Source organism: Bradyrhizobium sp. CCBAU 21365, assembly GCF_015291305.1.
Lineage (GTDB): Bacteria > Pseudomonadota > Alphaproteobacteria > Rhizobiales > Xanthobacteraceae > Bradyrhizobium > Bradyrhizobium elkanii.
The window spans coordinates 8,844,586-8,900,305 of the sequence record NZ_CP030036.1 but is presented as its reverse complement, the minus strand read 5'-3'; the positions used below and the strand labels follow the sequence as shown (position 1 = coordinate 8,900,305).

General features: G+C 64.4%; 60 protein-coding genes (1 of these 60 cut by a window edge). 32 read left to right on the top strand and 28 right to left on the bottom strand.

Translation table 11 applies throughout. From position 1 onward, the window contains the following. Positions 1-24, bottom strand: the start of a protein-coding gene (locus tag XI02_RS42165; RefSeq protein ID WP_172646556.1) for a helix-turn-helix domain-containing protein. 432 nt of this gene lie to the left of the window's left edge; the window shows 24 of its 456 coding nt (coding positions 1-24); it begins with the start codon at positions 22-24; its stop codon lies off the left edge, out of view. 134 nt (positions 25-158) lie between these two features. Between XI02_RS42165 and XI02_RS42160 the strand changes: the two genes are divergently transcribed. From XI02_RS42160 to XI02_RS42150, 3 genes are all read left to right on the top strand, one after another. Then, a complete protein-coding gene (locus XI02_RS42160) occupies positions 159-551 on the top strand; it encodes a DoxX family protein (protein ID WP_016847096.1) in 393 nt (130 codons plus the stop codon). A gap of 10 nt (positions 552-561) precedes the next feature. Further along, positions 562-1,080, top strand: coding sequence for a DsrE family protein (locus XI02_RS42155; protein WP_172646557.1), 519 nt, complete (start codon positions 562-564; stop codon positions 1,078-1,080). Positions 1,081-1,273: 193 nt separating this feature from the next. Beyond that, positions 1,274-1,711, top strand: a complete 438-nt coding sequence (locus XI02_RS42150; RefSeq protein WP_246783605.1) for a TlpA disulfide reductase family protein — start codon at positions 1,274-1,276, stop codon at positions 1,709-1,711. A gap of 72 nt (positions 1,712-1,783) precedes the next feature. On the opposite strand, the gene XI02_RS42145 is transcribed toward XI02_RS42150, so the two are convergent. Both XI02_RS42145 and XI02_RS42140 read right to left on the bottom strand, forming a co-directional pair. Beyond that, entirely contained in the window at positions 1,784-2,332 is a 549-nt protein-coding gene (locus XI02_RS42145; protein ID WP_016847093.1) for an invasion associated locus B family protein, read from the bottom strand. A gap of 12 nt (positions 2,333-2,344) precedes the next feature. Beyond that, on the bottom strand, positions 2,345-2,635 hold the full coding sequence (locus tag XI02_RS42140) for a hypothetical protein (RefSeq protein WP_172646559.1): 291 nt from the start codon (positions 2,633-2,635) through the stop codon (positions 2,345-2,347). A gap of 282 nt (positions 2,636-2,917) precedes the next feature. Between XI02_RS42140 and coxB the strand changes: the two genes are divergently transcribed. The 9 genes from coxB (at position 2,918) to XI02_RS42095 (ending at position 10,129) form a co-directional block, all read left to right on the top strand. Further along, a complete protein-coding gene (gene coxB, locus XI02_RS42135) occupies positions 2,918-3,757 on the top strand; it encodes a cytochrome c oxidase subunit II (RefSeq protein ID WP_026191935.1) in 840 nt (279 codons plus the stop codon). 81 nt (positions 3,758-3,838) lie between these two features. Next, complete coding sequence (gene ctaD / locus XI02_RS42130; RefSeq protein ID WP_069280298.1) at positions 3,839-5,455, top strand: cytochrome c oxidase subunit I; 1,617 nt, start codon at positions 3,839-3,841, stop codon at positions 5,453-5,455. Between the two features lie 63 nt (positions 5,456-5,518). Further along, positions 5,519-6,457 carry a heme o synthase gene (locus XI02_RS42125; RefSeq protein ID WP_018269060.1) on the top strand — a complete coding sequence of 313 codons (939 nt, stop codon included), beginning with the start codon at positions 5,519-5,521 and terminating at the stop codon, positions 6,455-6,457. A gap of 37 nt (positions 6,458-6,494) precedes the next feature. Next, entirely contained in the window at positions 6,495-6,659 is a 165-nt protein-coding gene (locus XI02_RS42120) for a hypothetical protein (RefSeq protein WP_018269059.1), read from the top strand. A gap of 5 nt (positions 6,660-6,664) precedes the next feature. Continuing rightward, complete coding sequence (locus XI02_RS42115; RefSeq protein WP_172646560.1) at positions 6,665-7,294, top strand: cytochrome c oxidase assembly protein; 630 nt, start codon at positions 6,665-6,667, stop codon at positions 7,292-7,294. A gap of 107 nt (positions 7,295-7,401) precedes the next feature. Then, the gene (locus XI02_RS42110; RefSeq protein ID WP_016847085.1) at positions 7,402-8,298 is read left to right on the top strand and encodes a cytochrome c oxidase subunit 3; all 897 of its coding nucleotides are present in this window, start codon (positions 7,402-7,404) and stop codon (positions 8,296-8,298) included. A gap of 64 nt (positions 8,299-8,362) precedes the next feature. Then, a complete protein-coding gene (locus XI02_RS42105) occupies positions 8,363-8,749 on the top strand; it encodes a DUF983 domain-containing protein (RefSeq protein WP_172646561.1) in 387 nt (128 codons plus the stop codon). Next, positions 8,746-9,516: an SURF1 family protein gene (locus XI02_RS42100; protein ID WP_172646562.1), complete on the top strand. Its 771-nt coding sequence runs from the start codon at positions 8,746-8,748 to the stop codon at positions 9,514-9,516. Before XI02_RS42105 ends, XI02_RS42100 begins: the two co-directional genes overlap by 4 nt. A gap of 61 nt (positions 9,517-9,577) precedes the next feature. Then, positions 9,578-10,129 carry a GrpB family protein gene (locus tag XI02_RS42095; RefSeq protein WP_069280294.1) on the top strand — a complete coding sequence of 184 codons (552 nt, stop codon included), beginning with the start codon at positions 9,578-9,580 and terminating at the stop codon, positions 10,127-10,129. A gap of 58 nt (positions 10,130-10,187) precedes the next feature. On the opposite strand, the gene XI02_RS42090 is transcribed toward XI02_RS42095, so the two are convergent. Together XI02_RS42090 and XI02_RS42085 are read right to left on the bottom strand one after the other, a co-directional pair. Then, positions 10,188-11,786, bottom strand: a complete 1,599-nt coding sequence (locus XI02_RS42090; RefSeq protein ID WP_172646563.1) for a DHA2 family efflux MFS transporter permease subunit — start codon at positions 11,784-11,786, stop codon at positions 10,188-10,190. After that, positions 11,786-13,060: an HlyD family secretion protein gene (locus tag XI02_RS42085; RefSeq protein ID WP_370142322.1), complete on the bottom strand. Its 1,275-nt coding sequence runs from the start codon at positions 13,058-13,060 to the stop codon at positions 11,786-11,788. The genes XI02_RS42090 and XI02_RS42085 overlap by 1 nt, the downstream gene beginning before the upstream one ends. Positions 13,061-13,265: 205 nt before the next feature. Here XI02_RS42085 and XI02_RS42080 point away from each other — a divergent pair, with 205 nt between their 5' ends. Beyond that, a complete protein-coding gene (locus tag XI02_RS42080) occupies positions 13,266-13,982 on the top strand; it encodes a TetR/AcrR family transcriptional regulator (protein ID WP_069280293.1) in 717 nt (238 codons plus the stop codon). A 6-nt stretch (positions 13,983-13,988) separates the two neighbouring features. On the opposite strand, the gene XI02_RS42075 is transcribed toward XI02_RS42080, so the two are convergent. The 3 genes from XI02_RS42075 to XI02_RS42065 all read right to left on the bottom strand — a co-directional run bounded on the left by XI02_RS42075 (position 13,989) and on the right by XI02_RS42065 (position 16,821). Next, positions 13,989-14,705, bottom strand: a complete 717-nt coding sequence (locus tag XI02_RS42075; protein WP_172646564.1) for a dihydrofolate reductase family protein — start codon at positions 14,703-14,705, stop codon at positions 13,989-13,991. A gap of 121 nt (positions 14,706-14,826) precedes the next feature. Next, positions 14,827-15,801, bottom strand: a complete 975-nt coding sequence (locus tag XI02_RS42070; protein ID WP_069280291.1) for a magnesium transporter CorA family protein — start codon at positions 15,799-15,801, stop codon at positions 14,827-14,829. Between the two features lie 90 nt (positions 15,802-15,891). Then, a complete protein-coding gene (locus XI02_RS42065) occupies positions 15,892-16,821 on the bottom strand; it encodes a transcriptional regulator GcvA (protein WP_016847076.1) in 930 nt (309 codons plus the stop codon). Positions 16,822-17,063: 242 nt separating this feature from the next. On the opposite strand from XI02_RS42065, the gene XI02_RS46130 reads away from it, so the two are divergent. The 3 genes from XI02_RS46130 to XI02_RS42055 all read left to right on the top strand — a co-directional run bounded on the left by XI02_RS46130 (position 17,064) and on the right by XI02_RS42055 (position 18,303). Next, on the top strand, positions 17,064-17,189 hold the full coding sequence (locus XI02_RS46130) for a hypothetical protein (RefSeq protein ID WP_256438804.1): 126 nt from the start codon (positions 17,064-17,066) through the stop codon (positions 17,187-17,189). Between the two features lie 24 nt (positions 17,190-17,213). Further along, entirely contained in the window at positions 17,214-17,903 is a 690-nt protein-coding gene (locus XI02_RS42060; RefSeq protein ID WP_172646565.1) for a glutathione S-transferase family protein, read from the top strand. A gap of 109 nt (positions 17,904-18,012) precedes the next feature. Further along, positions 18,013-18,303, top strand: coding sequence for a hypothetical protein (locus tag XI02_RS42055; RefSeq protein WP_069280288.1), 291 nt, complete (start codon positions 18,013-18,015; stop codon positions 18,301-18,303). On the opposite strand, the gene XI02_RS42050 is transcribed toward XI02_RS42055, so the two are convergent. The 8 genes from XI02_RS42050 to XI02_RS42015 are packed head-to-tail and all read right to left on the bottom strand — an operon-like array spanning position 18,304 to position 24,683. Then, positions 18,304-19,116: a hypothetical protein gene (locus XI02_RS42050; RefSeq protein ID WP_244980909.1), complete on the bottom strand. Its 813-nt coding sequence runs from the start codon at positions 19,114-19,116 to the stop codon at positions 18,304-18,306. A gap of 25 nt (positions 19,117-19,141) precedes the next feature. Then, positions 19,142-20,557 (bottom strand): hypothetical protein, encoded by a 1,416-nt coding sequence (locus tag XI02_RS42045; RefSeq protein ID WP_244980910.1) that lies wholly within the window; start codon positions 20,555-20,557, stop codon positions 19,142-19,144. Between the two features lie 57 nt (positions 20,558-20,614). Then, entirely contained in the window at positions 20,615-20,794 is a 180-nt protein-coding gene (locus XI02_RS42040) for a hypothetical protein (RefSeq protein ID WP_016847070.1), read from the bottom strand. Between the two features lie 23 nt (positions 20,795-20,817). After that, positions 20,818-21,762: a DUF1259 domain-containing protein gene (locus tag XI02_RS42035; RefSeq protein WP_172646566.1), complete on the bottom strand. Its 945-nt coding sequence runs from the start codon at positions 21,760-21,762 to the stop codon at positions 20,818-20,820. A 44-nt stretch (positions 21,763-21,806) separates the two neighbouring features. Further along, complete coding sequence (locus tag XI02_RS42030; RefSeq protein ID WP_244980911.1) at positions 21,807-22,139, bottom strand: hypothetical protein; 333 nt, start codon at positions 22,137-22,139, stop codon at positions 21,807-21,809. 45 nt (positions 22,140-22,184) lie between these two features. Further along, the gene (locus tag XI02_RS42025; protein ID WP_069280283.1) at positions 22,185-22,418 is read right to left on the bottom strand and encodes a hypothetical protein; all 234 of its coding nucleotides are present in this window, start codon (positions 22,416-22,418) and stop codon (positions 22,185-22,187) included. 58 nt (positions 22,419-22,476) lie between these two features. Further along, a complete protein-coding gene (gene chrA / locus XI02_RS42020; protein WP_069280282.1) occupies positions 22,477-23,868 on the bottom strand; it encodes a chromate efflux transporter in 1,392 nt (463 codons plus the stop codon). Further along, positions 23,865-24,683 (bottom strand): sulfurtransferase/chromate resistance protein, encoded by an 819-nt coding sequence (locus tag XI02_RS42015; RefSeq protein WP_016847066.1) that lies wholly within the window; start codon positions 24,681-24,683, stop codon positions 23,865-23,867. Before XI02_RS42015 ends, chrA begins: the two co-directional genes overlap by 4 nt. A gap of 384 nt (positions 24,684-25,067) precedes the next feature. Between XI02_RS42015 and XI02_RS42010 the strand changes: the two genes are divergently transcribed. From XI02_RS42010 to XI02_RS41960, 11 genes are all read left to right on the top strand, one after another. Next, a complete protein-coding gene (locus XI02_RS42010) occupies positions 25,068-25,424 on the top strand; it encodes a hypothetical protein (RefSeq protein ID WP_244980912.1) in 357 nt (118 codons plus the stop codon). Between the two features lie 98 nt (positions 25,425-25,522). After that, a complete protein-coding gene (locus tag XI02_RS42005) occupies positions 25,523-25,801 on the top strand; it encodes a metal/formaldehyde-sensitive transcriptional repressor (RefSeq protein ID WP_016847064.1) in 279 nt (92 codons plus the stop codon). A 5-nt stretch (positions 25,802-25,806) separates the two neighbouring features. Further along, positions 25,807-26,877, top strand: a complete 1,071-nt coding sequence (locus XI02_RS42000) for a nickel/cobalt efflux transporter (protein ID WP_172646567.1) — start codon at positions 25,807-25,809, stop codon at positions 26,875-26,877. Positions 26,878-27,007: 130 nt separating this feature from the next. Then, a complete protein-coding gene (locus XI02_RS41995) occupies positions 27,008-28,096 on the top strand; it encodes a Cj0069 family protein (RefSeq protein ID WP_172646568.1) in 1,089 nt (362 codons plus the stop codon). A 696-nt stretch (positions 28,097-28,792) separates the two neighbouring features. Beyond that, positions 28,793-29,896 carry a site-specific integrase gene (locus XI02_RS41990; RefSeq protein ID WP_244980913.1) on the top strand — a complete coding sequence of 368 codons (1,104 nt, stop codon included), beginning with the start codon at positions 28,793-28,795 and terminating at the stop codon, positions 29,894-29,896. Positions 29,897-29,991: 95 nt separating this feature from the next. Beyond that, positions 29,992-30,894, top strand: coding sequence for a DUF3800 domain-containing protein (locus tag XI02_RS41985; protein WP_172646569.1), 903 nt, complete (start codon positions 29,992-29,994; stop codon positions 30,892-30,894). A 483-nt stretch (positions 30,895-31,377) separates the two neighbouring features. Further along, complete coding sequence (locus tag XI02_RS41980; protein ID WP_172646570.1) at positions 31,378-31,623, top strand: hypothetical protein; 246 nt, start codon at positions 31,378-31,380, stop codon at positions 31,621-31,623. A 736-nt stretch (positions 31,624-32,359) separates the two neighbouring features. Then, a complete protein-coding gene (gene thrC / locus XI02_RS41975) occupies positions 32,360-33,775 on the top strand; it encodes a threonine synthase (RefSeq protein WP_026191928.1) in 1,416 nt (471 codons plus the stop codon). Beyond that, the gene (locus tag XI02_RS41970; protein WP_069280278.1) at positions 33,775-35,064 is read left to right on the top strand and encodes a pitrilysin family protein; all 1,290 of its coding nucleotides are present in this window, start codon (positions 33,775-33,777) and stop codon (positions 35,062-35,064) included. The genes thrC and XI02_RS41970 overlap by 1 nt, the downstream gene beginning before the upstream one ends. 59 nt (positions 35,065-35,123) lie before the next feature. Then, complete coding sequence (locus tag XI02_RS41965) at positions 35,124-35,711, top strand: GNAT family N-acetyltransferase (RefSeq protein ID WP_026191927.1); 588 nt, start codon at positions 35,124-35,126, stop codon at positions 35,709-35,711. Positions 35,712-35,825: 114 nt separating this feature from the next. Beyond that, positions 35,826-36,476 carry a hypothetical protein gene (locus tag XI02_RS41960; RefSeq protein ID WP_016847057.1) on the top strand — a complete coding sequence of 217 codons (651 nt, stop codon included), beginning with the start codon at positions 35,826-35,828 and terminating at the stop codon, positions 36,474-36,476. Between the two features lie 129 nt (positions 36,477-36,605). Here XI02_RS41960 and XI02_RS41955 read toward each other — a convergent pair whose 3' ends face one another. The 5 genes from XI02_RS41955 to XI02_RS41935 form a co-directional block, all read right to left on the bottom strand. Continuing rightward, entirely contained in the window at positions 36,606-37,091 is a 486-nt protein-coding gene (locus XI02_RS41955; RefSeq protein ID WP_028333736.1) for an ATP F0F1 synthase subunit B, read from the bottom strand. Between the two features lie 3 nt (positions 37,092-37,094). Next, on the bottom strand, positions 37,095-37,661 hold the full coding sequence (locus XI02_RS41950) for a F0F1 ATP synthase subunit B (RefSeq protein ID WP_172646571.1): 567 nt from the start codon (positions 37,659-37,661) through the stop codon (positions 37,095-37,097). A gap of 113 nt (positions 37,662-37,774) precedes the next feature. Continuing rightward, the gene (locus tag XI02_RS41945; protein WP_016847054.1) at positions 37,775-38,005 is read right to left on the bottom strand and encodes a F0F1 ATP synthase subunit C; all 231 of its coding nucleotides are present in this window, start codon (positions 38,003-38,005) and stop codon (positions 37,775-37,777) included. Positions 38,006-38,060: 55 nt separating this feature from the next. Then, a complete protein-coding gene (locus XI02_RS41940) occupies positions 38,061-38,810 on the bottom strand; it encodes a F0F1 ATP synthase subunit A (RefSeq protein ID WP_016847053.1) in 750 nt (249 codons plus the stop codon). Between the two features lie 72 nt (positions 38,811-38,882). Beyond that, positions 38,883-39,254, bottom strand: coding sequence for an AtpZ/AtpI family protein (locus tag XI02_RS41935; RefSeq protein WP_172646572.1), 372 nt, complete (start codon positions 39,252-39,254; stop codon positions 38,883-38,885). Between the two features lie 274 nt (positions 39,255-39,528). Between XI02_RS41935 and XI02_RS41930 the strand changes: the two genes are divergently transcribed. The 3 genes from XI02_RS41930 (at position 39,529) to XI02_RS41920 (ending at position 41,247) form a co-directional block, all read left to right on the top strand. Then, complete coding sequence (locus XI02_RS41930) at positions 39,529-40,152, top strand: 2-hydroxychromene-2-carboxylate isomerase (protein WP_194483336.1); 624 nt, start codon at positions 39,529-39,531, stop codon at positions 40,150-40,152. Positions 40,153-40,182: 30 nt separating this feature from the next. Further along, positions 40,183-40,695 (top strand): hypothetical protein, encoded by a 513-nt coding sequence (locus tag XI02_RS41925; RefSeq protein ID WP_016847050.1) that lies wholly within the window; start codon positions 40,183-40,185, stop codon positions 40,693-40,695. A gap of 78 nt (positions 40,696-40,773) precedes the next feature. Next, entirely contained in the window at positions 40,774-41,247 is a 474-nt protein-coding gene (locus XI02_RS41920; RefSeq protein ID WP_016847049.1) for a secondary thiamine-phosphate synthase enzyme YjbQ, read from the top strand. A 93-nt stretch (positions 41,248-41,340) separates the two neighbouring features. Here the strand turns inward: XI02_RS41920 and XI02_RS41915 are convergent, their stop codons facing one another. Then, positions 41,341-42,966, bottom strand: coding sequence for an MFS transporter (locus tag XI02_RS41915; RefSeq protein ID WP_172649017.1), 1,626 nt, complete (start codon positions 42,964-42,966; stop codon positions 41,341-41,343). A gap of 350 nt (positions 42,967-43,316) precedes the next feature. On the opposite strand from XI02_RS41915, the gene XI02_RS41910 reads away from it, so the two are divergent. Both XI02_RS41910 and XI02_RS41905 read left to right on the top strand, forming a co-directional pair. Next, a complete protein-coding gene (locus XI02_RS41910; RefSeq protein ID WP_016847047.1) occupies positions 43,317-43,991 on the top strand; it encodes a response regulator transcription factor in 675 nt (224 codons plus the stop codon). Positions 43,992-44,184: 193 nt separating this feature from the next. After that, a complete protein-coding gene (locus tag XI02_RS41905) occupies positions 44,185-45,363 on the top strand; it encodes a YncE family protein (RefSeq protein WP_244980914.1) in 1,179 nt (392 codons plus the stop codon). A 71-nt stretch (positions 45,364-45,434) separates the two neighbouring features. On the opposite strand, the gene XI02_RS41900 is transcribed toward XI02_RS41905, so the two are convergent. From XI02_RS41900 to XI02_RS41875, 6 genes are all read right to left on the bottom strand, one after another. Continuing rightward, a complete protein-coding gene (locus tag XI02_RS41900) occupies positions 45,435-48,944 on the bottom strand; it encodes a PAS domain-containing hybrid sensor histidine kinase/response regulator (RefSeq protein WP_172646574.1) in 3,510 nt (1,169 codons plus the stop codon). A 114-nt stretch (positions 48,945-49,058) separates the two neighbouring features. Further along, positions 49,059-50,288: a 5-aminolevulinate synthase gene (gene hemA, locus XI02_RS41895; RefSeq protein ID WP_018269049.1), complete on the bottom strand. Its 1,230-nt coding sequence runs from the start codon at positions 50,286-50,288 to the stop codon at positions 49,059-49,061. Between the two features lie 184 nt (positions 50,289-50,472). Continuing rightward, a complete protein-coding gene (locus XI02_RS41890) occupies positions 50,473-51,537 on the bottom strand; it encodes an MBL fold metallo-hydrolase (protein WP_172646575.1) in 1,065 nt (354 codons plus the stop codon). Positions 51,538-51,858: 321 nt separating this feature from the next. Then, positions 51,859-54,003 carry a methyl-accepting chemotaxis protein gene (locus tag XI02_RS41885; RefSeq protein WP_172646576.1) on the bottom strand — a complete coding sequence of 715 codons (2,145 nt, stop codon included), beginning with the start codon at positions 54,001-54,003 and terminating at the stop codon, positions 51,859-51,861. Positions 54,004-54,254: 251 nt separating this feature from the next. After that, entirely contained in the window at positions 54,255-55,001 is a 747-nt protein-coding gene (locus XI02_RS41880; protein WP_172646577.1) for an outer membrane protein, read from the bottom strand. A gap of 227 nt (positions 55,002-55,228) precedes the next feature. Further along, positions 55,229-55,549, bottom strand: a complete 321-nt coding sequence (locus XI02_RS41875) for a hypothetical protein (RefSeq protein ID WP_069280269.1) — start codon at positions 55,547-55,549, stop codon at positions 55,229-55,231. Between the last annotated feature and the right edge of the window lie 171 nt (positions 55,550-55,720).

The window sequence follows — 55,720 nt, the reverse complement described above, 5'->3', positions numbered from 1 at the left end:
AGGCTCAATGGTCAGTTTTTTCATACTACCTCACAAAAAGCATCCTACTTGTTCTTTTCATCTTACTCCCGAATTTAGACCACAGAAAGCCGCGGGCCAGCCGCCGATCGGTCGGGTGACCGCGCGGTCCGGCCTTACGAACAACTCGGGAGTCATCAATGTCAGTTGCAGTTGCCGCGGCGCCGTCGCGCTGGAAGTCCGTCAGCCTCTGGGTCGTCAGGGGGCTGCTCGCTTTGGCCTTTGCCGCCGCTGGCGCCGCCAAGCTCTACGGCGTGCCAATGCTGGTCGAGGAATTCGAGCATATCGGGCTCGGCCAGTGGTTCCGCTATTTCACCGGATCGCTGGAGCTGCTCGGCGCCATCCTGATCCTGCTGCCCCCGGTCGCAGCGTTCGGCGGCGTGCTGCTCAGCTGCATCATGGTCGGTGCCACCATCAGCCATCTGTTCGTGATCGGCGGTTCGCCGGTGCCCGCCCTCGTGCTGCTGACATTGAGCGCGATCGTCGCCTACGCCAAGCGCAGCCAGTTCGCCCTGCTTTCGAGCGCGCCGTGAGGTGAGCGCGATGCGCGTCTCTCGCCGCAAGCTGGCGGTCGTGACCGGTATGGTGCTGGCCTTCGCGGTGCCGTTCGCCGCGACAATGCCGCTCACCGGTCCGGTCGCGGCGGTCTCGAAACCCGAGCCCAAGAAACCTGAGTCCAGCAAGCCGGAGCCGCGCATGCACCGTCTGGTGCTGCCGATCAACAGCGACGACCCGACCACGATGCGGGCGCTGATCTCGACCGCGCTCAACCTCCCGAAATATTATCGGGAGCGCAACGAGCCGTTCGAGATCGAAGTCGTCGCCTACAATGCCGGCGTCCACATGCTGCGGGCCGATACCTCGCCGGTGAAGGACCTGCTCCGGGTGGTGCGGGGGCTCACGCCCGACATCCGCTTCGTGGTCTGCGAAGCCACCAAGCTCGGCATGGAGCGCGCCGAGGGACATCCGCTCGTCCTGCTCGACAATGTCGACCTGGTGCCGAACGGGCCCGGGCGCATCATCGAATTGCAGGAAGCCGGCTGGTCCTACATCCGGTCCTGAGCGATATGGCCATCGAGCCAAGCGGAGAACTTGTCATGACGTCAGCTCACGCACCGACGCGCCGCGCCGTCGTCGCCGGCATGATCGGCGTCGGCGCCTCGCTCACAATGCCCGCCGGAGTGCGCGCAGCGTCGGGACCGCCGCACTTCGGCTCCACCCGGCACCAGTTCACGCAGGTCGAAGGCGCCCGCCGGTGCCGCCGGTCGCGATTCCGGCGCTCGCCGGCGGCGCGCTCGATCTCACCGCGCTTAAAGGCAAGCTGGTGCTGGTCAACTTCTGGGCCACCTGGTGCGCGGCGTGCCGGACCGAGTTGCCGATGCTTGATCGCCTTGCGGCCAGCGGCCGCAGCGATCTCGTGGTCGTCGCTGTTAGCACCGATCGCAATCGCGCGCCGGTCGCGCCCTACGTCAAGCAGCTCAAGCTGCGCCACCTTGCGATCGGCTTCGATCCGGGCGGTCTCGTCTCGCGCGTCGACGCCGCCGAGGTCGACACGCCGTTCGCGCTCTACGGCATGCCGATCTCATTTTTGATCGGCGTCACCGGCCAGGTCGAAGGTTACATGACGGGAGAGGCGGACTGGCTGTCCGCGGAGGCGGGCGGGTTGTTCGACTACTATGCGGGCGTCCGCTGAGATGGCGTAGCCCGGATGAAGCGAAGCGAAATTCGGGCTACGGCCTCTGTATTTGCGACGCCAGCCTAACCCCTAGGGCAATTTGTCATACCCCTCCGACAGGCCATTCAGGCTGAGCGGAAAGCCGATCCCTTCTTCCGGGGTCTCGAAGATGATGAAGGTCGCGGTCTTGGCGTTCTTGAGCTGGCCGAGCAGCTTGTCGTCCATCACCACCTCGGCGACGCAGCCATTGGGCAGGCAGCGGACGAAACCGGCGCGGCCGACGTCCTGATTGTCGAGTTTCAGGCCGAGGCCGGAGGGCAGCAGCACGCCGAGCGGGGCGACCACGCGCATCAGGCGGCTCTTCTGGTCGGCGGTCTTCAGCACGATCACGGTCAGGCCGGCATTGGAGCGGTCTTCCGCTACCACGCTCTGGATCAGTGCGCATTGCTCGGCCTGGGCGCCGGGCGGGGTGTCGCAGCGGATCTGCCAGTCGCCGTGAACCGAGCGCACCGCGCCTTGCGCGTTCGCCGGCTGGGTCAGGCCAAGGGAAAGGAGAAGAGAAAGGCCAAGGCAAAGGGCCAGAATCGCGAGGCCGCCGAGCCGGCTGGCCATCGTCAAACGAATGTTCGAAGCGCCCATCCGGGTCGATCCTTATAGATGTTCGGTCGGTCCGGCCGTCCGGCCGCCGGTAGCACGCGCGCCATGATGCGCTTCCCGGAAGCGAATCATGATCTCATCTTCTTGTTTGAGCATGATCTTTCGGAAGACCAGTCTCCACTTCTCCGGATCATGCTCAGGCGTCGACTGATACCGCAATGACGGCGCCTTGAAGGCGATCTTGAAGTCATTCTCGCGCCGGATTGCGGCAGCCCGCAGCGAATCAGGTTTCTGTAGGGTACCCCGCCTGTGGGTACATCCGGTAATCCCCCTGTCAAGCGGCATGGACAATTGGTCCAAGTGCTTTCGCTTGATTTTGCGGGAAAAATCGCAAGCGGCAGCTTCATCGCAGGCGCATGGCTTTCGGCCCCACTACTGCATTGCGAGCGCCGGAGAATTATGGTTTGAGAGGCTGGATTTCGACGCGTTCTAGCGATCTGGCTCCCGTACCCACCTTGACTCAGAGACGGGTATGTCCGGAAGGCCGTTTGTCAGGGCGGATCGTGCTGCATTTTCGGCCACATGCCGGGGGTGCTTTGGGGAATAATGCAAGGGAGCGCGAGCGGCATGAAGATGTCGATTGGCCGGTTGGGCAGGCAATTGCTGGGGTTGGCGGTGGCGGGTGTGGCGTCTGTCGCCGCGGGATCGGCCTTCGCCGAAATGGGGCAGCCGGCGCCGTGGGAGCACACGCTGCAGGAAGGCGTGACTCCGGTGATGGAAAACATCATCTGGTTTCATAATTTCCTGCTGGTGCTGATCACCCTGATCACGCTGTTCGTGCTCGCGCTGCTCATCATCGTGGTGGTGAAGTTCAACGCCAGGGCCAACCCGGTCCCCTCCAGGACCACCCACAACACCCTGATCGAGGTGGCCTGGACGCTGATCCCGGTGCTGATTCTGGTCGGCATCGCGGTGCCGTCGTTCCGCCTGCTGTTCCTGGAGCTCGACGTGCCGAAGCCGGACCTCACGGTGAAGGTCACCGGCAAGCAGTGGTACTGGTCCTACGCCTACCCGGATAACGGCAAGTTCGAGTTCGACTCGCTGCTCGACAAGGACAAGCAGCCGCGCCTGCTCGGCGTCGACAACGAGATGGTGGTCCCGGTCAACAAGGTGGTGCGGATCCAGACCACCGGCGCCGACGTGATCCACTCCTTCGCGGTGCCGGCCTTCGGCGTGAAGATCGATTCGATCCCCGGCCGCCTCAACGAGAGCTGGTTCAAGGCCACCAAGACCGGCGTGTTCTACGGCCAGTGCTCGGAACTGTGCGGCAAGGATCATGCCTTCATGCCGATCGCGGTGCGGGTCGTCAGCGACCAGGAATTCGCGACCTGGGTTGAAGGCGCGAAGAAGAAGTTTGCGACCAACCCGGCGAATTCCTACGCCTCGGCTGGTCAGGCGGCGCAGTAAGCCTCACGGCTTACGGCGCGGATGGAATAAGGGCGACGGGACCGCAAGGTCCAAGAGGGACTGCAAGGCAGGATTTTGAACATGGCGACAGGCGCAGCGACACACGACGATCACGCCCATGATGATCACGCCCACCATCCGACCGGATGGCGGCGTTATCTCTACTCCACGAACCACAAGGACATCGGTACGATGTACCTGGTCTTTGCGGTGATCGCGGGCATCATCGGCGCGGCGATGTCGATCGCGATCCGTGCCGAGTTGATGTATCCGGGCGTCCAGATATTCCACGAGACGCACACCTATAACGTGTTCGTGACCTCGCACGGCCTGATCATGATCTTCTTCATGGTCATGCCGGCGATGATCGGCGGTTTCGGCAACTGGATGGTGCCGCTGATGATCGGCGCGCCGGACATGGCGTTCCCGCGCATGAACAACATCTCGTTCTGGCTGCTGCCGGCCTCGTTCGCGCTGCTGCTGATGTCCACCTTCGTCGAGGGTGAGCCGGGCGCCAACGGCGTCGGTGCGGGCTGGACCATGTACGCGCCGCTGTCGACCTCCGGCCATCCGGGTCCTGCGGTCGATTTTGCGATTCTCTCGCTCCATCTCGCGGGTGCCTCGTCGATCCTCGGCGCCATCAACTTCATCACCACGATCTTCAACATGCGCGCGCCGGGCATGACCCTGCACAAGATGCCGCTGTTCGTGTGGTCGATCCTGGTCACCGTGTTCCTGCTGCTGCTGTCGCTGCCGGTGCTCGCCGGTGCGATCACCATGCTGCTGACCGACCGCAATTTCGGCACCACCTTCTTTGCGGCCGACGGCGGCGGCGACCCGGTGCTGTTCCAGCATCTGTTCTGGTTCTTCGGTCACCCCGAAGTGTACATCCTGATCCTGCCGGCCTTCGGCATGATCAGCCAGATCGTCTCCACCTTCTCGCGCAAGCCCGTGTTCGGCTATCTCGGCATGGCCTACGCCATGGTCGCGATCGGCGGCATCGGCTTCGTGGTGTGGGCGCACCACATGTACACCGTCGGCATGTCCTCGGCGACGCAGGCCTATTTCGTCGCCGCCACGATGGTGATCGCGGTGCCGACCGGCGTGAAGATCTTCTCGTGGATCGCCACGATGTGGGGCGGCTCGATCGAGTTCAAGGCGCCGATGATCTGGGCGATCGGCTTCATCTTCCTGTTCACCGTCGGCGGCGTCACCGGCGTCGTGCTGGCCAATGCCGGCGTCGACCGCGTGCTGCAGGACACCTATTACGTGGTGGCGCACTTCCACTATGTGCTGTCGCTCGGCGCCGTGTTCGGCATCTTCGCCGGCTGGTACTACTGGTTCCCGAAGATGTTCGGCTACATGTACTCGGAGCGCATCGCCAAGCTGCACTTCTGGTTCACCTTCGTCGGCGTCAACCTGGTGTTCTTCCCGCAGCACTTCCTCGGCCTGTCGGGCATGCCGCGCCGCTATGTCGACTATCCGGATGCGTTCGCCGGCTGGAACCTGATCTCGTCCTGGGGCTCCTACATCTCGGGCATCGGCGTCCTGATCTTCATCTACGGCGTGATCGATGCCTTCGTCCGCAAGGAGCAGGCCGCGAACAATCCGTGGGGTGCGGGTGCGACCACGCTGGAGTGGACGCTGACCTCGCCGCCGCCGTTCCACCAGTTCGAAGTGCTGCCCCGCGTGCAGTAAGTCCACGACAACGCGGCGCACTTAAGGGTGCGCCGCGCCTTTTGAGAGAAGCGAGACCTGATCTTGTCGGTTGTCGATCACAACGCCATCGAGCTGCCCCGGATCTCCGAGGCCGAAGTGGGCGACTACATTGCGCTGTTGAAGCCGCGCGTGATGTCGCTGGTGATCTTCACCGCGCTGGTCGGGCTGATGATCGCGCCGGTGCACGTGCATCCGGTACTGGCATTCACCTCGATCCTGTGCATCGCGGTCGGTGCCGGCGCCTCCGGCGCGCTCAACATGGCCTATGAGGGCGACGTCGACGCGCTGATGACACGCACCGCCAACCGGCCGATCCCGCGCGGCCGCATCACGCAGACCGAGGCGGCCGCGTTCGGCATCACGCTCGCCTTCTTCTCGGTGATGACGCTCGGCATTTTGGTCAACTGGGTGGCGGGCGCGCTGCTTGCCTTCACCATCTTCTTCTATGCCGTGATCTACACGATGTGGCTGAAGCGCTGGACCGCGCAGAACATCGTGATCGGCGGCGCCGCCGGTGCCTTGCCGCCGGTGGTGGCGTGGGCCGCCGCGACCGGATCGCTGTCTGTCGAGCCGATCCTGCTGTTCCTGATCATCTTCTTCTGGACCCCGCCGCATTTCTGGGCGCTGGCGCTGTTCCGCAGCGACGATTATGCGCGCGCCGGCATCCCGATGCTGCCGGTCGTCGCCGGACCCGACGCGACCCGGCTGCAGATCCTGCTCTACACCATCGTGCTGGTCGCGATCGCGCTGGCGCCGTGGCCGCTCGGCTATTTCGACGCGATCTACGGCGTCACCTCGCTGGTGCTTGGCGCCGGCATGCTGGGGCTCGCCATCGAGGTCTATCGCCGCCGCGAGGGCACGGCTGCCAACCGCGCCACGCGCCGGCTGTTCGCCTTCTCGATCCTCTATCTGTTCGCGCTGTTTGCCGTCCTGCTCGCCGAGGTCGTGGTCCGCGCCATTGCGCCTGTCTTCATCGGATAGGGAGCCGGGGGGCGAGATGGGGGCGCATGGGATATCAATGGACGAGAAACGCGAACCAGAAGGAATCGTCCTCACCGAGGCGCAGCTCAGGAGCCGCCGCCAGCGCTCGATCGCTATCGCGCTCGCGCTCGGCATCCTGGTCGTGCTGTTCTTCGCCGTCACCCTCGTCAAGGGGCCGGCCGTGCTGGTGCGGCCGCTGTGAGTGAGATGGCGAACCAGGGACCGCAGCAGGGTGAGGCCGCCAAGGTCACGCGCCGCACGCTGACGCGCGACGCCGTGGTTGCCTCGATCTGCGGCTTCGTCGTGGTGCTGATGGTCGGCGCGTCCTACGCGGCCGTGCCGTTCTACAACTGGTTCTGCCGCACCACCGGCTTCAACGGCACCACTCAGGTCGCGACCTCGGTGCCTTCGGATGCGCCGCTCGCGCGCACCATCGCGGTCAGCTTCGATTCCAATGTCGCGCCGGGCCTGCCCTGGAAGTTCGAGCCGGAGCAGAACACGATCGACGTCAAGATCGGCCAGGTGGTCACGGTCTACTACACCGTCACCAACCAGTCGGCGCGCACCACGACCGGCCAGGCGTCCTACAATGTCGCGCCGCTGACGGTCGGCGCCTATTTCCAGAAGATCAACTGCTTCTGCTTCACCGAACAGACCATGGCGCCGGGCGAAAAGCGCGAGATGGCCGTGGTGTTCTATGTCGATCCGGCGCTGGCCAGGGACAGCGAGAACGACACGCTGAAGACGATCACTTTGTCCTACACCTTCTTCCCCGTGCGCGACGCCACGCCGAAGCCCGTGGCGGCCGGCGAGGCGGAGCAGCGCAAGGGCGGCTAGAGCATGATCCGGAAAAGTGGAGACCGATTTTCCGAGAAGATCATGCTGTAGAGATTGGAATTTGAGATTTAAGACGTGCCTTGCGGCACGCGAATGGAGAGACGGCAATGGCTGAGGCGCAAGTCAAGCATCACGACTATCATCTCGTCGACCCGAGCCCGTGGCCAGTGGTCGGCTCGTTCTCGGCCTTCATCATGGCGTTCGGCGCGATCGGCTGGATGCACCACATGTTCTCCGCGGCCCCGATCGTGTTCGGCGTCGGCACCATCGGCGTGCTCTACACCATGGCGAGCTGGTGGGGCGACGTGATCAGGGAAGCCCAGTACAAGGGCGACCATACCCGCGTGGTGCAGATCAGCCACCGCTACGGCATGATCCTGTTCATCGCCTCCGAGGTGATGTTCTTCGTCGCCTGGTTCTGGGCCTTCTTCAACTCGGCGCTGTTCCCGGCTGACGCGGTGCACGCCACGCGCGATGCGGTGTTCGGCTGCGGCGCCGGCACGGCGATGGGCGCCTGCTCGGTGCCCGGCACCTGGCCGCCGAAGGGCATCGAGACCTTCGATCCCTGGCATCTGCCGCTGCTCAACACGCTGCTGCTCCTGACCTCGGGCACCACCGTCACCTGGGCGCACCATGCGCTGCTCGAGAACGACCGTCAGGGCCTCAAGCAGGGCCTGATCCTCACCGTGATCCTCGGCGCCCTCTTCACCTGCGTGCAGGCCTATGAGTACGCCCATGCGACGTTCTCGTTCGGCGGCAACGTCTATGGCGCGACCTTCTTCATGGCGACCGGGTTCCACGGTTTCCACGTGCTGGTCGGCACCATCTTCCTGCTGGTCTGCCTGATCCGCGCCTATGCCGGCCACTTCACGCCGAAGCAGCACCTCGGCTTCGAGTTTGCCGCCTGGTACTGGCACTTCGTCGACGTGGTCTGGCTGTTCCTGTTCATCTGCATCTACGTCTGGGGCCACGGCGCCGAGACGATGGCCCACGGCGCACACTAATTGCCGGCCGACGTGCTAAGAGGGGGCGGCCGAATGGCCGCCCCCTTGCTTTTGAAGAGAACAGATGACCGATACCCCCCCGACTGTGACCGAGAGTGCACTGCGCGGCATCGCCTGCCGCTGCCCGCGCTGCGGCAAGGGTAAGCTCTATTCCGGCTTCCTGACGCTGGCGCCGCGCTGTCAAGCCTGCGGCCTCGACTTCGCCTTCATCGATTCCGGCGACGGGCCGGCGATCTTCGTCATCATGCTGGCGGGCGCCATCGTGGTCGCGGCGGCGCTGATCGTCGAGGTGAAGTACCAGCCGCCGTTCTGGGTGCATGCTGCGCTGTGGCTGCCGTTGATCCTGGTCACCACGATCCTGCCGCTACGATCGATGAAGGCACTTCTGATCGCGCTGCAATTCCACCACAAGGCCGCCGAAGGCCAATTGATCGAGCGCGGCCCGAAATGAATGATGTGACGACGCGCCGGCCGAGCGCGGCCGGCTTCGGCATTTTCACGTTGATCCTGATCGCGGTGTTTATCGCCCTCGGCTTCTGGCAATTGCAGCGCCGGGTCGAGAAGCATGCGCTGATCGCGGCACTCGACGCGCGGCTGGCCGCCCCGACCGAGGCGCTGCCGCCGCCGTCGGCATGGCCGACGCTGACCTCCGCCAAGGATGAGTTCCGCCGCGTCACGCTGACCGCGACCTATGCGAAGCAGCCCGACGCGATGGTGTTCAGCTCCGGCTCCGCGGTGCGCGACGACATTGTGGGTCCCGGCACCTGGGCCTTGCTGCCGGCGAAGCTCGCGAGCGGCGAAACCGTCGTGATCAACACCGGCTTTGTCCAGAACACGATGCAGGATCGCGCCTTCGAGGATCGCGTGGTCGGCCGCCTCGTCACCGGCGCGCCGGTTGAGCTGACGGGCTATATCCGCTTTCCCGAGCCGCCGGGCCGGCTGACGCCGAAGGAAGATCTACCGAAGCGGCTGTGGTTCGTGCGCGATCATCGCGCAATGGCGCAAGCGCTCGGCTGGGGCCAGGTCGCGCCGTTCTACATCGACCTCGAGGCGCCGGTGCCCGACAGCGGCACGCCGAAGCCCGGACCGCTCAAGGTGCGGCTCAAGGACGACCACATGCAATACGCCATCACCTGGTTCTCGCTGGCTGCCGCGGTCACGATCGCCTTCGGCCTGTGGTGGCGCGGCCATCGGCGGCGTGCCTCTGGTCGAACCTAGCCTCATCATGGTTTGATTGGCCCGCGAAGGGGACTTCGCGGCGAGCAAATCAGGGTGTGCCATGGAGAAATACGGCGCCGGGCCAATCGTTGTCCTGGACTATGACCCCAACTGGCCGGCCATGTTCGAGACGGAGCGCGCGAGGATCGAGCATGCGCTCGGCTCGTTGGTTCTGGCCATCGAGCATGTCGGAAGCACCGCGGTTCCGGGCTTGCCGTCGAAGCCGATCATCGACCTGATGGTCGGTGTCCCCAGCCTCGCGGAGGCACGGGAACGCTGCATCAAGTCGATTGAGGCGCTCGGCTACAACTACATACCAGAATACGCGGCGTGGCTGCCTGGCGAGTTGTTCTTCCGCAAGGGCCCTCCGGGCCCGTGGACCCATCATCTGCATGTGATGGAGCCATCCAATCCGCGCTGGGAAACGCTGCTGGTGTTTCGCGACTATCTTCGCGCGCACCCCGAGGCGGCCCGCGCCTACGCGGATATCAAGCAGGCCCTTGCTGCCTCCTCAAGAGAGGACATCGCGGCCTATCGCAACGGCAAAACTCGCTTCGTCGAGGAGACGACCGCGAAGGCCCGCGCGTGGCGCGCGGACCCGTCCGGTCGATAGCGCGGCTTCGCCACGCCTGCATTCCGCCGTAGCTCATGCATGTATGTCCGCGCCGGGATCAATGACCCATGGGGGCGGGGCCGCCGAGCTTGACCTTGCGCAAGGTCAGCGCCAGCGGGATCACGGAGAGAGAGATCAGCATCAGCACCCAGAACGCGTCCATGTAGGACAGGAACGAGGCCTGGGTCTGCACCTGCTGGCCGATCCACTGGATCGCCTGTTGATGCGCCTGCGCCAGCGAACTGCCCTGGGCGACGAAGAAGTCGGTGATCTGGTGCAGCGTGTCCTGGTATTGCGGGCTCGACGGCGTCACCTGCTCGACCAGCCGGCTCTGGTGGAATTGCTGGCGATGCGTCAGCACGTTGGACACGATCGAGACGCCGATCGAGCCGCCGGTGTTGCGCGCGGCGTTGATCAGCGCGGAGGCCTGGTCGGTCTTGTCGGGCGGAATGCCGTCATAGGATGCCGCCATGATCGGCACGAAGATCAGCGGCAGGCCGACGCCGATCAGCATGCGCGAGCGCGCCATGAACCAGAACCCGAGATCGGCATAGACGTTGGTCATGCTGTACATCGAGGCGGCGATCACCAGCGCGCCGGCAACGATCAGGTATTTCGGCTGCACCCGGGCGGCGAGCCGGCCGACCGCGAACATCATTATCATGGTGACGACGCCGCCGGGCGAGAGCACGAGGCCAGCCCAGGTCGCGGTGTAGCCGAAATCCTGCTGCACCAGCTGCGGCAAGAATTGCGTGGTCGCGAGCAGGATGGCGCCGGTCGCCAGCATCACCAGGAAGCAGGCGCCGAACTGCCGGGTTGCGACCATGCGCAGGTCGATCATCGGATTGCGCCGGGTCATCTCCCACGGGATCATCAGCACGAACGCCGTAGCGCAGATCACTGCAAAGGTGATGATGAAGGGCGATGCGAACCAGTCGTCCTCGAGGCCGCGGTCGAGCACCACCTCGAGCGCGCCGAGGAAGGTCGCGACCAGCGCGAAGCCGATGAAGTCGAACGTGTTGCCCTGGGGCTGCGCCCCCTTGGCTTTCGCGGTCGCGGGCTCCTGCAGCACGGCCGCGATCAGCGCGATCGCGAACACGCCGACCGGCGCGTTGATCAGGAAGCACCAGTGCCAGGAGAGGTTGTCGGACAGCCAGCCGCCGAGCGTCGGGCCGACCACCGGCGCCACCACGACGGCAATGCCGAACACCGCGAACGCCTGCCCGCGCTTGGCCGGCGGGAAGGCGTCGGCGAGAATAGATTGCGCAACCGGCACCATGCCGCCGCCGCCGAGACCCTGCAGGATACGGAACAGCAGCAGCGCGTTCAGATTGGGGGCGAAGCCGCACAGGATCGAGCTGACGGTGAAGATGCCGAGGCAGATCAGGAAGAAGGTCTTGCGCCCGAGCGTGCGGGCGAGAAAGCCGGAGGCGGTCAGGATGATGGCGTTGGACACCAGATAGGTGGTGACCACCCAGGAGGATTCATCCTCGCTCACGCCCATGCCGCCGGCGATATAGGGCAGTGCCACATTGGCAATGGTGGTGTCGAGCACCTCCATGAAGCTCGCGAGCGCAACCACGATGGCGATCAGCCAGGGATTGACGGTGACGCTCGGAGCCGGGATGCCTTTGGCATCGATCGCGGCGGCACTCATCACAGCCTCCCGAAGCTCGACTTCTCAAGGCGCTCGACGAGGGACGGCGTGGCATCGATCCGCACCGTCGGGACGACGGACATGCCAGGGCCGAGCGCGACGTCGGCCGGCGGGTTGTCCATCACGATCTTCACCGGCACGCGCTGCACGATCTTGACGTAGTTGCCGGTGGCGTTCTGCGCCGGCAGCAGCGAGAACGCGGTGCCGGAGCCCGGCTGCACGCTCTCGACATGGCCCTGGATGGTGCGTCCAGGATAAGCGTCGATCTTCATCGTCACCTTCTCGCCCGGCCGCATCTTGTCGAGCTGGATCTCCTTGAAGTTCGCGGTGACCCAGGTCTGGTCGGGCACGAACATCGTGAGATTGGTGCCGGCCTGCGCGAACTGGCCGACCGCGGCCGACAGGTTGACGACGCGGCCCGGCTGCGCGGCGGTGACCGTCGTATAGGACAGATTGAGCTTGGCCTGGTCGCGCTGTGCCTCGGCCTGGGCGAGGTTGGCGACCGCGCTCTTGCGCTGCGCCTTCAGCGACTCGACCTGGCGCTGCGCGAGGTTGAGCGTCGCCTGCGCGCTCAGCAGCGCAGCCTGCTGCTGATGCAGCTGCGAGGTGAACTGCTCGGAATTCTGCACCGTACCGTAGCCGGATTGCTCCAGATGCTGGTAGCGCGTCGCCTGCTGCTGGGCGAACACCAGCGCCGCCTGCGCCTGGTCGACCTGGGCCTGGTTGGCCGATATTTGCGCCTGCTGCACGTCGAGCTGCGCATCGACATTCTCGATGCTGGCGCGGGCGGCTGCGACCTGCGCCTCGGCCTGCGCCAGCGCGACGCGATAGTCGCGGTCGTCGAGCTGGGCGATCACGTCTCCGGCCGCGACATGCTGGTTGTCGGTGACCGGGACGGCGGTGATGTAGCCGGAGATCTTCGGCGCGAGCGCGGACTGCCGCGCGGCGATGAAGGCGTCGTCGGTGGATTCGAAATGCCCGCTGTAGTCCATGTAGAGATAGCCGCCGCCGATTGCCGCCGTGAGCAGCACGGCGCCGATCGCGGAGATGACCGGACGGCGGCGCAGGAAGCCGCGCTTCGGCGCCGTGCCGGTGACCTCGGGCGGGACGGCTGCCGGCGGGGCGGGCTGCTTGCCCGCGGGATGCTCCTGCGCCGGAGCTCGTGTCGTGATCTCCGGCCGCTCCGATGTGACATGGGGCTCATGCGAGGCCGGCGCCGAAGGGGCGCCCTCGATGCCCGGTTGGTCGCGCTCCAAGACAGTGTCTTCGAACATGATGGCTGCTCCTGGCTGACGAGCGAGGTCCGCAGGGCCTTCGCAAAAGGGAACGGTACCGTTCCATTCTACGCGACAAATAGTCCCGCTGCGGCGCAGCGTCAATAAGAACGGAACTGTATCGTTCTATTTACAACTAGATGTGATAGGGCTATATTGCTTGATATTGCCGGCCTGACCGGCCCATCGAACCTGGGTCGATGCGATGACCACCAGTACCCTGAAGAAGCCGCGGGCAGCCAAAGCCAGGCCGGTGGAGGTGCGCGCCGGGCGGCCGCCGAAGGAGCTTGCCGGCGAGGTCGATGCGCGCATTCTCGAGGCCGCGCGCAAGCTGTTCCTGCAGCGCGGGTTCGAGGGCGCGAGCATCGACGAGATCGCGGAAGTCGCGCGCTCCGGCAAGCGCACCATCTACGCGCGCTTCCGCGACAAGCGGGCGCTGTTCACCGAAGTGGTGACGCGGGACATCCTCTCACGCATCGCCGAGTTCAAGGCCGATCCGCCGGTCGGCGCGACCATCGAGGAGCGCCTCACCAGCGTTGCCTCGACCTTGCTGCATTGGGGCTTCGATGCCGACCGGATCGGCCTGATGCGGCTCGCCATCGCGGAGGCGCACCGCTTTCCGGATCTCGCCGCCAACGTCAACCGCAGGGCGCGCGCGCTCAGCACCGAGCTCGGCATTCACCTGCTGCGCGAGCTGACGCAATCCGACGAGCTCGGCAAGCTGCCAGCCTTCGCGCCCGAGCAGCTGCCGACCACGGCGCGGATGTTTCTCGATGTCATCGCCGTGCCGATGCTGCTGCGGGCCTTGTTCGAGGTGGATCTGAAGGCGCTCGATCCCGAGATCGACGCCCATGTCGCGCGCGGCGTCGCGTTCTTCGTTGCTGCGTGCCGGACCGGCTGGGTGGAGAATCCCAAGCCGTAGGCGTGCTCAGTCCGGCGCGCGCTCCACGGCGTGACGCAGCCAGACCATGCCGCCTTCCAGCGTCTCGCAGTGCGTCAGCCGCAGTGATTGGCCGGCGCCGGGGCGGTCGCCGTCCGGGCCGTGATAGTCGACGATGCTTTGCGACCCGGCGACGCCGTCGACCGCCGGAAAGATCAATGTGCTGAACTCGTCGATCAGCCCGTGCTTGAGGAAGGCGCCGTTGATCCCGCCGCCGCCTTCGAGTAGCAGCGTCCTGGCGCCGAACAGGGCGGCCAGCTGCGCCATCGCGCCCGGCAGATCGTCGCCCTTCGCGCCGGCAAACAGATAGGACGCACCGTCCTCGCGCAGTTCGGCGAGATGCGAGTCGGACACCTGTTCGCCCAGCACCGCGACGGCATGATCGCCGCCGACATTGTCCTTGCCGAAATGCACGCGGCCCGACGGATCGATGCCGATCGCAAGCTTGCGGCCGCTACGGTTGCCGCGATGCGCCTCGCGCGGCAGCTTCGGTGGGTTGGCGATATGCCGCTCCGTTCCCTTGGCCATCTCGTTCATGGTGACGCGCCCGATGATCCAGCCGTCGGCATCGAAGCCGTCATGGATCCGTTCGTAGTGCGAGCGCAGCACGTCGGCCGAAATCCCGGCGGCGGCCTTGGTGAAGCGGCTGGGATGCAGCCGGCCGTCGATCGACGTGCCCATGTGGCAGATGATGTGGGGGCGCATAGGCTGAACTCTTCGATGGGGGATGACCGCGCCGCAGGGGCGGGTGGAGCAGCTTCAGATTTATAGGCGCGCAGCCAGGTTCTCAACGCCGATAACGCCGCGGCGTTTCAACTTCGCTTGTCTAATCGAACCAGCCGTGCCGCTTGAACCAGAGCACCGGCAGGATGCCGCTGGCGATGATCGCGGCCCAGGCCAAGGGATACCCAAACGTCCAGCTCAGCTCCGGCATCGCCTTGAAGTTCATGCCCCAGACCCCGACCAGGATGGTCGGGGGAACGCCGACGACCGACACGATGGTCAGGATCTTGAACAGGTCGTTCTGCTGGATGTTGATGAAGCCGAGCACGGCGTCCAGCAGCAGCTGGATCTTGTCCGACAGCCGGGTCTCGTAGTCGCCGAGCGAGGCGACGTCCTTGGTGACGGCCTCGAGCCGGCGCTTCGATGCCGAAGTGATCCATTCATTGCCGACGTCGTCGGCGAAGCTCGCGACCCGGCCGACGCCGAGCAGCACGTCGCGTGCCTTCGCCAGCCGATCGGCGAGTTCGCCGATGCTCTCCAGCGCCTCGCGCAGCCTGCGGCTGGAGCGCACCGGACGCTTGCTCCGCACCAGGCCGCCCTTGAAGACACCGCGCGACAGCCTGTCGGTCTTGGCGCCGAGATGCTCCAGCACGTCGGCGCCGCGATCGATCATGGCCTCGAGCAGCGCGGTGAACACGCACATGCCGTTCTGCAGGCTCTTGTCGGTGCCGATCCGCTTCATGACGTCGTCGAACGTGGTCAGCTGTGCAAACCGCACGGTGACCAGCACCCTGGGACCGATCACGAAGCCGATATTGGTGATCTCGGCATCGTCGTTGTCGTCGAGCCGCACCGCCGGCGAGCTCAGATAGAGCCGGTCATGGTCGGTGATCAGGCGGCTCGACGCCTCGATCTCGCTCAACGATCGCTCGGACGGGACGCGGATGTCGAGCACGCGCTCGACGAACTGCTTTTCGTTTTCGGTGGGATCGAGCAGATCGATCCAGATGATCTCGGACGGCAATTCCGCGCCGATGCTTCGCCAATCGGAGGTCGCCGACCTGTACAGCTTCAGCAATGATCGGGCTCCATGCATGGTGGGTCGTGCGTCCCACGACAACCGCGAGGACAGCAAAGCCGTTCCATGCATTTTGAAGCCTGCCGGCACTCACTTCAGTCGAGACGTTCCGCCGAGCTTTCTCAGCCGGCGCAGGTCGCTTGCGGCCTCCGAGAGCAACCAATCGCGAAACGTCACGATCTTCGGCAGGTTTGCGGTCGCCTTCGGGCAGAGGATCCAGTAGGTCTTCGACAACGGCAGCGACTGCGGAAACGGGCGCGCCAGATGGCCGTTGATGAGGTCCCATGCCGCCAGCGTGGTGCGCGCCAGCGCAATGCCTTGCCCATTGATGGCGGCATCAATCACCATGCTGGCGCGATTGAGGACCGGGCCATGGGTGGCGGCAGCATCGTCAAGTCCCGCTTCCTGAAGCCAGTTCTTCCAGTCGGCGCGACTGTCCATATGGATCAGAGGAAATTTCAGGATGTCAGCGGGGTTGCTCAGGCGTCGCTTGCCGGACAATAGCTTTGGGCTGCACACGGCAAATAGCCGCTCCGGGCTCAGCCGCACCGCGTCAAGCCCCGGCCAGTTGCCGTCGCCATGGCGCACCGCGAGATCCACTTCCTCGCGCGCGAAGTCAACGTGATGCAACGTGGCGGAGACGCGCAGGTCGATGCCGCTATGCGCCTCGGCAAAATGGCCAAGTCGGTGCACCAGCCATTTCGCGGCAAAATCCGGCGAGGTCGAAACCGTGAGCACACCGGTATTCTGCCGCTGCAACAGCCGCTCGGTGCCGATCGCGATGCGATCGAGCGCGTCGCGCACGACCGCCAGATAATCGCGTCCGGCTTCTGTGATGATCAGTCGCTGACGTTCGCGGTTGAAGAGCTTTATTGCGAGCTCCGCCTCCAACGCCTTGACCTGGTGGCTCACCGCGCCCTGCGTAACGCAAAGCTCTTCAGCGGCGCGCGTAAAACTCTCGTGCCGCGCGGCGGCCTCGAAGGATTTCAGGGCGTTCAGTTGCGGCAGGCGTGGGCGCATCGCAATACTTCATGAGAAAAATTAGGGCAGGCACGAGAAACGATGCTTTGCGGGAAACCGCCCTGCGCCATTATTGAACAGCTCCAGTGCAGCATTTTCAAGCAATTTGGAGCCCCGTCATGTCCGTCCTATTAACCGATACATGGTCGATCCCGCCGGTGCCCGCCGCCGACCCGGCCACTCCACATCATCAATCCAGCTCAGGAACGTCGCCAGGCGCTCCGCGCCCCGGATGGTGGAGCTTGCTTGACCGGCCGTTTCAGCGCATGGCGCTACGCGCGATTGCCGACGACCCGCACCTGCTTCGCGATCTCGGCCTGACGCGCGAAGAGGCGCTGCGCGAGGCCTCCAAGCCGTTCTGGCGCTGAGACCAAATCAGAAAGGAGAAACGGATGTCCGATCCGATCGTCTACGGTTTCCCACGCAGCACTTTTGTCAACATCGTCCGCTTGATCCTCACGCACAAGGACGTAGCTTACCAATTCCACGACCTTGAACGGGTCATGGGAAAGCCCGATCACCTGGCGCTGCACCCGTTCAACCGTGTCCCAATTCTGAAACACGACGATCTCACCGTCTACGAGACGAGTGCGATTGCCGCCTATGTCGACGAAGCCTTTGGCGGCGTGTCGCTGACGCCGAAAGACATCAAGGCGCGGGCGCGCATGAACCAGTGGATCAGCGCCGTCAACAACTATTACTACCCCTACATGATTTATCACGTGACGCATGAGCGGCTGGTTTTCCCGGAGCTCGGCATCGCCTCCGACGAGAAGGTCGTGGCACATGCGCTGCCCAAGGTCGAGACCGGGCTTGCGGTGGCCGAGCGCCAGCTTGCGCACGGCAAGGATTTTTTGCTCGGGGACGAGCTCTCGATTGCGGATTTCTATCTGCTGCCGAGCACGTTCGCCTTCAGCCTCACCGCCGAAGGGCAATCGATGTATCCGAAATTCCCGGCATTCTGCCGCTGGTGGGAACGCATGGACAATCTGCCCGCAACGCAAAAAGTTCGCGCCGCCGTACAGCGGGTGCCGATCGAACACGCGCGCGAATGGGCTACTTCGCACCGGCCGAAATATTGACCGTCACGGTTCGCGTGCAGAGCGCCCGGTTCCGGGCCAGAAACCCGTTTGTTTCCGAACAAAGGCGATGACGGAGCGTTAGTGCAGAGCAAGAGGAAGGGACAACACCATGAAGAATTCTATATCGGTTGCGTTCATCTCCGCGGTCGCAATGACCTTCGCATTCGCCGGAAGCGATGCAAAAGCACAGTCTACGCCCGTCCAACAGGCCCAGCCGCCTCAGCAGTCGGAGCAAACCCGCGAGCAGGATCGCAGTCGCGCCGAGGACGTCAAGATCGGGCGTGACTGGAAGGCTCAAGGCGGCGAGAAGGACCACGCCGGCCAGGCAGCGCCTGACGACAGCCATCGGACTGTCGGTCGAGACTGGCGAGCCCATCCACAGAACCGGGACCGCCAGTAGCTATCGAGGCGGAATTGGCGACGCTTGGTGCGTGGCGTGACCTTCGAAGAAGGAAAGCGGAAAGCCGAAGGTCAATCCCGCACGTATCTCGTTTACCGGATGGCCTCCTGTGAGCGCGTGCCGGACCGCGATGTCGAAGCTGAGGTCGTCGCGCACACGATAGATCAGCCCGACCAACCCCGAGAACGTCTCCTCTTTGCCAAACTCGTTCTCGTAGAAGATCTCGGCGACGGGGCGCACCGTCCAGCTCGTCGGTCCTTCGACGATAGCACCCACGAACACGTCGCCATGATGGTCGCGGGTGATGGCAGTCTCGGCATTCAGGTGAATGGTGCCCCAATCCCAGCGCCGCGAGACGATGCCGGCCAGGCTGACGCCAACGCCCGAATTGCCGGTACTGTCAGGAAGAAGGACGCCAAATTCGGTCGCAATGCTCGGGCCGGTCTTGTCCTGCAGGCTACCGGGTACGACCACGTGCTTGAGAAACGCTCCCGCTGCAGTCAGGCTGGTCGGCCCGGGCGGAGAGAGCGACGTTTGTCCCTGGCCTTCGAAGACGGCTTCCCAACTCTCGCTCAGACCGTAGTTGAGAACCCAGGCCGGCGCGATCAGGCTTGTTCCGCTCTCATCACGCAAACGTCCGGCCGGCTGGAGCTCGACCTCCATTTCCCCCTTCTTGGCAACGGCGGCATCGGTGCCATCGAAGGGGCGATAGGCCGAGGCAGGGGTAGTCCAGGCGATCAGTCCAAGAACGACCATGAAGCGAGGCGCAAGGCATCTCGAACAGCTGCGAAAGCCCCGGCTGCGTTTCCACATGCGCCGTCTCCCCACAAAGTCGATCTCAAGGCATTGGCTTGAACACCCAGATTGCCGCCGGTCCGGCTGGCCCCGCGCGGACCGCAACAAACAGGCGGTCCATCTCCGGCACAAAGAGCGATGTTCGTGCGCCCGTCGCCGTGGGCAGGCGCGCGATCAGTCGATAGGCCTCCCCATCAATCTCAAATACATCGACGTATCCACCGCCGCAGCTCACATAAATGCGTCCGCGCTTTGCATCTACAAATAGGTCGTCGGCATCGCCGCAAGTGCCGATGGCTGCAATCGCCTTGCCGTCGGTCGAAAAGGCCGCAACCTCGGCTGGGCTGCGATACACCAGGAGAACGCGACTTCGTTCGTGATCGATGGCCATCGCGAAATTACCGCCCTTGTCCAACGGCCAGCTGGTGAGTTGTTTCCCGGAAGCAACGTCCACCACCGCGACGGCTCGCGCGTCAGGCAGATTGACAAAGATGCGCCCACTATCGGGCTGCAGCTGGAAGCTTTCCGGATGTGCCTTAAGGAGTATGCTCCGAACCTTCGTCCGGGTGGATGGGTCGACGACTGCCAGGCCACCATCGCCATAGCCGACGATGACGCGCTTGGCCGCCGCATCGACCCGGATATTGTCGGCGTCGCTGCCGAGTTCGATTCGCCCGGTCGCCTTGTACTGGTTGGCTTCGTACAGCTGCACCGATCCGTCGCGGGCGTTGGCGACGTAGAGGGTGTCGGTCGACGGCTCATAGCCGACGCCTTGGGGTTCGTTCAATCCGGTAATGGTTCGAAGCAAATTGCGCGCAGCCAGATCGACGACGCCGACGCTGTCATTGCCGAGCTCGGCCACGAACAGTCGCCGCCGCTTCAGGTCGACCGCCAGGTGATCAATCCGACCGCGGACATCGCCGAGCAGGATTTTCGTTTCGAGCTGAAGGGGCGTTTTGTCTCCTGCCGGTTCAGTTGCCGCTGCCAGCGTCGGAATGAGGGCGTCGATGCGCCGGGCGATCTGATCCCGGGCCGACTCATAATCATCGATACCCAAGGGAATGCCGGACCAGTAGGTCACGTCGGCCCGTCCGTGCCGCTCGGGGATCTGATCGAACGCGACCACCTGGTCTGCCGCGGCCATGTCGTCGATGGTCAGCTGTTGCGGTGTGTTGGCTGCCTCCAGACCATCGAGTGCAAGGCCATCCTGGACCCTGACCGGAACCGACCGATAAAGGTCGATGCCGCGTGAGACCGCCCTGAATCGCAATCCGCGCTCCTGGGCAGCCTTGTTGAAATAGGCCGCCGCCATCTGGCTGTTCACCACGCCGTGCAGGCAGACAAAGACAACGATCTTGCCATCGTCCGCCGGCGCCGGCCGAGCCGATGTCAGCGCGATCGCAAGCAATATGGCGGCAATGCGCAGCGTCGCCTCGGCACTCCTGAGCAGCGTTCGCATCGTCAGCATCTCACTTCAGCCCGGCTAGCACCCACGCCGGTTGCAAGAGCGCCCCTGTCATTTCTTGCAGGCTTTCTTGCACATCTGATACTCAGACTTGCAGGTTGGCCCGGCATAGTTCTTCATGCACGCCTTTTGCTGATCGGCGCAGACCTGGCAGCTGGTCTGGCCGATCGCAGCGTCCATGCCCACAAGAACTCCGACGACAACCATGGACATGACCGTGAGGCTTCGCATCGTTGATCCCTCCAAGACCAAAGTCAGCTTTTTGTCGTGGCCGTCTTGTCCAGCGCGGCACGCAGGCCCTTGGCGAGCTTGACGGCGTCGTCATTGGCCCAGAAATGCATGAAGAACAGGCGCGGCTGTTCATCCAGCATGTGGCTGTGCAGCGCGGTGACGTCGATGCCGTGCGTCCGCAGCGCCATGATGACGGGGTTGACCTCGTCATTGGTCAGCACGAAATCGCCGGTGATCGCCGCCTTGCCGCCGCCGGTCGGCTGGAAGTTGATGCCGATGGCGACGCCCAACGGACCGACCGGGCTCAATGCCATGCCCTCTTCAGTGATCGGATCGCGGCGGGGCACGTTGAACTGATAGACGCCGCCATTGGCCTGGCCCTTGACGCCGATGATCTGGTCGAGCTGCGCGGTATCGAGATCGATGGCCGGCGGCGGCGCGGCCGGCGCCGCGGCCGTGAGCGGCGTCTTGCTTTCCGCGAGCCCATCCCGGATCGCGGCGGCGATCTTGACCGGGTCGCCGTGGCCGGCGACGTGCATGTAGAAGGTGGCCGGGCTCGCGCCAAGCAAATGGTTGTGCACGGCCGTGATCTGCATACCGTTGCCGATCATCTTCAGCATCACAGGGTTGATCTCGGATTCGAGCAGCACCAGGTCGCCCATCGCCATGACGCCGTCGTGCATGGGCTTGAAGGCGACCCAGCCGCCGAGCGCCAGCGCCGGCTTGATGGTGACGCCGTCGAGCGTCACCGCAAGATCGCTCCGCGGAAAGCCGTAGCGATGCACGTCACCGGTGACGGCGGGTTTTCTGCCCAGCGTGTCGTCGACCTTCTGCCAGTCGATCGCCTGCGCATGTGCCGACGAGACGAACGGCTCGGCAAACACCTGCCAATCGATCTTTTGCGCGCTCCCGCCTGTGGCGAAGAGACAGGCACTGACGCCGATCAGCGCCGAAATCGTGTGTCGCATTGGATTGCTCCCTTGAACCTCTTTCGATGCTTCGGATCGTGGCTCTATTGCTTCGAGAGCCCGACGATGGTCCGGAATCCGGCGATGCTCTGCACCGCGATTTCGACGGGATCGCCGAAGCGGACGGCATTGAAGATCAGGCCGTCCTGAACCTTGAACGATTCGATCCGGTCCGGAGATAGCCGTATCAACAGCGCGTCGTTGCGTTCATCGACGCGATCGACGACGCCGCGCAGCGTCTCGCTCGCCTGCGGATGGACCATCGCCGCCTGCAATGTGACAGCCGCGTCCTGCCGCTCATCGAGGGCGGCCGGCGCTGCCAGGGTTGCGCCCGGCCCCAGCACCGCCATGCACAGGGCCGCAATTGCTCTCATCATGTTTGTCACTCCATTGTTTAGTTGACGGCTTTCGCGCGCGGGAGCTCAGTCCCGCTCCTTGACCTGGCCGCTGCTGTCGATCACGAGCCGCACCGGTTTGCCGTTCTTCATCGCCTTCGCTGTCGTGCCCTCGGCCGTCGACTTGACCTCGCTGATCTCGGCGTAGCCGGCGGCGCGAAGTTTCGCGACGAGCTCGTCCTGCGTCAGGGCATGGGCCGGCATGGCCGCACCCGCGATCGTCAGGGCGAGAATCAAATGGGAGAGTTTTCGTGTCTGCATGGTTGTTCTCCTGGTTGTGTCGTGCTGCCCCAGGTTCTTGCGATGCGCGCCGTTCCGCTCAGATGACGCCGGCGAGGCGCAGCAGCACGCCCGTGATGCAGGACGCGGCAAGGACACCGAGCATCCCCGCATTGAAGCGGAAGATCGCGATCGCGGCGGCGATGGATAGCGCCAGTGCCGGCCAGTCGACGCTGCCAGGCACCGGCGCGTCGAACGACAGGCCAAACCCGTGCACCGCGAAGGTTTGCCGGAACAGCGTATGCAGCGCGAACCAGATCGACAGGTTGAGGATCACGCCGACCACGGCGGCGGTGATCGCCGAGAGCGCGCCCGCCAACGCCTTGTTGCCGCGCAGCGCCTCGATGTAGGGCGCTCCGACGAAGATCCACAGGAAGCACGGCGTGAACGTCACCCAGGTCGCGAGCAACCCGCCGAGCGTGGCGGCAAGCATCGGCGACAGCCCGCTTGCCTCGCGGAACGCGGCCATGAAGCCCACGAACTGCACCACCATGATCAGCGGGCCGGGCGTGGTCTCGGCCATGCCGAGCCCGTCCAGCATCTCACGCGGGCTGACCCAGTGATAATAGTCGGCGGCCTGTTGCGCGACATAGGCGAGCACGGCGTAGGCGCCGCCGAACGTCACCATCGCCATCTTGCTGAAGAAGATCGCGATCTGCGTGAACACGTCGCCGGGCCCGAGCGCAACGAGCAGGGCGAACACCGGCACCAGCCAGAGCGCGAGCCAGATCGCGCCGACCCGCAAGGTGCGCGATGCGTTGGGACGGACATGATCCGGCACCGCTTCACCGAGCATGCTGTCGATCACGGCGGAATTCTTGCCGCCATGCTCGATCGCCGCAAATTCGCTCCGGCCGAGGCGTGCGCCGATCAGACCTGTGACCGCGGCGGCTCCGATGATCACCGGAAACGGCACGGCGAAGAAGAAGATGGCGACGAAGGCGATCGCCGCGAGCGCGATCATCACCCGGTTGCGCAGCGCGCGCTTGCCGACCCGCACCACGGCCTGGATCACGATGGCCAGCACCGCGGCCTTCAGGCCGAAGAACAGCGCCTCGACAAACCCGACATTGCCATATGTCGCATAGATATAGCTGAGGCCCATGATGGCGAAGATGCCGGGCAGGATGAACAGCCCGCCCGCCACGATGCCGCCGAGCGTGCGGTGCAGCAGCCAGCCGATATAGGTCGCCAGCTGCTGCGCCTCCGGCCCCGGCAGCAGCATGCAGTAGTTGAGGGCGTGCAGGAAACGCCCCTCCGAGATCCAGTTCTTCTCCTCGACCAGGATGCGATGCATCACCGCGATCTGGCCGGCCGGTCCGCCAAAGCTCAGGATGGCGACGCGCATCCAGACCAGCAGCGCCTCGTTGAAGGAGATGCCGTGCGCGGGCTCATGCCCGCGCGCCTTCGCTGTCGTTGCGACGTCGGTCATGGCTTCACCTTGCTGGTCGGCCAGTTGTGCGTCTCCTTGGTCGCGTCGCGGCACCATCGGTAGAACGCGTCGTAGAGCAGCAGCCCGGCGCTCAACTGCTCGAGGTCGTCGTCGAACATGCGCGACAGCCCGAGCGAGGCGGCGAGCAGCCCGGGCGCCTCCGGCGAAAGCTCGAGCCGCGCGGTATCGGCCGCTCGCACCATCGTCGCGAGCCGCTCCAGCGCCGGCGTCGCGAGGCCGAATTCCTTGACCATCACGTCGAAGGTGCAGAGTTCGCCGCGATGGCTCCAGAACACGTTCTCGATGTCGAACGGCGTGGCGTCGAACCGTTCGGCGACCCCCTCGACCTCCGCCGATGTGACGAACAGGAACACCGCCGCGGGATCGACGAAGCGGCGGATCAGCCATGGACAGGCGATGCGATCGATCTTCGGCCGCGATCGCGTCACCCAGACGGTGCGGCCCCGTCCGTCGCGTTTCGGAATCTTGTCGGCGGGAACGGTCGGTAGCTCCGCTTCCCGCCAGCCGAGGTGGCCGCCCTCGAGAATCTCGGCCGTGATGTTGCTGCAGCGGAGCCAGGCGGCGGTGCCTTCGGCAAGCTTCTGCCCCTTCTGGCAGACCACGACCACGGACTGGCCGGTGAGGCGGGAAGCCCAGTCCTGGACGTCGAGATGGGAGTAGCGGACCGCGCCCGGAATCAGGCGCGGATCGGCGGCGAAATCTTCATCGAGGCGAACGTCGACGAGCGTCGGCGCCTTGGCCGTGCCGATGAGACGGGACAATTTTTCGGATGAGATCGATGTGTATGACGACATGGTGCGCCCTTGGTGACAGGACGCGATTCTTGGGCGTGTCGCCTCGCGGGGAGATCGCACATCCCCGGAGCCGTATCAAAAACCCTGATCCCCGGGCTGTCAACCGGGCTTTGCCAAATCAGGCAGCAATCGCCGATCGACAGTCACGAAAACTTCATCGCGCAGCTTGGAACGAACGTCCGCTGCAGGAGCGGCAGGCTGCCCCTTCAATTGCCAACCGAAGCCGGCTCGAGCCGATGGGTCACATCTCCATCTCCGGCGAGTTGCGAATAGGAACATACAATTCGCTGCCGAGTTGCGCGGTGGCAGGGACCAGCTCAGGTAGATGCCGACACCGCGAACGTGTCGCGCTCCCGCCTGCACTCATTGGAGCAATGCCGATTGATGGACAGTCATTATTGGCATGCGACGCCTGTTGCTCTTGTCGCTATGCTGCTCATCACAACAACCGGCGGCGCTCTCGCCCACGATCATCAGCACCCCGATTTGAACGGTTGGTACGAGGGCTTGCATAGCAGCAAGGGCCCCTGCTGCGATGGCACGGATGCGCAGCACATCGACGACGTCGACTGGGAAACCAGGAACGGCCACTATCGGGTGCGCATCGATGGCGAGTGGATTGATGTTCCGAACGAGGCCGTCGTGCCCGGGCCAAACCTGTCCGGCCGACCCATCGTGTGGCCCTACTACATAGACGGTCATCCGAAGGCGCGTTGCTTCATGCCTGGAAGCATGGGCTGACACCCGCCGCTGACATCCCGCCCCGCCATCTCTGGATGCGCGCCCGGCTGGACGACAGCGCGCTTGACGAATATAGGGTACCCCCCTATATTACAGTCATGTCGCATACCATCAAGCACAAGTCCAAGCTCGTCGGCCGGGTTCGCCGCATCAAGGGCCAGCTGGAGGCCGTCGAGCGCGCGCTGGAGTCCGAGATTGGTTGTGCCGACGTGCTGATGCTGGTGGCCTCGGTTCGCGGCGCCATCAACGGGCTCACCGCGGAATTGCTCGAGGATCACATCCGCCACCACGTCGTGGATCCTGCCCGGGAAAAGGATCCCGAGAAGGCGCAGGGCGCCGCGGACCTGATCGACGTCGTTCGTACCTACTTGAAGTGAGTGCCATGACCGATCTGTCTCAGCTGCTCCAGCAGGGCAGCGCGCATGCATGGCTGTTCGTACCCAGCGCGATCCTGCTCGGTGCGTTGCACGGGCTCGAGCCCGGCCACTCCAAGACGATGATGGCGGCCTTCATCATCGCGATCCGCGGCACCGTGGTGCAGGCGGTGCTGCTCGGCCTGGCGGCGACGATCTCGCACACCGCCATCGTCTGGCTGGTCGCGCTCGCCGGGCTTCACTTCGGCCAGCAGTGGTCCGGAGAACGCAGCGAAGCCTGGCTGCAACTGGTGTCGGCGGTGATCATCATCGCGATCGCGGCCTGGATGGCCTGGCGCACCTGGCGCGAGCAGACTGCCGAACACGATCACGATCATCACCATCATCACGACGAAACGCGCCGGCTGGTCCTGGCCGGACAATCGCTGTCGCTCGAGGTCTTCGAGGACGGCGTGCCGCCGCGCTGGCGGTTGCGGAGCGAGGCCGGACCGCTGCCTGCGACCGGCGACGTTGCCGTCGTGACGATCCGTCCCGACGGCAGCGAGCAACGCTTTCGTTTCGCCGGCCACGGCGGCTATCTGGAAAGCATCGACGAAATTCCGGAGCCGCATGCGTTCAAGGCGCGCGTCTCGGTGCGCGCGGACATGGCGGAAGTCCTGTTCGAGGAGCACGACCATGCGCATATGGATCTCGGCGACGAGGACGACGCGCATGCGCGCGCGCACGCCGCCGACATCCGCAAGCGCTTTGCCGGACGCACCGTCACGACGTGGCAGATCATCCTGTTCGGCCTGACCGGCGGGCTGATTCCGTGTCCGGCGGCGATCACCGTGCTGCTGCTCTGCCTCCAGCTCAAGCAGTTCAGCCTCGGCTTCGTGCTGGTGCTTTGCTTCGGCATCGGGCTTGCGATCACCATGGTCTCCGCCGGTGTTGCGGCCGCGCTGAGCCTGCGTCATGTCGAGCGCCATTGGGCCGGCTTCAGCCGCTTTGCCCATCGTGCTCCCTACGTGTCGGCCGCGCTGATCGTGCTCGTCGGCCTCTACACGGGCTGGCTCGGGTTGCATGGGATCACGGCGTGATCCGCTTCACCCCACTTCCATCTTGAAACCTGCGTGCGGTGGTCTAGATTTGCCTCAAGGGGACAAGGCAGACTCCCCGTGAGACCTCGGTCCAAGCTCTGCGCGACATTCACCGTCGTGGAGCTTTCACATGGACACCGAACCACACACACTTCTTCGTTCCGAAAATCGTCGTTGCAAAATCGCTATCCTGTCGCGTGGCGACGCGACGTCGCGCCGGGAGGCGACGGCGCAAAACAGCCGTTTCGTCCACGTCTTCGAAGCGCTCGCTGCCACCGGCATCGAGGCCGTTCCCGTTGTCTATGACGAGACATTCGCCGATACGGTCCGCGACCAATTGCTGACGATGGACGGTGTTCTCGTCTGGGTCGATCCGATCCATCAGGGCAAGACGCGCGCGGCCCTCGATCCGCTGCTGCGCGACGTCGCGGCGAAGGGACCGTGGGTCAGCGCACATCCCGACGTCATCCTCAAGATGGGCGTCAAGGACGTGCTGTACCGGACGCGTCATCTGGGCTGGGGCGCCGACACCCATCGATACGCCACGGTCGATGCGTTCCGCGCCGAATTCCCCTCGCGCTTGCGCGCAGGCGGTCCGCGCGTGCTCAAGCAGAACCGCGGCAATGGCGGGCAGGGCGTCTGGAAGGTGGAAACGGTGCCGAACATCGGCGCGACGATTCGCGTGCTGCATGCGCTGCGCGGCAGCCGGCCGGAGCAGATGCCGCTGGAGGACTTCATGGCGCGCTGCGAGCCGTATTTCGGCTGGGGCGGCTGCATCATCGATCAGGCGTTCCAGCCGCGCCTGCCCGAGGGCATGATCCGTTGCTATGTCAGCGGAGCGAAGGTCGCGGGCTTTGGGCACCAATTGATCAGGGCCCTGATCCCGCCACCCCCGCAAGGTCCGGATTCTCCGGAAGCCCAGCCCGGACCGCGCATCATGCACGGCCCCGATGCCCCGCAATTCCAGGCATTGCGAAGGTTGATGGAGGACGAATGGATTCCGCAAATGATGGCCGCGCTGGGGATCGATGAAGCGTCGCTGCCGGTGATCTGGGATGCGGATTTCCTCTACGGTCCGCGCGACGCTGATGCTGCCGACACCTATGTGCTCTGCGAGATCAACGCGAGCTCGTGCTTTGCGATCCCCGACGAAGCGCCGGCGGCGATCGCGCGGGCGGTCAGGGATCGCATTCGTCGGAACATGGCGAGCGTGAGGTGAGCACGCCCTTCAGGCTCCCTCTCCCCATCCGCCAAGAGGCTTCGGCGGATAGGAGGGGAGGGAGCCTGCCGGTGCTTGACGCACGCGTGGGTCGTCAATCAATTTGTTCTGATTTTCGGAATTCGACTTGACAGATACCCCAACTCAGATGTTCAATATGCCCGTTTCACCCGACACGAGGGGCGCTTGCGGTCGTCACGAACGCGGGTCGAGATGCGGTGGACGCCGAGTGCGTGACTGACGAGTGCATGCAAGGCGGACGGTGAAGTCGTGTGGGCCTTATTTTGGCATTCGGTGAAACGCGCCGAAACTACAAAAAACCTTTAAAACAAGCCTTTTTCGATTAGCCTGTTTCGGGGCGCTTCGGCGGGTTTCGCCAAATCTAGGGCCCGGCCCTTTAGGCCGGCTCTATTGGTCAAACCCTTTAGGAGCCTGAAACCGAAATGCATATTACCACGACCACCGAGCCCGCCGGCAAGCGCGGCCGCAATGGTAGCGTCATCCTGACCGATCGCCTGTGCGAGAAGCGCGTCACCAAGCGTGTCAAGATTTACGACCGCAAATGCCCGGGCCTTTACGTGAGTATCATCCCGGCCGGCGTCGCGACCTTCTACTTCAAGTTCACCGATCCATCAGCCGGCAAACAGCGTACCGTCCGGCTTGGCGTCTACAATCCCGAAACCGTCACCACCGACGATGTCCGATCCCGCCGTGCTGGTCGAACAACTGCGCCAGACGAAGGTCGCCAAGGGCAAGCATGGCAAGACCGTCGCGGAGATCATCGAAGCGCGCATCGACTGGATGAAGCAGGACGAGGTGAAGGAGGACGGCGAAAAGCGGCCCCGGATCGAGAGTTGGAAGAACGTTGCCAGCCATCTGCGGCGCTTCGTCAAGCCGAGCCTCGGAGCCAGGATCACCAGCGACGTGACGCGAGACGATATCGCGAAACTCACCGATGACATCCTTGACGGCAAGTTCGGCAAGCCGTCGCGAAGCAACGCCCGCCACATGCGCCGCGCTGTCTCGGGCCTGTACAATTGGGCCGCGCAGCCGGGGCGCAGCTTTGTTCCCGAGACCTGCCGCCCTTGCTGGAACCTGCCGAAGCTGCCAAAGGAGCACGCCCGCGAGCGGGTTCTGTCCGAGGATGAGATCAGGACCCTCTGGCATGGCCTCGACCGCGACGATCTGCCGTGGGACCGCCGGACCCGGCTTGCGATCAAGCTTGAACTTACGTCCATGCTGCGCTCGGCCGAACTGCGCGCGGCCCACCGCGACGAATTAATTGATCTCGACGGCGAGATGCCGCTGTTTCGCATTCCGGCCAAGCGGGTCAAGAAGCGCCGGGTGATCGAGCAGCCGCTATCATCGCTCGCGGTGGAAATCATCAAGGAGGCGCTGGAGAGCGACGATCAGCAATTCGTCTTTGAAAGCCCGGTCTATCCCGGCCAGCCGATCCACCGCACCGCGATGGCGACGGCTCTGCGCGGCACCAAGCACGAGAAGCACCCGGACAAGACCAAGACGACGGGCCTATGCGAGTTGCTGGGCTTGAAGCCGTTCACGCCGCACGATCTGCGGCGCACCGCCGCGACGCTGGCGGCTGAACTCGGCTATAGCGAAGCGGCGATTGCAAAATGTTTGGACCATGCCGTAACCAAGGACGACGGCGAGCAGGTTCACCGGGTCACTGGCGTCTACGTCCAGTCGCGGCGAATGCAGCAGAAGCGCGCGGTGCTCGACGGCGTTGCGGCGGAGTTGCGGCGCATCATAGCCGACGCTGAATTGCGTCTCGTGGCCTAATTTTTCTGTGAGAGGGATGCGCGTAGAACCTAACGCGCATCCCGGAACGTTCCCGGATTGATCTTTTGGGGCTGAGCACGTCATAGTTGAGTATTATGACGAGCCATGCCCCCACCCCGTACTATATTGCTTTCATCGACGAGGCCGGAGACCCCGGGCTGAATACGGTTCGCCCGATTGACGCCGTCGGTGGCACTGAATGGCTTTGCTTGAGCGCTGTTGTCGCAAGGGCGAAATATGACCCTGATGTTGTGAATTGGGTTCGTTCAATTCTGTCCAAGGCCGGAGTTCGCAATCGTCCCGATCTCCACTATCGAAATCTAGCAGATCATCGGAAACGGATCGTCCTGAACGAGCTTACGCAGCTTCCGATCCGTGGGTTTGTTCTAGCGTCCAATAAAAAGAACATGCGTCGTTATCAAAACATGCGCGCAGAGCGCGTTCGATCTCAGCAGTGGTTCTACAATTTTTGCTTGCGTTTGCTATTAGAGCGCGTCACGGATTTTTGCTACCGGCATGCATCCAGCGAACGTGCAAAGGACCGCTTTCTCAAGATCGTTTACAGCGAGCGCGGCGGGCACTCCTATGCACAGACCTCAGCATACCAAGAATTGCTCAAGATGCAGGCGAAGGGCGGGGCGCTTGTCCTTACGAAACGCCGGATCATGTGGGAAGTATTGGATTGGCGCTTGGCCGAACCAGCCTCGCACAAGAACAGTGCCGGTGCTCAATTGGCAGACATCGTTGCCAGCGCCTTTTACCAAGCTGTCGACACGTTACCACCGACGAAATGGAACAACGAGTTTGCGAAACTTCTAATGCCCATCATGGCCAGGGAGAACGGGTCTTGCATGAACTGCGGCGTCGCGCTCCAACCAACTCCGCCATGGAAAGCGAAACTGAATGACGAGCAGAAGCAGATCTTCGAGTTCTACGGATACAAATTTATCCCTGAAAAGTGGCGGGCCCCGGCCTCCGGCAGTCCAACGAGCGTATAGACTACCATCCAGAGGGCAGCCGTATCGATGGAGGATCAAAAACCATCTAGTCTTTGATCAAGAGGGGGTTCCGGCGTAGCCCGTCACCAGCACTCTAGCTGCCTACCGAATTTTCAACAACCACGACCGGCAGTGGACTTACACCAGAAGCCGACCGCAGGGCCACGCAAGAAGCCTGCGAAGGCGTACCGGATTGTAAGATGACACGCCGCAGCGACCAGACTTCAAGCATGCTCGGACCAACGATCTACGTATGTTTCCCGGACGTAGTCGCCCGGATAGCCAGCCCGGCAAAAACCGGGCAGAAGGGAGGCACATTTCATCCCCGAGACATACTGACGTTCACCCGGCGGCCTTCGTTGGCTGCCGGGTTTTTTGCTCTCAATGGAGATCAGCCGGGCCATTCACAGCCAAGGCTACCTACTTGGATGGCGTTACCGCGATGGCATGAGGCCGTCAGTTTCGCTGGTGCTCGGACGAGCCATGATACGGATCACCGAAGAGAGCGCAGCGAGGACAATATCGATCAGCGGCTTTGCCGAGTTGGCGCTCGAACTCCTTTCGGAGCGCTTCTCCCTCCCAAGTCGTGCCGTCGCACTTGATAAGCTTTCTGGCGCGCGCAAAGGCGTGGTTTTCAGCGGCGTCATCACCGACGCGCACGAGTATATCAAGGTGGAAAGGACATACAGTTACGGCGCGCGTCGTTTCCAGCGCGTAGTGCACGGCTGAACGCAAATCATCTGTTTGGCTGCTTATGGGCATGCGAGCCTCCTCGGAAGAAGCGGGGCTCGGAGTGTTAGGGCTTGAGCCCCATTCAATAGTCAGGCTATTTCGGATGCAGACTCTAGCCCGATCGGCAGGATCACCATTTGATGTAGCACAAAAGAACAAGCGAAGCCGGAGTGAAGGGAAGAAGTACTGAGAGCACGAAGTAAGCCGTAACCCATCGCGCAGGGAAAGCCGGGTTGTTTCCGGTTACACCTGTGGTCCTACCCCCGTGCTTTCTATCCTTTGCACGGGCCCATGGGTGCGATCGGCACCCGGCTTTCCCTGCGCCCTCTGTCCAAGAGAGGGCGAAACGAAGAGCAAAGCTCGGACAAAACGTGTCGCGAGAATGCGGATGTGCGACTCACGGACCGCGCCACACACTCAATGTCGTCCTGGCGAAAGCCAGGACCCATTACCCTAAATGCCGATCATTGTGCGATGCTGATACGACGAGTCCCGCTCACAACGTCCGCTGCGGCGTGTGGGTCCGGCTTTCGCCGGGACGACGGTGGTGGACGGCGGTGGTCATTCGCACGCAGCGCCATTCACCACTCCCCGCGACGCCGAAGCGCGTGCTTCGGGCTACCCATTGCCAGTCCGATCTTCTATGGTGAACCGTTCGGGTCGCACGAGGCGAACTCGATAATTCCATGATATCAAAGGCTTAAGGCTCGGATCGAAGCCTTTGGAGGGCGGTTTGACGCGGTATATTTCGACCAGGGGTGAAGCCCCGGTGCTTGGCTTCTGCGATGTGATGCTGACCGGGCTTGCCCGTGACGGCGGGCTTTACGTGCCCGAGACCTGGCCGCAGCTGTCGCCCGAGACCATCGCCACCTTCTTCGGCCGTCCCTATTGGGAGGTCGCGGTCGAGATCATCCGGCCGTTTGTCGCCGGCGAGATTTCCGATGCCGAACTCGGCCGCATGGCCAACGAGGCCTATGCCACGTTCCGCCATCCCGCGGTGGTGCCGCTCGATCAGGCCGGGCCGAATCAGTTCCTGCTCGAGCTGTTCCACGGGCCGACCCTGGCGTTCAAGGACGTCGCGATGCAGCTGATCTCGCGGCTGATGGATCACGTGCTGGCCAAGCGCGCGCAGCGCACCACCATCGTGGTCGCAACCTCGGGCGATACCGGCGGCGCCGCGGTCGAGGCTTTTGCCAATCTCGACAATGTCGACCTCGTGGTGCTGTTCCCGAACGGGCGCATCTCCGAGGTGCAGCGCCGCATGATGACGACGACCGGCGCCGCCAACGTCCACGCGCTGGCGATCGAAGGCACGTTCGACGATTGCCAGGCGCTGGTGAAGGCGATGTTCAACAACCATCGCTTCCGCGACACGGTGGCGCTGTCGGGCGTCAACTCGATCAACTGGGCGCGCATCGTCGCGCAGGTGGTCTACTACTTCACCTCGGCGGTCGCGCTCGGCTCGCCGCAGCGCACCGTCGACTTCACGGTGCCGACCGGCAATTTCGGCGACATCTTCGCGGGCTACGTCGCCAAGCGGATGGGGCTGCCGATCCGAAATCTGCGCATTGCCGCCAACGTCAACGACATCCTGGCGCGCACGTTGAAGACCGGCATCTACGAGGTGCGCGAGGTGCACGCCACGACGTCGCCGTCGATGGACATCCAGGTGTCGTCGAATTTCGAGCGGCTGCTGTTCGAGGCGAGCGGCCGCGACGCCGATCAGGTCCGCCGCCTGATGGCCTCGCTGAAGCAGTCCGGCCGCTTCGTGCTGCCGGATGCGACGCTGGCCGCCGTGCGCCGTGATTTCGACGCCGGCCGCGCCGACGAGACCGAGACGGCGGCGGCGATCCGCGCCGCGTGGCGCGAGGCCGGCGATCTGGTCGATCCCCACACCGCGGTGGCGCTCGCGGTCGCCGACCGCGACACCTCCGATTCCAGGATTCCCAACATCGTGCTGTCGACCGCGCACGCGGCCAAATTCCCCGACGCGGTGGAAGCCGCCTGCGGGGTGCGTCCGCAGCTGCCGGTCTGGCTCGGAGGCCTGATGAGCAAATCCGAACACATCACGGTCATGAAGAATGATTCTGCCGAGGTCGAGCGCTTCGTGCTGTCGGTCAGCCGTGCTGCCAAGCAGGGAGTTGCCTGATGGGCGTTGAAATCACCAAGCTGCCGAGCGGCCTGACGATCGTCACCGACACCATGCCGCATCTGGAAACCGCGGCGCTCGGGGTCTGGGCCGGCGTCGGCGGGCGCGACGAGAAGCCGAACGAGCACGGCATCTCGCATCTGCTCGAACACATGGCGTTCAAGGGCACGGCGCGGCGCTCCTCGCGCGAGATCGTCGAGGAGATCGAGGCGGTCGGCGGCGACCTCAATGCCGGGACCTCGACCGAGACCACGGCCTATTATGCGCGGGTGATGAAGGCGGACGTGCCGCTGGCGCTCGACGTGCTCTCGGACATCCTCGCCAACCCCTCCTTCGTGCCGGACGAGCTGGAGCGCGAGAAGAGCGTCATCGTGCAGGAGATCGGCGCGGCGCAGGATACGCCCGACGACGTCGTGTTCGAGCATCTCAACGAGCTCTGCTATCCGGAGCAGCCGATGGGCCGCTCGCTGCTCGGCACCGCCAAGACGCTGAAGGCCTTCGATCGCGACATGCTGCGCGGCTATCTCTCGACGCATTACCGCGCCCCCGACATGGTGGTTGCGGCCGCCGGCGCGGTCGATCACGCGCGCATCGTCGAGGACGTCGTGCAGAAATTCGCAAGCTTCGACGCCACGCCGGCGCCGAAGCCGCAGGCCGCGATGTTCGGCAAGGGCGGCTCGCGGGTGGTGCATCGCGACCTCGAGCAGGCGCATCTGACGCTGGCGCTCGAAGGCGTGCCGCAGACCGACCCGTCGCTGTTCTCGCTGCAGGTCTTCACCAACACGCTCGGCGGCGGGATGTCGTCGCGGCTGTTCCAGGAGGTGCGCGAAAAGCGCGGGCTGTGCTACTCGATCTACACCTTCCACGCACCCTACACCGACACCGGCTTCTTCGGCCTCTATACCGGGACCGATCCGGCGGATGCGCCGGAAATGATGGAAGTCATCGTCGACGTCATCAGCGACGCGGTCGAAACCCTGACCGAGGCCGAGGTCGCCCGCGCCAAGGCGCAGATGAAGGCCGGCCTGTTGATGGCGCTGGAAAGCTGTTCATCCCGGGCCGAACAATTGGCACGCCATGTGCTAGCCTATGGCCGGCCGCAGACGGTGGAAGAGCTGGTGGCGCGGATCGACGCGGTCAGTGTCGAATCGAGCCGCAACGCCGCCCGTGCCCTGCTGGCGCGCAGCCGGCCCGCCGTTGTCGCGCTCGGCAGCGGCAGGGGTCTGGACACGGCGGTGGCTTTTGCGGAAGGATTGACGAAGTCGAAGGCAAAGACGCTGCTGCACTAAGGGGGCCGCGAGGCTCGGGGCAGGGTGTCACGCCCGAATGGGCGGGGGAGTGTTGGGCCATGGCCCTGTTTCGTTTGCCGTCCAATGGACCCGCTGCACTGATGCCGCGCGGTCACGGGCTGTTGCTGCGCGCGCCGCAGATGTCGGATTTCCCGCAATGGGCGCAATTGCGCGAATTCAGCCGCGCCTATCTCACGCCATGGGAGCCGATCTGGCCCTCCGACGACCTGACCCGCGCGGGCTTCCGCCGGAGGTTGCGCCGCTACACCGAGGATATCGCCGCCGACCGGTCCTATCCGTTCATCATCTTCCGCGAATCGGACGGGGTGATGATCGGCGGCATCACGCTCGCCAATGTCCGCCGCGGCATCGTGCAGGCCGGCACGATCGGCTATTGGGTCGGGCTGCCGCACGCCCATCGCGGCTACATGACGACGGCGCTGCGGGTCTTGCTGCCCTCGCTGTTCGGCGAGCTCAATCTGCACCGCATCGAGGCCGCCTGCATTCCCTCCAATGCCTCGTCGATCCGCGTGCTGGAGAAGTGCGGCTTCACCCGCGAGGGCCTGGCGCGGCGCTATCTCTGCATCAACGGGATCTGGCAGGACCACCTGCTGTTCGGCCTGCTGCACGAGGATTTCCGCGGCTGAATCATAAGCCTATTGGCTGATGGCGATGTCGATTCCATGCCTTGGGTTCGCCGCCATTGCCTTGCTATAACGCCCGCGAAACGGGGAACCGGGCTTGGAGATTTGAGGATATTGATGGGTGACAGGGTGATCAGGTTCGCGCTCGCGGCAGCGGTATCGATCGGTCTCGGTGCCACCCTGCTGCCGTCGGCAGCTTCCGCGCAGTCGCTGAGCGACCGCTTCAAGAGCCTGTTCGGCGGCGGCTCGTCCGACCAGGACAAGCCTGCCGCGCCCGCAGCGCCGCAGCAGCTCAACGATGCCGACGCCGAGTTGACCTGCCCGCCGGTGCAGATCCGCTCCGGGGCCTCGACCTATTCCGTGGCCGCGAACGGCAAGGAAGCGGTCGGCAACGACGTCAAGTTCCTGGCCTCGATCACGCGCACGGCGCGGCAATGCAATCTGAATAGCGGCCAGATCACGGCCAAGATCGGTATTCAGGGGCGGATCATTGTCGGTCCCCAGGGCGCGCCGCCGAGTATCCAGGTGCCGCTTCGCGTCGCCGTGGTGCAGGGCGGCGTCGGCGAGAAGACGATCATGACAAAGGCCTACACCACCACGGTGCAGATGGACGAGAGCGGCAGCGTGCCGTTCAGCCTGGTTGCCGAGGACGTCGTCTATCCAGCGCCGTCGCCGGCCGACAACGACAATTACATCTTCTATATCGGCTTCGACCCGCAGGCCCTGAAGCCGGAGCCCAAGGCCCGCGCGCCGCACAAGAAGAAGTAACAGCGCGTTTTCGAGCGAAGCGGATACCGGTTCGCGTGAAGAAAACGCGTCAAACGGACGAATCTGGACAAACGAAAAGGCCGGCGCGATGAGCTCGCGCCGGCCTTTTTTTAAGCAGTTGAGATCGCGTCAGTTCAGCTTGGAGCGGACTTCGGCGATGCCCTTGCCGACGAGATCGTCGGCAACCGAGCCCTTGACCGACTGCGACAGGATGGTCGAGGCGGCGGTCACTGCGGCATTGGCTGCGGCGGCGCGGACATCGGCCACGGCCTGGGCCTCGGCCTGGGCGATCTTGCTCTCGGCGGTCTTGGTCCGCCGCGCGACAAAATCTTCCATCTTGGTCTTGGCTTCGGCCGCGATCCGCTCGGCTTCGGCCTTGGCGCTGGAGATGATCTCCTCGGCCTCGCGCTCCGCGCTGGCGCGGCGCGCCTTGTACTCGCCGAGCAGCTTATTGGCCTCGTCCTTCAGACGGCGGGCGTCTTCCAGCTCGGCCTTGATGCGCTCGGCACGGTGGTCGAGCGCCGTCAGCAGGGTGCGATGGACGCCGAGATAGCCGAACACGACCAGCAGAATGACGAAGGCGATCGCAACCCAGGTTTCCGGTTCGTAAAACATCGTCTATCCCTTCAGCGACGCGTCGACGGCGCTGTTGACCGCATTGGCGTCCGGCGTGACGCCGGCGAGTTGCTGGACGATGGCGCCGGCCGCATCCGCCGCGATGCCGCGGACATTGCTCATGGCGTTGGTCCGGGTCGTTGCGATCTGCTTCTCGGCGTCGGCGAGCTTTGCCGCCAGCTTCTCTTCCAGCGCCTTGCGCTCGGCTTCCGAGGCCGCGTTCAGCTTCTCGCGGGTCTCGTTGCCGATCGCCTGTGCGTTGGCGCGCGCATTCGCCAGCTCGGTCTCGTAGGCCTTCAGCGCCGCGTCGGACTCGTCCTTCAGCTTCTGCGCCTCGGCCAGATCGCCCTCGATCTTGTTCTGACGTGCGTCGATCGTCCCGCCGACGCGCGGCAGGGCGAAACGCGACACGATCAGGTAGAGCGCGACAAAGGCAATCGCCAGCGACACCAGCTGCGAGGCGAAATTGGACGAATCGAACGGCGGAAAGGCTCCGCCGTGATGTCCGCCGTCGGTCTCGGTGTGGGCGCCGGCTTTCTGGCTTTTTGCCTCGCCATGACTCTCAGCCATGGTGTTCTCCTGTTGCTGTCATGCGCGCCGCCCTTGGGATGACCTTTGGGCGGCGCGAAGGGGTTACCGCTGGTGCGGAACCGGGTTGCCGCAGAGCGGAACCGGGGTGCCGCTCAGAGCGGAACGAACAGCAGGAGCAGCGCGATCAGCAGCGAGAAGATGCCGAGCGCTTCGGTCACGGCGAAGCCGAAGATCAGGTTGCCGAACTGGCCCTGAGCGGCCGACGGGTTACGCACCGCAGCGGCGAGGTAGTTGCCGAAGATGATGCCCACGCCGACGCCCGCGCCGCCCATGCCGATGCACGCGATGCCCGCGCCGATAAGTTTTGCTGCTGCCGGTTCCATATGTAGCTCCTTGAGAAAGATAGACAGATTGGTGGGTGGAGATTCCCCGGACCGCTTAGTGTCCCGGATGAATGGCGTCGTTGAGGTAGATGCAGGTCAGGATCGCGAACACGTAGGCCTGCAGGAACGCGACCAGCAGTTCGAGGGCGTACAGCGCAATCGTGAGCGCCAGCGGCAGCACGCCGCCGACCCAGCCGAGCGCGCCCAGCGAGAAGCCGAGCATCGCGACGAAGCCCGCGAACACCTTCAGCGCGATGTGGCCGGCCAGCATGTTGGCGAACAGACGAACGCTGTGCGAGACCGGCCGCAGGAAGAACGACAGGATCTCGATGAACATGACCAGCGGCAGGATGTAGATCGGAACGCCGTGGGGGACGAAGATGCTGAAGAATTTCAGGCCGTTCTTGTAGACGCCATAGATCAGGACGGTGAAGAACACCAGAAGGGCGAGCGCCGCGGTGACGATCAGATGGCTCGCGATCGTGAAGGTGTAGGGGATGACGCCGACCAGGTTCGACACGCAGAGGAACATGAAGAGCGAGAAGATCAGCGGGAAGAACTTCATGCCTTCCGCGCCGGCCGTGCTGCGAATCGTGGTGGCGACGAACTCGTAGGAGATTTCGGCGACCGACTGCAGCCGTCCCGGAACCAGTTCCCGGCCGCTCGCCAGCATCAGCAGCGCAATCAGCAGCACCGCGATGAGCATGAAGAGCGAGGAATTGGTGAAGGCGATCGTGTGATTGCCGATGTGGCCGAGCGTGAAGAGGGGCTCGATATTGAACTGGTGGATCGGGTCGATTTTCATCCGCGCGGCTCTTGGTCCACCGGCTATCGTGCCGGTAATCGAATTTCAAATGTCGTGACTTCCCGCCAGCGCTCAGCGCTTGCCCGAGGCCACGCCCGCGGACCTCACCACGTTGACCACCCCGGCGACGAAGCCGAGCAGCGTTAACACGATGAAGCCGAATGGCGACGTCGACAGCAAACGGTCGACCCCCCAGCCAATCGCCGCTCCGACGGCAACGCCCGCGATCAGCTCCGAGGAAAGACGAAAACCGAGCGCCATCGCCGAAGCTCTGGCCGCACTGTCCCCGCTTTCATTTCCGGATTGATCAGTCTTGCTCCTGCGGCTGTCGCGAATTTCTGACAACCGATGATCGAGACTTCCGAGCCTTGCGGAAAGCGCAGCTTCGTCAGAAGGCGATTGATCGCGACTTCCATTTGCGCCGTCGTTGGTGTTCTCAGCCATGCTGCAAACACTAACCGATGCCGCGGATGATGGAAATTGCGCCCGTCCCCGTCAAAAGCCGCGCGGACCATACTTACCGCGTCTAATCAAGTCAAGATTGCGTCGTGACCAGTTATTGCTTTGATTCTGCTGGTTTTATTGGAAGATATTCAAGGTCAGAGTGACGCAGTGATCGCAGTGCAACAGCTTGCGTGGCATTGAGCGATATTGCGTGGCTTTTCCCGCTCTGCTGGGATCGCCGAAAGTCCCGTCCTCTCACCCAGTCAGGTTCCGCATGCCGCGCCAGATCGACTACTACTTCTCGCTGCAATCGCCCTGGGCCTATATCGGCCACAAGCCTTTCGTTCGACTCGTAAGTACTTACGATCTCAAGGTAAATTACCGACCTGTGCTGCTGGTCGATCTGTTTTCGGAGACCGGCGGGCTGCCGCTCGCCAAGCGCCATCCGGTGCGGCAGCGCTATCGGATGATCGAGTTGCAGCGCTGGCGCGACAAGCGCGGGCTGAATTTTCATCTGCAGCCGGCCAACTGGCCGTTCAACGGGCGCCTCGCCGATGGCGTAGTAATCGCGATACTCGAGGCCGGCCTCGACCCCGAGCCGTTCCTGCAACGGGCCTATCCTGCGGTCTGGGAGCAGCAGCTTAATCTTGCCGATCCTGCGACACTGGTGAAGCTCGCCGACGATGCCGGTTTGCCCGGCCGGCAGCTGGTCGAGCGCTCCGGCACTGAAGCGATCAGCGCGGCCTATGAGCAGAATCGCCAGAATGCACTGGACGCCGACGTGTTCGGCTCGCCCGGATACGTGCTCGATGGCGAGGTGTTCTGGGGCCAGGACCGGATCGAATTGCTTGAAGACGCGTTGAAGTCAGGCCGCAAGCCCTATAGCTCTGTGGTCTAGGGCAGGAATCAGGTCGAGGCGGAGCAAGCCATGCCCATCGCGATGTCGCCGTCGAAATTGTCCATCGCAATTGCTGCCATCCTGATCGCAAGCGGCGGCGCGGCGATCGCGCAAACCGCACCGGACACCGAGAATGGCCGCTACGCCTTGTCTCCGGCCGGCGACGGTTTCCTGCGGCTCGACACGCGCACCGGCGCGGTGTCGACCTGCACCAATTCCAGCGCCGGCTGGGCCTGTTACATGGTGCCAGACGAGCGGGCGGCGCTGGATGCCGAGATCGGGCGTCTGCAAGCCGACAATGACAAGCTCAAGGGCGAGCTCGCCGCGCGCGCACCGTCGGCCAAGACCGACGAGGCGTTGCCGAAATCGGATTCGTTGAAGAAGCCAGAGCCGAAGAGCGCCGAGGGCGAGCGCAAGATCGAGATCCCGCTGCCGAGCGACCGCGACATGGATCGCATGATGTCGTTCGTGGAGCGAGCCTGGCGGCGGCTGATCGAGATGGCCAACCGCGTGCAGCGCGACATCAATGGCGGCAAGATTTGAGGTGACGCTGCTCCAATGTCGTCCCGGCTCCCGTGCGCAATTGCGCACTAGGCCGGGACGACATGGTGAAAGTTACAGATGAATTCATCGAGGACCATCACGCACTCGGCGCCATCCTCCGTCGCGGCAACCAGCATCGTGTCGTCGCGCCTGGCGGTCGAAACGTCTGGCGCCGGCTTTACCGACATCACGCGCGAGGTCGCCAAATTCCTGCGCGAGGTGCGCGCCGGCGAGGGTGCGGTCACGCTGTTCATCCGCCACACCTCGGCCTCGCTGACGATCCAGGAGAATGCCGATCCGACCGTGCTGGTCGACCTGAAGACGGCGCTCGACCGTGCGGCGCCCGAAGACGGCGGCTGGCGTCACGACACCGAAGGCCCTGACGACATGCCGGCGCACATCAAGACCATGCTGACGGCGACCTCGCTGCAAGTCCCCGTGCTCGACGGCGAGATGGCGCTCGGCACCTGGCAGGGCATCTATCTGATCGAGCATCGCGCCCGTCCGCACCGGCGCGAGATCGTGCTGCAATTCGTCGGCGCCACGCGCTGATGCGCTGGACCTGTCTTTTAAGACGTGGCCTCCAAATGACATCGGCCGCGGATCGCTCCGCGGCCGATGCATTTTGATCGCGATGTCGACGGGTCAGGTCTTGCTGATGTCGACGTCCTTGGTCTCCGGCAGGAAGATCAGGCCGACCACCGCCGTGATGGCGGCGAAGATGATCGGATACCAGAGGCCGGCATAGATATCGCCGGTCGAGGCCACGATCGCGAACGCGGTCGCAGGCAACAACCCGCCGAACCAGCCGTTGCCGATGTGATAGGGCAGCGACATCGAGGTGTAGCGGATCTTGGTCGGGAACAGCTCGACCAGCATCGCGGCGATCGGGCCGTACACCATGGTGACGAAGATCACCAAAATGAACAGCAAGCCGATCACGGCCGCGACCTGCGGGCGGAAGATGTCGAACGGATGCGACATCTTCACGATGCCCGCATCGCCCGCCTTCGGATAGCCGGCGGCGGCCACCGCGGTGGTGATTGCCGCATTGCCGTCCTTGGCGTTGGCGTAGGGGACGTCCTTGCCGTTGACGACGACCTTCACGCCGGATCCGGCCGCGCCATAGGTCGTCGAGTACTTGACCGACGATTGGGCGAGGAAGGCGCGGGCAGTGTCGCAGGGCGCGGTGAACACGCGGGTGCCGACCGGGTTGAACAGGTCGCCGCAGCCTGCGGGATCGGCAACCACCTCGACCTTGGTCGATTCGATCGCCCTCTCCAGCGCCGGGTTGGCGTTGGAGGAGATCATCTTGAAGATCGGAATGAAGGTCAGCGCCGCGATCGCGCAGCCCGCCAGGATGATCGGCTTGCGTCCGATCCGGTCGGACAGCGCACCGAACACGATGAAGAAGCCAGTGCCGAACAGCAACGACCAGGCGATCAGAAGGTTCGCGGTGTAGCCGTCGACCTTGAGGATCGATTGCAGGAAGAACAGCGCATAGAACTGGCCAGTGTACCACACCACGCCCTGACCCATGGTGCCGCCGAGCAGTGCCAGAAGCACGATCTTGGCGTTCCCCCAGTTGGCGAAGGCTTCCGTCAGCGGCGCCTTCGAGCTCTTGCCTTCGTCCTTCATGCGCTGGAACACCGGCGATTCATTCAGCCGCAGCCGGATCCAGACCGAGATGCCGAGCAGCAGCACCGACACCAGGAACGGAATGCGCCAGCCCCAGTCCGCGAAATCCTTCTCGCCGGTGATCGAGCGGGTGAACAGGATCACCAGCAGCGACAGGAACAGGCCGAGCGTTGCGGTGGTCTGGATGAACGAGGTGTAATAGCCGCGCCTGCCGTTTGGCGCGTGCTCGGCGACATAGGTCGCCGCACCGCCATACTCGCCGCCGAGCGCGAGGCCCTGCAGCAGGCGCAGCGAGATCAGGATGATCGGCGCCGCGAGGCCGATGGTCTTGGCGTTGGGCAACAGGCCGACGATGAAGGTCGACAGACCCATGATCAGGATGGTGACGAGGAAGGTGTATTTGCGGCCGACGATGTCGCCGACCCGGCCGAACACGATCGCGCCGAACGGGCGCACCAGGAAGCCCGCGGCGAAGGCCAGCAACGCGAAGATGTCGCGGGTCGCCGGCGGATAGTCGGAGAAGAACTGCGCGCCGATGATCCCGGCCAGCGAACCGTAGAGATAGAAGTCGTACCACTCGAACACGGTGCCGAGCGACGAAGCGAGGATGACGAACCGCTCATCCTTCGTCATGCCGGCGGGCCGCGCCGAAGTTGCCGTCATTGTGGACATCTGGATTGCTCCCCCCGAATTATTGCTGCCATGCTCGTCCCGCCTGCCGGGTCAGGCTCGAATAAGCCTCAAGCTTGATTCAAGGTAACATCGCAGTGAAACCCGCCCCAATAAGACTTTTGGCTTTTGCAGGGTTGAACTTATCTTCACGGAGAGAGCCAAAAGGAGCGCCCTCACATGCGTCTATTGCAGCGCACAAGCTCGGCGGATTAACTGCGTTGGCATCTGGTATTATCGAGCCCTTGCGTGATACTGCCGCGCGGGCGACAACCGAACGGCGCGGGCTTTGAAAGCCCGCTTGTGGGACTGAGATGACTACTGCTGCCAATACTCATCTTGTCATCGCCGACGATCATCCGCTGTTCCGTGATGCATTGCGCCAGGCGGTCTCGAGCGTCGTGAGTTCGGCCACAATCAGCGAGGCCGGATCGTTCGAGGATCTGACCGCGTTGCTGGAACGGGACTCCGAGGTCGACCTGATCCTGCTCGACCTGAGCATGCCCGGGATCAGCGGCTTCTCCGGCCTGATCTATCTGCGGGCGCAATACCCGGCGATCCCGGTGGTCATCGTCTCCGCCAGTGACGATGCCGGAACCATCCGCCGCTCGCTCGACTTCGGCGCCTCCGGTTTCATCCCCAAGCGCTTCGGCGTCGAGACGCTGCGCGATGCCATCATGAAGGTGATGGAAGGCGACGTCTGGGTTCCGCCGGACACCGATCTGTCGGCGGCCGGCGATCCCGACATGACGCGGCTGCGCGACCGCCTGGTCACGCTGACCCCGCAGCAGGTGCGGGTGCTGATGATGCTGTCCGAGGGGCTGCTCAACAAGCAGATCGCCTATGAGCTCGGCGTCTCCGAAGCGACCATCAAGGCCCATGTCTCGGCGATCCTGCAGAAGCTCGGCGTCGAAAGCCGCACCCAGGCCGTGATCGCCGCCGCCAAGATCGCCGGCGGCCAGTGGCGCCAGGGCACGCCGCCGACGTAGTCCCGAGCAACTCCGGCCATGATTGCCGGGCTCAGGGCACGGCATTGCGAGCCGACGGGTGGCGCGAAAGCACGCCCGATGGCACGCTTCCGCGAAGCCATCCTGATCCCATTCAAACTGCGCATCGGTCGAAAACCGAGTATTCTGTCCGGCATCGGCCCGTGAGAGGCCGCGTGCTTTTGGGGAGAACGCCATGACTTCAGTGACTCGCGTCGCCGGACTATCTCTGGCTGCGGCAATCCTTCTCGGTACCAGCTCTTTCAATTGCGCTCAGGCCAAGCCCCTGATGATCGTCGGCCTGGACGAGAAGCTGTTGTGGGACGACGACGGCAAGCCGGTGCTGTCAGCGCCCGGCAAGGATCAAGTGCTGATCGTCGATCTCGCCGATCCCGAGAACCCGAAGATTGCGGCTTCTCTCCCATTGAAGAACTCGGTCGTCGGCCCCCCGGTCAACGTCGCTATCGATCCGACCGGAACCGTGGCGCTGGTCGCGGATTCGGTCGACGTGGTGAAGGAAGGCGACGCCCTGAAGCAGGTACCGGACAACAAGATCTATGTGATCGATCTCAAGGCGACCCCGCCCAAGCTGGCAGCGACCATTGCCGGCGGAAAGCAGCCATCAGGCCTGAGCTTCAGTCCCGATGGCAAGATGGCGTTGGTCGCCAACCGTGGGGACAGTTCGATCAGCGTACTTTCGGTCAACGGCACTGACGTCGAGATCACCGACACGATATCGATGCCTGACAGTGTCGCACATGTCGCGTTTGCGCCAGACGGCAAGCACGCGCTGGTCGCGCGTTTTCCCGGGCACAAGATATCGGTGCTCGATATCGCCGGCGACAAAGTCACCTACGCCAAGATAGACCTGCCGGCCGGCCAATGGCCTTACAACGTCGCAGTGACCCCGAACAGCAAGATCGCATTGACGTCGGACAATGGCAACTCAGGCGCGTCGGACGGCAGCGTCGACACGGCCAGCGTCATCGATCTCGAAGCGAAGCCGCCGCGCATCATCGATCGCGTGGTGGTCGGCGATGGACCGGAGGGGCTTGGCGTCAGCCCGAAGGGGGATCTCGCAGTCTCAGTGATCCTGCGCGGCTCGAACATGAAGAATGCGTTCTTCCATGAGAAGAACGGCAGCGTCTCGGTCCTGAAGATCGACGGCAAGAAAGTGACCAAGACCGGAGATATCGAAGTCGGCGGACTGCCTGAGGCCGCGGTCTTCACGCCCGACGGAAAATACATCCTGGTCGGGAACTACCTCAGCCAGGATTTCTCGATCCTCAAGGTCGACGGAACTAACGTCACCGACACAGGCAAGCGCTTTCAGGTGCCAGGACACCCGGCGTCGGCCGGAATGGGACCGAACTAAACCGACGCTTGGCGATCTTGCGCTGGAGCATGTGATTTTGGGTTGAGGCGCCCGGATTGCGCCGGCGCGCGCTACTCCGCGGCCACCATCTGCTGGGTGCGCCACTGTCCGAGCAGGGCGCGCAGCGAGGCGGGTTTCACCGGCTTGTTCAGCACCGCGATGTTCTCCTCGCGCGCGGCGGCGCGCACCGCGGGGCTGCGGTCGGCGGTGATCAGGATCGCCGGAATGCCGTCGCCGAAGCGGCGGCGGATCTCGCGGATCGCGGCGACGCCGTTGCCGCGGTCGAGATGGTAGTCGACCAGCACGCCGGTGACGCGGCCGCCGGCGGCCTCGATCGCGCTGATCGCGCCGTCGGCGTCGAGCACCGCGATCACCTCGGCATCCCACGCCGTCAGCAGCGTCTTCATGCCGTCGAGAATGGCCGGATCGTTCTCGATGCAGACGATCAGCGAGCCGCTCATCGGCGTCTTCGACAGCGGCGTGGCGGTGGTGACCGCCGCGGTATGGTTCACGGCGGTCGCGACCGGCACGGTGACCGAGAACGCCGAGCCGCCGCTGACATTGGCCGAGATCGCGATGCGGTGGTTGAGCACCCGTGCCAGCCGTTCGACGATCGACAGGCCGAGGCCGAGGCCGCGGGCGATCCGGGCGCCCTGCTCGAGGCGATGGAATTCCTTGAAGATCTCGCCGCGCTTCTGCACGGGGATGCCGACGCCGGTGTCGAAGATGCTGATCTGGAGCGTGGCGCCGCGGCGGCGGCAGCCGATCAGGACGCGGCCGCGCGGGGTATATTTGATCGCGTTGGAGATGAAGTTCTGCAGCAGCCGGCGCAGCAGCGAGCGGTCGGATTCGACCGGCAGCGAGCAGGCCACGAAGCGCAGGTCGAGGCCCTTGTCGCGGGCGATCGGCATGAACTCGATCTCCAGCGAGCGCATCAGGTCGGCCATCCGGAAGCTCGTGATCGCCGGCGTCATGGCGCCGGCGTCGAGCCTGGAAATATCGAGCAGCGCGCCTAGGATGTCCTCGATCGCCTCGAGCGAGTCGTCGATGTTCTCGACCAGGCGGGAATCCTCGCCGCCGTTCTGGCGCTCGACGAGGCTCGTGACATAGAGGCGCGCCGCGTTGAGCGGCTGCAGGATGTCGTGGCTGGCGGCCGCCAGGAATCGCGTCTTGGAGGCGTTGGCGTCTTCCGCGATGCCCTTGGCGAGCGCGAGTTCCGAGTTCAGCCGCGTCAGCTCCTCGGTGCGGTCGCGCACCCGCTTCTCCAGCGTCGCGTTGGCGCGCTCCAGCGCCTCCGCCGCCTCGAAGCTCGGCGTGACGTCGGAGAAGGTGATGACGAGCCCGCCGCCCGGCATCCGGTTGGCACGCACCTCGATCACCAGATGGCGGTCCGTGAAGCGTTCCAGATAGGGCTCGCCCTCGGTGGTGTAGGCGCGCAGACGGGCCTGCAGCAGGCCGTCGCCGTCGCCGGACGCAGGCGGACTGATCGCGCCCATGAATTCGAGGATCTCGGACAGCGGGATGCCGAGCTGCACCAGATGCTGCGGCAGCCCCAGCAATTCGGAGAACTGGCGGTTGGAACAGATCAGCTGCAGATCGGCATCGAACACCGCGATGCCCTGGCGCACGTGATTGAGCGCGGTCTGCAGGATCTCGCGGTTGAAGTGCAGGGCGGCGTGGGAATCGTCGAGCAGTTTCAGTGCGGCCTTGGCCGACACCGTGCGCCGCTGCAGCAGCAGCGACATCACGAGGCGCGAGGATGCGGCCCCGATCGAGGAGGCGATCAACCGCTCGGCATGCTGCAGCAGCTCGAAATCGGCCGGAGCCGACGCCAGCAGCACGATGTTGCGGTCGACCGCGAAGGAGGCGAAGGCCTCGCGGGTCCGGTCGGGGCCGAGATATTGCGTCACCGTGCTCTGGATGTCCTCCACCGTCACCGTGGTGCGCCAGCGCCGGAAGCTGGGTGCGATCGGGGCCAGCGCGTTGGGCACGAACACGTCGGCCTGCAACAGCTCGATCGAGGACGGCGCGCGCGCCAGCGAGAACAGCACATAGGTGAGGACGTTGAACGCAAGGCTCCACAGCACGCCGTGCAGCAGCGGCGGCAGGTCGGCGCCGAACAACGCCTGCGGCCGCAGCGCCTCGACCCCGAACGGCCCGTGCTGCAGCAGCATCAGGCCGGCGGTCGAGGTTTCCAGGAAACTCGGGATGAACAGCGTGTAGAGCCACGTCGCGAAGCCGACCAGCATGCCCGCCATGGCGCCGCGTGCGGTGGCCCTGCGCCAGAACAGGCCGCCGAAGAACGCCGGTGCCAGCTGCGTGATCGCGGCAAACGACAACAGGCCGATCGCGACCAACTGGGTGTTGCCGAGCGCGCGATAGTAGAAATACGCCAGCACCATGATGGCGAAGATCGAGAAGCGGCGCGCCTTCAGCAGGAAATCGCCAAAGTCCTTCTGGCCGGCCCTGGCGTCGTCGCTGCGCGGCAAGACCAGCGGCAGCACGATGTCGTTGGAGACCATGATCGACAGCGCGACGCATTCGACGATCACCATCGCGGTCGCCGCCGACAGCCCGCCGACGAACACGGCGAGGCTGAGCAATTGCGAATTGCCCTCGATCGGCAGCGCCAGCACGAACATGTCGGCATCGACCGCGCCGAACGGGAAGATGACGAGGCCGGCGATCGCGATCGGAATCACGAACAGGTTGATGGCGATGAGGTAGAGCGGGAACAGCCAGCGCGCCCGGGTGACTTCGGCGGGCGTCGAATTCTCGACCACGCTGACATGAAACTGGCGCGGCAGCAGCATGACCGCGCAGAACGACAGCAGCGTCATGATCAGGAAATTGCCGATCGATGGCACATATTCGATCGCGCGCACCGCCTCCGGCGTCTTCAGGGCGCGCTCGTAGAGCTCGACCGGGGAGAACATCCAGAAGGTGACGAAGGCGCCGGCGGCGATGAAGGCGACCAGCTTGACGATGGACTCGGCCGCGATCGCCAGGATCAGGCCGTGCTGGTGCTCGGTCGCGTCGGTGTGGCGGGTGCCGAACAGCACCGCGAACACCGCCATCGCCAGCGTCACCATCAGCGCGATGTCGCCGATCACGGGGATTTTCGAGAACGCCTGGTCCTCGCTCAGGATGGTCTCCAGCGACGCCGCCACCGCCTTCAGCTGCAGCGCGATGTAGGGCACCGAGCCGATGATCGCGATCAGCGCCACGGTCGCCGCCACCGCCTGGCTCTTGCCGTAGCGCGCGGCGATGAAGTCGGCGATCGAGGTGATGTTCTGCGACTTGGCGAGCGCGATCACCCGGCGCAGCAGCGGCGTGCACAATCCGACCATCACGATCGGGCCGACATAGATCGCCAGGAAGTCGATGCTGGTGCGGGTGGCGAAGCCGACCGAGCCGAAGAAGGTCCAGGAGGTGCAGTAGATCGCCAGCGACAGCGGATAGATCCACTGGCTGGCGCGGCCGCGCTCGCCCGGCGACGTGCGGTCGCCGCGGCTGGCGATGAAGAACAACAATCCGATGTAGGCGAACGCCGTGGCGATTACGCCCCAGTCGTGCAGCATCGCTGCTTATCTCCGTCCAGGCCGGGGAAGGGGCCGGATACCGGATTATATAACGCAAAGGGCCGGCCGCGCGATGCACGGCCGGCCCAAATTCGGGGTCGGAAGCGGATAGGGTTACTCGGCGGCCAGCGACTTCTGGCGCAGGGGCAGGCCGAGCCGGTCCCAGACCTGGAGCAGCGCCTCGGCCAGCGCGTCGATCAGGCCGTCGTCGTGGTAGGGCGAGGGCGTGATGCGCAGCCGCTCGGTGCCCTTGGCGACCGTCGGATAGTTGATCGGCTGGATGTAGATGCCGTGGTCCTCGAGCAGCAGGTCGGAGGCCCGCTTGCACTTCTCGGGATCGCCGACGAACAGCGGCACGATATGGGTGTCGCTCGACATGACAGGCAGGCCAGCGGCGGTCAGGATCGCCTTGGTGCGGGCGGCGCGGTCCTGGTGGCGCTCGCGCTCCCAGTTCGAGGTCTTCAGGTGCCGGATCGCAGCCGTCGCGGCCGAGCAGATCGCCGGCGGCAGCGCGGTGGTGAAGATGAAGCCTGGCGCATAGGAGCGCACCGCGTCGATGACCTCGGCGCGGCCTGCAATGTAGCCGCCGAGGCAGCCGAACGCTTTTGCCAGCGTGCCCTCGACGATATCGATCCGGTGCATCACGCCGTCGCGCTCGGCGATGCCGCCTCCGCGCGGGCCGTACATGCCAACCGCATGCACCTCGTCGAGATAGGTCATGGCGCCGTATTGCTCGGCGAGATCGCAGATCCTGCCGAGCGGCGCGACGTCACCGTCCATCGAATAAAGGCTCTCGCAGACGATCAGCTTCGGCCGGTCGGGACCGGCGGCGATCAAGAGCTCCTCGAGATGCGCGACGTCGTTGTGGCGGAAGATCTGGCGCTCGCAGCCGGCCTGGCGCACGCCCTCGATCATCGAATTGTGGTTCAGCGCGTCGGACAGGATCAGGCAGTTCGGGATCAGCTTGGCGAGCGTCGAGATGCCGGTCTGGTTCGAGACATAGCCCGAGGTGAACAGCAGCGAGGCTTCCTTGCCGTGGAGGTCGGCGAGCTCCGCCTCGAGCTGCACCAGCGGGTGATGGGTGCCCGCGATGTTGCGGGTGCCGCCGGCGCCGGTGCCGACCCGGGTCGCGGTCTCGACCATGGCGCCGACCACCTTGGGGTGCTGGCCCATGCCGAGATAATCGTTGGAGCACCAGATCACGACGTTGCGGCTGCCTCTCGGCGAATGCCAGGTCGCGTGCGGGAAGCGTCCCGCGATCCGCTCGAGGTCGGCGAACACCCGGTAGCGCCGCTCGTCGTGCAGGCGGTTGAGGGCGGTATTGAAGAACTGGCTGTAATCCATCGGCAAACCCAAAAAGCGGAACCTGACCGGAATGACTGCTACTTCTTAGAGCTTTTCCAGCTCTAATGTCCATGCATTGACCCACATCTGGGCATGCGTCGCAGCTGGGCAAATTGCCCTAGCCGGGGCCGTTCGGCTTGATTTCGGTCAAATCGCCGGGCGATACCTTGCCGCCCGGCCGCCTTCAGGTGGTCTTGAAGCGCAGCATGCCGTCGACATGCATCTCGGCCGTCAGGCGGCCCTCGACCAGCATGTAGTTGACATGGGCGACCAACTCGCCGGCCGCAAAGCCCATCTGGTGCTCGTCCAGCACGTGCTTGTGGAACACCACGGGCACCAGCTCCTTGGAGGTCTGCGGCACCTCGCGGCAGGCCTCGGCGATCAGCCGGCAGCGCTCCTCATGGTGATCGGCGAGCTGCTTGATCCGGGTCTTCAGCCCGTAGAACGGCACGCCGTGGCCGGGCAGCACCATCACGTCATAGGGCAGGGTGGTGGTCAGGCTCGCCAGCGACGCCAGATATTCGCCAAGCGAGTTCTGCTCGGGCTCGACAGCCCAGACGCTGACATTGGGCGAGATCTTGCTCAGCACCTGGTCGGCGGACAGGAACAGCTTGTCGGCGGCGCAATACAGCATCACCTGGTCCAGCGCGTGGCCGCCGCCGGTGATCACCTTGAAGCGCCGCGTGCCGATCACGACCTCGTCGCCATGGGTGAGGCGGTGATAGGACGGCGGCAGCACCGACACGCGCTTCAAATAGTCCTGGCCGCGGCCGAGCAGTTTTTCGGTCAGGTCCTCGTCCATGCCGTGGCGGCGGAAGAACAGCCGCTGCGCGTTGCGCCGCTCCTCGGTGCCGCGGTTCTGGTGATAGACCGACTGCAGATATTCCACCTGCGACATGAACAGCGGGCAGCCGAAACGCTCGGTGATCCAGCCGGCGAGACCGACATGGTCGGGGTGCGAATGCGTCACGATCAGGCGGGTGACCTTGACGTGCTTCAGCGGCCCCTCGAACAGCGTGGTCCAGGCCGCGATCGATTCCTCATTGCCAAAGCCGGCATCCACCATGGTCCAGCCGTCGCCGTCGGCGAGCAGATAGATATTCACATGGTTGAGGCGGAACGGCAGCTTCAGTCGCGCCCACAGCACGCCGGGAGCCACCTCCACGACCTGGTCGTGGCCGGGATGGTTCTCCCAGGGGTATCGCAGTGCCTCCGCCGAGGAGTGCACGGGGTCGGTCTTCGTATGCATGCTACCGGCTTAGCGGCACACGGGCCGCCGCGCCAGCCGAAAAATCAGATAGTCGTCCGGAGAATGGGACGGGAGATCGCCGGAATTCCGTAGCCCGGATGAAGCGAAGCGCAATACGGGACAGGTCACTTTGTCAAACCTCCCCTTGAAAAGGGGAGGTCGCTTTGCTCGCAGAGCAAAGCGGGTGGGGATCTGCTCTCTCCACATAGAGCGTTGCCTGCGGCTGACCCCCATCCCGACCTTCCCCCTTCAGGGGGAAGGGGAAGACAAACGGTGGTCCCGGATTTCGCTGCGCCCCATCCGGGCTACGGAATATCGTTGCTACGCCGCGCGGATGTTCGACAGGAAGCCGTCGATCTCCGAGCGCAGCACGTCGGCCTCGCGACGCAGTGCGTCGGAGGCGCTCAGCACCTCGCCGGCGGCGGTGCCGGCTTCGGCCGAGGCGGTGGAGACGCCGACGATGTTGCTCGACACCTCGCTGGTGCCGCCCGCCGCATGCTGGATGTTGCGGGCGATCTCGCGGGTCGCCGCGCCCTGCTGCTCGATCGCGGCGGCGATCGCGGTGGTGACGTCGTTGATCTCGCCGATCGTGCTCGAGATGTTGCGGATGGCGGAGACCGCCGTCGTCGTCACCTCCTGCATGCTGACGATCTGCTGGCGGATTTCCTCGGTCGCCTTTGCGGTCTGGCTCGCGAGGTTCTTCACCTCGGAGGCGACCACGGCAAAGCCGCGGCCGGCCTCGCCGGCGCGCGCCGCCTCGATGGTGGCGTTGAGCGCGAGCAGATTGGTTTGCGAGGCGATGGTCTGGATCAGGTCGACCACGACGCTGATGCGTGCGGCATTGTCGGCGAGCCCCTGCATCGTGCTGTCGGTGGCGCTGGCTTCCTCCACCGCCTTGCGGGCGATCTCCGCCGAGGTGACGACCTGGCGGCCGATCTCCTGGATCGAGGACGACAGCTCCTCGGTGCCGGCCGACACCGTCTGCACGTTGACCGAGGTTTCCTCGGCGGCCGACGCGACGGCGTTGACCAGGGCGCTCGACTGGTCGGCGGTCGCCGACATGCTCTGCGCGGTCGACTGCATCGAGTTCGCCGCGGTCTGCAGGCTGCCGAGCGCGCTGCGGACGTTGGATTCGAACGTGACGATCTGCGCTTCCATGCGCGAGGCGCGCTCCGCCTTGGCGCTGCGGTCCTTGTTCTGGTTTTCCGTGAGCTCGCGGCTCTCGACCATGCTCTCGCGGAACACCTGCAGCGCGTCGGCCATGACGGCGATCTCGTCGCGCTGGCGGCTCTGCGGGATCTCGGTGTCGAGGTCGCCGTCGGACAGCAGCTGCATCGAGCGCTGCAGGCCGCGGATGCGGCGCAGGATGTTGCGTCCGACATAGAGCCAGACGAACAGGAACGAGCCGACCAGCGTCAGCGCGCCGAGGCCGATCATCACCATGGTGGCGAGCGAGATCTGCTGCCGCGCCTGGAAGGTCGAACTGTCGGTCTCCTTCTGCACCGCGTCGACCAGCTGCTGGACGCTGATGCCGAGCCCGACATTGAGCTTGCGCGTCTCTTCCAGGATGGTCTGGCCGTAGTCGATCGCGTCGAGCTCCTTCTGGCGGATCTTGAACACGCCGGTCTTGCCTTCGCCGAGCACGAGCAGCCTCGAGGCGGTGTCGCGCACCGCAACGATCGCGGGATTGTTCGGCAGGTCCTCGAGGTTGGACTTGACGCGTTCGCGCCCGGCCTTGAACTCGGCCTCGATCGCATCGAGGGTTTCGCTGGAATTGGCCGACAGCGCCGCGGTCATGTCGGCGGCCATCAGATTGCCGGCGGCGAGCACGTTGCTGATCTGGCCGACGGTGCGGGCCGCTTCGGTGGCGTCGTCCGCGGACACCTCGGCCGCGGCGAGGATGGCGTTGAGCCGGGTCTGCGCGTCGAGCATCGCCGGACTTGCGGCGGAGACGAACGCCGCCTGCGCCTTGCGCAGCGCGTTGTACTGCTTGTCGCGCAGCGCGCCGACCTCGAGCCGCTCGCGCGCCGCCGAGATCAGGCTCTTGGTCGCCTCGTCGGTGTTCTTGACGTTCTCCTGCAGCGCGCTGACCACGGACTTGTCGGCGCCGAGCTCGATGATCTCGCCGAGCTTCGCATTGGTGAGCCGCGCGACGTCCTGCACCTTCTTGGTGCGATCGTTCAGCGCGTCCTCGCTCTGCACGGCGAGCAGGCCGGGGCCTTGCGCCGCGAGCGAGGCGCTTTGCGCGGCAAGTTGCAGGCTCGCGGCAAGCCGCGGAATGTCGCGGCCAGAAAGATCGGTCATGGTGCCGCCGAGCTGATGCAGCACGATGCCGGCGCCTGCGCTGATCACCAGTGCCATGCCTGCGATGACAGCGAACGCTGCGAACAGGCTGCCCCTGACGCCCATCTGCGGCAGATGGATACGCTTGAGATTTGGTTTGCCGAGCTTGAACCGAAACGCCATTGCCCCCGTGCCCCCTGGCCCCACTACGCTTGGCCACTATCCTGGCCACTACTCTTGGATGTTTCCCCGGCGCGGGAGTATCGGTGCGGCCGGTTAACAAAATCGGGAAAATTGCGACCATCTGCGGGATTTTTCAGGGCGGCCACGCCGCAGCGCCGTCCTGGTTCGCTGTGCGGAATCGATGCATGTGATCGGACGCAAAAAGGCCGGCGTGCGCCGGCCTTTTCCACTATCGGTTGTGGGCAGTATTCTCAGTAGCGGCCGTAGGCGGGGCCGCCGAGGTTGCCGAGGTTGAAGCGGTAGTTGAGGCCCGCCTTCACCGTGTGCTCGTCGTTGTGGAAGCTGCCGACCGGCACCAGCGCGCCCGGCGCGGTGAAGCGGCTGTCGCCGAAGTCGTAGTACTGGTACTCGACCTTGGCCGACCAGTTCGGCGCGAACATGTATTCGGCGCCGCCGCCGATGGTCCAGCCGTTGCTGTGGTTGTCGCTGAGCGCGAAGCCGACCGGCGCGCCGCCGAGCGTCACCGTTTCGTTGTTGTCGGAATAGGCGTAACCGCCCTTCACATAGATCAGGCCCGGGCCCCAGGTGTAGCCGACGCGGCCGGTGATCGAGCCGATGCCGCGCTGGTTGTTGTTGTAGACGTAGCCGCCCGGGAAGATCGCGTTGAGCTGGTGGCCGCCGACCCAGGAATACTGGCCTTCGACGCCGATCACCCACATCGGCGACAGCTGCCAATCGTAGCCGCCCTGCACGCCGCCCATGAAGCGGGCGTCGGAGTCAGAGAGCGCGAGACCGTTGAAATTGTTGTTCTGGGAGAACACGCCGCCGAGATGGCCACCGAGATAGAAGCCGGTCCAGTTGTAGAGCGGAGCGGCGTAAACAGGCGCGGGCGCCTTCTGATAGTAGCCGCGGGAGCCGAGGTCGGCAGCCTCGGCGGTCGCGCCAAAGGCGGCGACGGCCGCCGCGACGGCGGCGGTTGCGAGCAGGAACTTCTTCATGGGGGCAGTCTCCGGACAAGTCATGAGGCGCAGCGTGAATGGCGCCATCCACGGCGATGGGTTAGACCGCATTTGAATAAAATGCAGTCACCGGAAGGCTGTTCGGAGCGTTAAGTCGCAGCCTTTGCGGCGAAACGTTTTGTTGTGCCTAACGAACGCTTAAGGTGGAATGAAGCAAGGCTTAACGGTGCGCGCGACGCGCGTTTCCTGTTAACCAAGCCGCCGGCTTAAGCCAGTCGCTTGCGCACGTCGTCGCGCATCTGCTCGCGGAATGCCTGGCGGCGCGCGGCGCGATCTTTGACCGGAACGTCGTGGCGATCGAACACGTCGAACTTCTCCAGGATCGGATACCGCTCGCTCGCCATCGCCAGCACGCGCAGCAGGGCGGCAACCTTCGGGGTCGGGCCGGTGACTTCCCACCGGCGCAGCTTCTCGGCGCCGCCGGCGGCCGACAGCCCGCACAGCTTTGCCATGTCAGCCGCCGTCAGCTCGCGGCCCAGCGCCTCGCCGAGATGTTCGCGCAGTTTCTTCAGTTCTGGGCCGGTCACGCTGGGTCCGCTCCGCGATGGCAAAATGTGAAGTGAGTCACATGACGTGCTCGAGGTTCGGGCTATACACCGCGCATGCGACTTTTAGAGCTTTTTTCGTTCCGATTGAATCGGAACGCGGCTCTGGATTCTTGTTTTGACGCGTTTTCACCACGCGAACCGGTACCCGCT

Bases quoted from the DNA above. Each gene is read 5' to 3' on its own strand.
- XI02_RS42160 (WP_016847096.1), top strand. From the start codon at position 159: ATGTCAGTTGCAGTTGCCGCGGCGCCGTCGCGCTGGAAGTCCGTCAGC.
- XI02_RS42155 (WP_172646557.1), top strand. From the start codon at position 562: ATGCGCGTCTCTCGCCGCAAGCTGGCGGTCGTGACCGGTATGGTGCTG.
- XI02_RS42145 (WP_016847093.1), bottom strand. From the start codon at position 2,332: ATGGGCGCTTCGAACATTCGTTTGACGATGGCCAGCCGGCTCGGCGGC.
- XI02_RS42140 (WP_172646559.1), bottom strand. From the start codon at position 2,635: ATGCCGCTTGACAGGGGGATTACCGGATGTACCCACAGGCGGGGTACC.
- coxB (WP_026191935.1), top strand. From the start codon at position 2,918: ATGAAGATGTCGATTGGCCGGTTGGGCAGGCAATTGCTGGGGTTGGCG.
- ctaD (WP_069280298.1), top strand. From the start codon at position 3,839: ATGGCGACAGGCGCAGCGACACACGACGATCACGCCCATGATGATCAC.
- XI02_RS42120 (WP_018269059.1), top strand. From the start codon at position 6,495: ATGGACGAGAAACGCGAACCAGAAGGAATCGTCCTCACCGAGGCGCAG.
- XI02_RS42115 (WP_172646560.1), top strand. From the start codon at position 6,665: ATGGCGAACCAGGGACCGCAGCAGGGTGAGGCCGCCAAGGTCACGCGC.
- XI02_RS42110 (WP_016847085.1), top strand. From the start codon at position 7,402: ATGGCTGAGGCGCAAGTCAAGCATCACGACTATCATCTCGTCGACCCG.
- XI02_RS42105 (WP_172646561.1), top strand. From the start codon at position 8,363: ATGACCGATACCCCCCCGACTGTGACCGAGAGTGCACTGCGCGGCATC.
- XI02_RS42100 (WP_172646562.1), top strand. From the start codon at position 8,746: ATGAATGATGTGACGACGCGCCGGCCGAGCGCGGCCGGCTTCGGCATT.
- XI02_RS42095 (WP_069280294.1), top strand. From the start codon at position 9,578: ATGGAGAAATACGGCGCCGGGCCAATCGTTGTCCTGGACTATGACCCC.
- XI02_RS42090 (WP_172646563.1), bottom strand. From the start codon at position 11,786: ATGAGTGCCGCCGCGATCGATGCCAAAGGCATCCCGGCTCCGAGCGTC.
- XI02_RS42085 (WP_370142322.1), bottom strand. From the start codon at position 13,060: ATGTTCGAAGACACTGTCTTGGAGCGCGACCAACCGGGCATCGAGGGC.
- XI02_RS42080 (WP_069280293.1), top strand. From the start codon at position 13,266: ATGACCACCAGTACCCTGAAGAAGCCGCGGGCAGCCAAAGCCAGGCCG.
- XI02_RS42075 (WP_172646564.1), bottom strand. From the start codon at position 14,705: ATGCGCCCCCACATCATCTGCCACATGGGCACGTCGATCGACGGCCGG.
- XI02_RS42065 (WP_016847076.1), bottom strand. From the start codon at position 16,821: ATGCGCCCACGCCTGCCGCAACTGAACGCCCTGAAATCCTTCGAGGCC.
- XI02_RS42060 (WP_172646565.1), top strand. From the start codon at position 17,214: ATGTCCGATCCGATCGTCTACGGTTTCCCACGCAGCACTTTTGTCAAC.
- XI02_RS42055 (WP_069280288.1), top strand. From the start codon at position 18,013: ATGAAGAATTCTATATCGGTTGCGTTCATCTCCGCGGTCGCAATGACC.
- XI02_RS42050 (WP_244980909.1), bottom strand. From the start codon at position 19,116: ATGTGGAAACGCAGCCGGGGCTTTCGCAGCTGTTCGAGATGCCTTGCG.
- XI02_RS42045 (WP_244980910.1), bottom strand. From the start codon at position 20,557: ATGCGAACGCTGCTCAGGAGTGCCGAGGCGACGCTGCGCATTGCCGCC.
- XI02_RS42040 (WP_016847070.1), bottom strand. From the start codon at position 20,794: ATGCGAAGCCTCACGGTCATGTCCATGGTTGTCGTCGGAGTTCTTGTG.
- XI02_RS42035 (WP_172646566.1), bottom strand. From the start codon at position 21,762: ATGCGACACACGATTTCGGCGCTGATCGGCGTCAGTGCCTGTCTCTTC.
- XI02_RS42030 (WP_244980911.1), bottom strand. From the start codon at position 22,139: ATGATGAGAGCAATTGCGGCCCTGTGCATGGCGGTGCTGGGGCCGGGC.
- XI02_RS42025 (WP_069280283.1), bottom strand. From the start codon at position 22,418: ATGCAGACACGAAAACTCTCCCATTTGATTCTCGCCCTGACGATCGCG.
- chrA (WP_069280282.1), bottom strand. From the start codon at position 23,868: ATGACCGACGTCGCAACGACAGCGAAGGCGCGCGGGCATGAGCCCGCG.
- XI02_RS42015 (WP_016847066.1), bottom strand. From the start codon at position 24,683: ATGTCGTCATACACATCGATCTCATCCGAAAAATTGTCCCGTCTCATC.
- XI02_RS42010 (WP_244980912.1), top strand. From the start codon at position 25,068: ATGGACAGTCATTATTGGCATGCGACGCCTGTTGCTCTTGTCGCTATG.
- XI02_RS42005 (WP_016847064.1), top strand. From the start codon at position 25,523: ATGTCGCATACCATCAAGCACAAGTCCAAGCTCGTCGGCCGGGTTCGC.
- XI02_RS42000 (WP_172646567.1), top strand. From the start codon at position 25,807: ATGACCGATCTGTCTCAGCTGCTCCAGCAGGGCAGCGCGCATGCATGG.
- XI02_RS41995 (WP_172646568.1), top strand. From the start codon at position 27,008: ATGGACACCGAACCACACACACTTCTTCGTTCCGAAAATCGTCGTTGC.
- XI02_RS41990 (WP_244980913.1), top strand. From the start codon at position 28,793: ATGTCCGATCCCGCCGTGCTGGTCGAACAACTGCGCCAGACGAAGGTC.
- XI02_RS41985 (WP_172646569.1), top strand. From the start codon at position 29,992: ATGACGAGCCATGCCCCCACCCCGTACTATATTGCTTTCATCGACGAG.
- XI02_RS41980 (WP_172646570.1), top strand. From the start codon at position 31,378: ATGATACGGATCACCGAAGAGAGCGCAGCGAGGACAATATCGATCAGC.
- XI02_RS41970 (WP_069280278.1), top strand. From the start codon at position 33,775: ATGGGCGTTGAAATCACCAAGCTGCCGAGCGGCCTGACGATCGTCACC.
- XI02_RS41965 (WP_026191927.1), top strand. From the start codon at position 35,124: ATGGCCCTGTTTCGTTTGCCGTCCAATGGACCCGCTGCACTGATGCCG.
- XI02_RS41960 (WP_016847057.1), top strand. From the start codon at position 35,826: ATGGGTGACAGGGTGATCAGGTTCGCGCTCGCGGCAGCGGTATCGATC.
- XI02_RS41955 (WP_028333736.1), bottom strand. From the start codon at position 37,091: ATGTTTTACGAACCGGAAACCTGGGTTGCGATCGCCTTCGTCATTCTG.
- XI02_RS41950 (WP_172646571.1), bottom strand. From the start codon at position 37,661: ATGGCTGAGAGTCATGGCGAGGCAAAAAGCCAGAAAGCCGGCGCCCAC.
- XI02_RS41945 (WP_016847054.1), bottom strand. From the start codon at position 38,005: ATGGAACCGGCAGCAGCAAAACTTATCGGCGCGGGCATCGCGTGCATC.
- XI02_RS41940 (WP_016847053.1), bottom strand. From the start codon at position 38,810: ATGAAAATCGACCCGATCCACCAGTTCAATATCGAGCCCCTCTTCACG.
- XI02_RS41935 (WP_172646572.1), bottom strand. From the start codon at position 39,254: ATGGCTGAGAACACCAACGACGGCGCAAATGGAAGTCGCGATCAATCG.
- XI02_RS41930 (WP_194483336.1), top strand. From the start codon at position 39,529: ATGCCGCGCCAGATCGACTACTACTTCTCGCTGCAATCGCCCTGGGCC.
- XI02_RS41925 (WP_016847050.1), top strand. From the start codon at position 40,183: ATGCCCATCGCGATGTCGCCGTCGAAATTGTCCATCGCAATTGCTGCC.
- XI02_RS41920 (WP_016847049.1), top strand. From the start codon at position 40,774: ATGAATTCATCGAGGACCATCACGCACTCGGCGCCATCCTCCGTCGCG.
- XI02_RS41915 (WP_172649017.1), bottom strand. From the start codon at position 42,966: ATGACGAAGGATGAGCGGTTCGTCATCCTCGCTTCGTCGCTCGGCACC.
- XI02_RS41910 (WP_016847047.1), top strand. From the start codon at position 43,317: ATGACTACTGCTGCCAATACTCATCTTGTCATCGCCGACGATCATCCG.
- XI02_RS41905 (WP_244980914.1), top strand. From the start codon at position 44,185: ATGACTTCAGTGACTCGCGTCGCCGGACTATCTCTGGCTGCGGCAATC.
- XI02_RS41900 (WP_172646574.1), bottom strand. From the start codon at position 48,944: ATGCTGCACGACTGGGGCGTAATCGCCACGGCGTTCGCCTACATCGGA.
- hemA (WP_018269049.1), bottom strand. From the start codon at position 50,288: ATGGATTACAGCCAGTTCTTCAATACCGCCCTCAACCGCCTGCACGAC.
- XI02_RS41890 (WP_172646575.1), bottom strand. From the start codon at position 51,537: ATGCATACGAAGACCGACCCCGTGCACTCCTCGGCGGAGGCACTGCGA.
- XI02_RS41885 (WP_172646576.1), bottom strand. From the start codon at position 54,003: ATGGCGTTTCGGTTCAAGCTCGGCAAACCAAATCTCAAGCGTATCCAT.
- XI02_RS41880 (WP_172646577.1), bottom strand. From the start codon at position 55,001: ATGAAGAAGTTCCTGCTCGCAACCGCCGCCGTCGCGGCGGCCGTCGCC.